The organism is Flintibacter sp., assembly GCF_046973065.1.
This window is the reverse complement of the sequence record NZ_JBKVXZ010000004.1, coordinates 1-55,600: the sequence shown is the minus strand read 5'-3', so window position 1 is coordinate 55,600 and position 55,600 is coordinate 1. Positions and strand designations below refer to the sequence as shown.

Genomic DNA, 55,600 nt, shown 5'->3' with positions numbered 1-55,600 from the left:
AACAGATCCGCAAAAGTGAGTTGACCACATTTGAGACCATATTTGTGCAGAACGTTAAACAAATTATTGTTTGAAAAGTTATGAAAACCGCCTCAAAACATCAGTTTTGAGGCGGTTTTTGGTCCGAGTGGGGAGACTCGAACTCCCGGCATCTTGCTCCCAAATGTTTGTCGGAACCTTCAGCCGGCACTTTACCGCCCTCTTTGGCCCTTTCCTCTGCTTGGGCAGTTCCTCTTTAAAACTCTTTTGCCCTGCTTGTTTCAAGAAACCCTTTCGTCTTTTGGGATTTGTGTGGGATTGGATTCTGTGTATTAAAAGATGTTCCGCCCAGTTTGAGGGACAATGGCAGAGCAAATTACCGCAGAGGAGCGGCGCAGGAATTGCGCCGCATAAACAAAGAATAAAGCCCTTCCCACCAGTAGTCTGAGCGCAGCCCATCTCCACACAAATTAATGACTGTCTCCCCAAAGTTATTTCATTCTACCATGCCGCTGCACCAAAGACAACAGGGGGATACGCATGGCGATAAAGTAGTGGCTATTTCCTTCTTTCTGTGGTATTGTTCGTTTGCCAAAAGGAGGCGACGATATGCAGAAAGAACCTAACTTCACGGTAGGCCAGTTGTGTGACTGCTGGTTCTGTGAGAATCAGGGTAGATGGAGAGGCAGTACCGTGGGCGGATACCGCAACCTGATCTACCGCCACATTCTCCCTGGAATCGGGGGCGTCCCGCTGGCGCAACTGACCGAAGACACCGTCACCAGCTTCTATGACAGCCTGCGGAGCCAGGGACTCAGCGCCAGAAGTGTCTGGTGCATCCATCTGCTCCTGCGGCGCTGCATGGACGAAGCGGCCCGCGACCAGCGTATCCCCTACAACCCGGTACGGCTCTGCCGGGAGCCACAAGCAGAAGCATATAAAACAGCCCCTTTGCGCCTGGGGCAGCTCCAGCGGTACCTGAACACGGCAGAACGGCTTGGCGCACTTCCTCTCATCTACACAGGACTCTCCAGCGGCCTGCGGCAATGTGAACTCATCACCTTGTCGTGGGCCGATTTTCATATCCGCTGCCGATATATTCTCAAGGGACAGCGGCTACTGACCCTTAATAGCAAGACGGAGCATCTTCTGGAACACATACCTGAAACCGGCTGCTATGTGTTCCTCAACCCCAAGACCGGAGCACCGTATCAACTCCACGAGTTCTACTACCTGCACAAGCGGATTATGAAACAAGCGGGGCTTCCGTGGGTGGCCTTCCGGAACCTGCAGCGCCAGTGCATGGAGGTGGGAATATGAAGCTGAAAAACTATATTCTCCGCTGGCAGGAGGTCTACGACAAGAACCAAAGCCGTCCGACCACATACGCAGCTCATGGCTACATCTTCAAGAACCACATTCTCCCCGGACTTGGGGAGATCCAGCTCTCTGAATTGACCGTGGAGCAGGTGGGAGATTTCCTGGAGGAACGAAGGCGCTTTGGCGGTCATCGCCCGGAAAGCCCTGAATACCCAGGGCTGGGGGAACATACCATGCGGCACATCCACCGGCTGCTCCAGCAATGCCTGGACCAGGCGATGCGGGATGGCCTGATAACGGATAATCCCGCCCGCGCATTTCACTATCCAAAACCCAAGAAGGTCAGCGCCAATGTGCTGACGGCATCAGAAGTGGAGGACTATCTGGACGCGGCAGAGCGGCTGGGTCACCTCTCCATGTTCCTGTTGGCGCTGACAGCAGGACTTCGGCAAGGCGAACTGATTGCCCTGAAGTGGAGCGACCTGGACACGAAGGAGCGGACGCTGACCATCACTGAGAAACGCTCGGTGGAACGGCGGGAGCTGGTGGAGTACGAAGGCAGCACCAGGATTGTCAGTCTGACCCCGGAAGCGGTTGAACTCCTGCGCCTGGAACACGCTAAACACCCAGGAAGTCCGCTCATGTTCATGCACCCGGCCACCCAGAGGCCCTACTCACCCCAGATGGTGCGCCGGCTGCACAATGAGATCATCAAAGAGGCCGGGCTGGATCACGTTCGATTCGCAGACCTCCGGCACACCTGCGCCGTCCTGTCTCTGCAAAATGGAATGGACGCGAAAGAGGTTTCTCAGATGCTGGGCCACTTCAGGACCGCAATGACGCGGCAGAATTATGCACCATACCTGGCCCAAACTGCCGCCAAAAGCGAAAGCAAGCCCAATGAAGCATCCAGGGAAGATCTTAGGGAAGCGGCAAATATTCTGGATAATCTTCTGAAATTCTGATAGATATTCTGCGGAAGGTGTGGTATATGTTTGGATCGCAAGGAGATGATGACGGTGGAAAACAAACTGCTCAAAGATCTGTATGATTACTTTTATGTCCGCCCGGAGCTTGACGAACAGGAGAACGAAGTGGATGAGTGCCACAAAGCGTTGATCGCAGCGTTGGAAAAGCCGGAACGAAAACTGGTGCTGCGGATTATCGACGCCCAAAACTATATCACAGAACAGACCTCCCTCGACAGTTTTATGGCTGGCTTTGAACTGGCGTGGAGGTTCTCAATAGAACTGCAAAATGATATAAACGAGCGCTCATTCTCCTGTCGGACCAGGAAAACGGGCGCTCGTTGTGTATGGGAAGACGAAATATAAAATCAGCCTGGGCAGCCCTCGAAAAGTTGCCCAGGCATTCTGCTTGTAGGCTTGGTTCGGCGTTCCCACAGAAGGACCGCATCCACCTGCCGCTTCCACCTGAGATAGGCGGCTGTCACAAAGTCGGTCAGCAGCCCGGTGCCGATACACAGATGCCCCTCACGGTTCGGCATCACATCCGAGCGAAGGGTATCCTGCCCTCTCTCGGCACTCAGGAAATCCTCATAAACGATATTGATCTGACCCCCCGACTGCTCAAATAGTAAAAAACAACTGCTGATATTTGGAATATATCCGTATTCAGGGTTGGAACTTATTTTTGCAATCCACCAATCGTATTGGGACAAGTCGCTGCTAAAAACAAACTCATGTTTTCGTGAGGCTATCTTGAGGTATCGTGTGCTTTATGATATAATTACTCATCCACACATGAATGGAGAAGTAGCAATGCCGGTATCTTATGATAAACTTTGGAAAATTCTCATCGACAAAAAGATGAAACGCTCGGACTTAAAGGATGCTGCGGGCATTAGCTTTAATGTCTTAGCAAAGATGGGGAAAAATGAATTTGTATCAATGGAAAGCCTATATAAAATTTGTGTGGCTTTAGACTGCGGCATCGATGAAATTATGGAGTTTACGAATCATGAGCATGCTTGATTTTGCAATTAATGCAACAATAGAATATATTGACCATATGCCGAAAAGCCAGCGCAAAAAATATGGCCAGTTCTTTACAAGCAAAGAAACTGCAGCTTTTATGGCTGGGCTATTTGAAATTCCTAATGAATGCCAGACACTTTCTATCCTTGATCCTGGTGCTGGCTCTGGGATTCTTTCGATTGCACTATTGGAACGCTTACAAAGCTTTACAGCAATAGAAGAGATTAGATTGGTTTGCTATGAGAATGACCCAAATGTAATTGAATTGTTACGCTCTAATCTGAAGATAGCGTGTAGTCAATCCCAAAAGAAAATATCCTTTAAAATCGTTTCTGAAAACTATATTTTAAGCCAAATGGCTGACTATAATCTGATGTTAGGGGCGAATTTGGAACCTGAAAAATTTGATTTTGTAATCGGAAATCCTCCTTATATGAAAATAGCAAAGGATGCCCCAGAAGCCTTAGCCATGCCAGATGTTTGTTATGGTGCTCCCAATCTCTATTTTCTCTTTGCGTCTATGAGTATGTTTAACCTGAGAGATGGGGGAGAAATGGTTTATATTATTCCGCGCTCCTGGACTTCTGGCGCGTATTTCAAAAGATTTCGTCAGAAGTTTTTAAGCGAAGGTGCTTTGGAACATATCCACTTATTTGTTAGTCGCGATAAAGTCTTTGAAAAAGAGAGTGTACTGCAGGAAACTATTATTATTAAGCTGCGAAAAACGCGTTCAAAGCCAAAAACTGTTACCCTTACTACGACCCAAAGCAATGCGGACTTTTCAAAAAAGACCATTTTTGAGGCTCCGTACTCTGCTGTTATCAACGGACCAGATTCCTATGTATATCTGGTAACAAATGCTGAGGAAGTAGAGACACTTAATAGTTTGAACAAGTGGGAAAACACCCTGCCAAGTATTGGTCTAAAAATGAAAACTGGCCTTACAGTTGATTTCCGAAACAGAGAAGCACTGAGAGATACAGCTGAAGATCAGGCTGTTCCATTGTTCTATTCTCAGCACATACAAAATGGCAAAGTGGTTTTTCCTGTAGGGAAGGAACACGAGTACCTGGTTACTGAGCAGAGGGGGCTATTACAACCAAATAAGAACTATCTTTTTGTCAAACGATTTACAGCAAAAGAAGAACATAGGCGGCTTCAATGTGGTATTTATCTGGCAAAAAAGCATCCTGAGTATTCCCAGATCAGTACACAAAACAAGATAAATTTTATCGATGGGATGCGTGATCTTTCGGAATGTGTTGTGTACGGGCTTTATGTCTTGTTTAATTCCACCTTGTATGACTGCTATTATAGGATCTTGAATGGTTCAACGCAGGTCAATTCGACTGAGGTGAACTCTATGCCGGTTCCATCTATGGATGTCATTGAGGCCATGGGGAAAGAGCTGATTGCTGCACACGATATGTCGGAACCGGTTTGTGACAGAATTTTGAGGGGTTATGTATGAGTAGAATAGATGAAGCAAAAGAAATCTTAAATGCCTTGCAAGTCCCGGCAAAGCAGCAAAATGCCATGTGCTGTTGTGTTTTGCTTGCCATGGCGGGACTTGTTGAGGAAACTCCGTGGCAAGATGCGACGAACGAATGGATTCGTATTCACGATGTAATTGCTTTTTCGAATAACAACTATGGGACTACTTATGCAGAAAATAGTCGCGAAACCTTCAGAAAACAGGCTATGCACCATTTTAGAAATGCGGCTTTCATCGAGGATAATGGCAAGGCCACCAATAGCCCAAATTACCGCTATCGGTTGACAGATGAAATGCTGAAGTTGGTACAGAGTTTTGGTACAGATCGGTGGGAAACCAAGCTTACTTCTTTTCAAACTAATCACGACACGCTTGTTCAGCTATATGCTTCTAAGCGTGTCAGACGTAAAATGCCCGTGAAAATCAACGGTGAAGATTTCACTTTTTCTCCAGGCGATCATAATCAACTCCAAAAAGCAATTATCGAGGAATTTGCACCACGCTTTGCTCCAAATTCGGAATGTCTCTATGTCGGCGATACCATTGAAAAGGATTTGGTAAAGAACGAGGACAAACTTAGCGAACTGGGATTTACTATTACATTACATGATAAGATGCCAGATGTGGTCCTCTACTCAGAGGAGAAGAACTGGCTGTATTTTATAGAGTCGGTGACATCTGTTGGGCCGATGGAGCCGAAACGAATCAAAGAGATCGAAGAAATGACCACCGGCGTAACCGCTGGGAAGATCTATATTACAGCTTTTCTGGATTTTAAGACCTTCAAAAAATTTTCTGAGGCACTTGCTTGGGAAACAGAAGTTTGGATCGCAGATATGCCCGATCATATGATACATTTGAACGGGGATCGGTTCTTAGGTCCAAGATAAAATCTTACGTGCTATGAGATTCTGAATCGAGGTATATCAAATGAAATGTGAAACGACAACGTTAGATATAGAAACCATTGTCAATCGTATCAAAAATGGAGATATAGATCTCCAACCTGATTTTCAACGAGGAGAAATATGGACAATTCCCAAAAGGAGAAAACTGATTGATTCAATTTTGAGAGGTTGGAAAATTCCTCCTGTTCACTTTGTTGTTGGTGATGAATATGTAGAGGAAGTTTTAGATGGTCAGCAACGTTTAGCTGCTATTCGGGACTTTTACTGCAATAAAATTTCTGTAGATGGAAATATTGAACCAGTTGATGAAGAACTTGTAAAATTACAGGATTTTTATTATCGTGATCTTCCAATAGAATGGCAACGTAGATTTCGGCAGTATACAGTCACTATTGTGCGCCTAACTGAATACAAGCCAGAAGAGCCAGCCGAACTATTTTATAGATTGAATCAGCCAACAGCATTAACTTCTGCAGAGCAAAGAAATGCCTACATGGGAGAAACACGTAATCAGATAAAGGAACTGTCCGATCTATTTGTATCGTTGGGAGCATCTAAAGAAGTGATTGGGTTCTCCAATTCGCGTTTGGCATATGACGAGATAATATCAAAGTTTTGTTATGCCATAGAGAAACAGACTTTAAAGAAAAAAATTACATCTACAGATTTATCTGAACAATATCGAAAAGGCAATCCATTCTCAGATAAGTGTATAAAGATTGCTGAAGAAACGATTCGCAAATTTTTTATGTGCATAACGAAATATGGAGACCACCAATTTTCATTTAATAAAGCAACTTTATTTAGTTGGTTGGTATTCGTTAGACAAAATCTTTCAATGAACCAAGTTGAGCTTACACAGGTCGTTTTTAACTTTGAATTTTGTCGAGATTATGTTAAAGGAAAGAAACGGAACGATGCTCTCCTAAACATAAATGAATATGTGCGACTTCAAAAAGTTCTGCCTTTTTTTGAGGTTATGTTAAACACATTCAATCAGAGAGCCAGTATGGGAAGTACTGATGCTCTTTCAATAATTTATCGAGATATCATTATTGCGATTTTTCACGATGCGTTGCTGAATGATAAAACAGAGCTCCTTGATTTTGCACTCTATACTTTCGAAAAGGCGCAGAATATGAATTATGTTTTAGAATCAATTGTAGACAAGTATAATTGGGGTGAACATTTTTAAATGAGAAGCGCTAAAGTTCAGGATTATTGGCGAAAAGCATATAAACGCAAATATAAAAATAGCATTTTGACGCTTGATTTAAAAGGCCTCAATAACTTGTCGGAAATTGAGCTTTCAGAAGGAGTAGTTGCATTTTGCGGCTTGAATGGTGCAGGAAAGAGTACAATCATCTCTGCAATTAAAGACATTGTGGGTTTGAGTCTAACCAGTCAAGATATTAGAAGGGTTAATTCGCATAAGATTGCGGGAACTGCTGCTTTTGATGGAAATGTAGTGTCCTGTACAAATTGTGAGCAAGAGCGTTTCTTCGATAAAGGCATGGACAAATCGTCGGTCAAGTATATGGATTGCATGCTAAGCACATTAGTGCAATCCTTCATGATAGAACAGACTAATTTTGAAGAGCTTTTGGACCAATATGACGAATATGAAGTTACCAAAGACGAACTTGAAGATATAAATTACTTAATAGGGAAATCGTATTCATATTGTTCCATACGAGAAATCGAAGATGTTGATGGAAGTGACTTGCCCTTCCCATTCTTTCAAGTTGAAGTTGATGGAATAAAATATGATACAAGAAGTATGGGAAGCGGAGAGCACTTTCTACTTTATTTGTTTTGGTGCATAAAAAGTACAGATAAGGACACACTTTTAATAATTGAGGAACCTGAAACTTATATTAGTATTTTTTCTCAAACGCACTTTGCAGACTATATTGGGAAGATATTGGCAGAAGATGGCGTAAAGGTTATATTGACAACACATTCCCCATACATATTAAGAAATATCAAAAACGAGAACATTAGGATTGTGAGTAGAGTGGGAAATAATGTTTCAATAATTATGCCTGATAGTGATATTACCGTCGAAGGGGCCTTAGGAATTAGCCAGAATTGTCTTGGAACTTTTTTTGTGGAAGACCGAGTCGCCGCAGACTTTCTCACTGTGATATTGGAAGATAAAGCTCCTTGGATTCTTAAACAATATACAATCGATATTGTAGATGGTGAATCGGCTATTTCCGAAAGGCTAAAATTTCCTAAGAGCAACAATATACATTATAGTTTCGTAGGAATTTATGATGGCGATATGAGAGATTCGCTTTCAAATAAAGATGAGTTAAATTGGGGCTATTGTTTCTTGCCAGGAAAAAATGCTGCTGAAGAAAACTTTCGTGAATGCATAAGGATACCCCAGAAGTTAGAAAAATTATGTGCTGTATTGGGAAAGGATCAGCAGAAAGTAATTGCATTCTTAGCAACTATCGAGGGGCTTGATTGTCACGATTGGTTTTTGGAATTTCGCAAGCATTTATCTGTTGAGGGACGTGTCTTAGTAAATGCATTTTACTCTACAGTTATGAATGAAGATCCTTCAATTGAAGAGTTCGTTAGTGAGTTGCAAAAGGTCATTGAGACAAATGGATAAAGACTCGTGTTGTTCTTAATCCTCAATTGCAAGATCTGTTGAGGGATAAGTATTTTTGTACTATAATTTCTAAACCATCCAATCGTCTGTCTCAAGTAAAACCCTGATAGGATGACACAGATAGATTTTGATAGCAAAAGTCCGAATAAACCTTAGGACAAGGATAATCTGCGTCCAATAAAACCACGTCGAATTAAATCTTCTATACAAAAAAGTTTGAAAATGAATTTAACTCGGCGAGAGTGAATAATCAATAACAAACGGCTTCCATTTACAGAAATCCCATACTTCTCTATACTGAAAACAGAAAAGCGAGGAGGTGCGGAAATGGCGGGCAGACGGATCAGCGCCGGATACTACCGGCGGTATGACGGCAAGGTGGTCTATGTAATCTCTCTGGCCACCGACACCGACACCGGCGAAGAAAGTGTTATCTGGACCACCTACCCCTTTGCAACTGTCCCCAGATACTACACCTCCAGCAAAAAGTCCTTCTGCGCTTTTATCGAATTGAACGGCGAGCGGAAAACTAAGTATAAGCGAATGCTCAATATGAAGATCTCAGGGGAAGCCATAGAGCGGCTGGAGGAAGAAAGCTTCCGGGGACCGGTTCGTAAACGGCAGCGACCACAGCTGGATGAAGCATACGACTCCCGCGAGTACCAGCAATCTCTTACCTACTATGCATACGCAAAAGATCTCTGTGAGCACTACAACTTCGACCGGAACAAATATCACCTCTGCGTAAAGGAAAAGAGATTCGCCGCCATCACTAAAAGTGACTTCGCCAAGCTGAAAGAGGACCTGCAGTTTCTCGACGATGCCCTGAAAACGGTGCTGGCTGCATACCAGGATTATTTCCGGGAGCGATTCGTGGATGGCCTGTCCATCCGCAAGTACGCGGAAGCCCATCAGCTGAACCGTGGCAGCGTGGACTATCAGCAAAAGAAATTCTTCTCTGCTCTGGCCTCTCTGCTGAAAGAGCGGGACGAGGCGGAGGGAACATGCCGGCTGCTGAAACCAGCACAAAAGTAAATAATCCAACCTCAAACGGAGCGTCTGCGACAAAGCAGGCGCTCCGTTTTTCTGTCAAATGTATGTCAGTGGGATGTATTTTCCCCAATACAAGTAGAGAGACAACTCAGACACCATCCAAAGGATATGTCAAAACTATGTCACATGCAAATGTTTGCGGCTAAAGAAGTAGAGGGAGTTTTGAGAAGGAGATGGTCAACATGAGAGAATCTGTCCACAAGAGCTACGGTGAGGCAAAGGTGCCGGGCGTATCACTGTCCAGTAGGTATGAACTGATGCACCAACCGGACTTCACGGTGCTGCGTGTGGGCAACTGCATAGTGGTGCCGAAAGAAAAGTACATTCAGTGGATGGAGGAGCATACAGGAGGTGTTATATGAAGTTCCAACAGTGGCCCAAACGAGATCCCGACAAAAACTATTTCAAGGTTCCCAACGAAGTTTTTCACATCGGTCTCAGTTACCCGGAGATCTCCATCTACTGCTATCTGCTGAGCATCGAGGACAGAGAAACCTACCAGTGCTACCCCAGCTACAAGACCATCGGCAAGGCGCTGGGTATGAGTGAGAACACCGTGAGCAAGTATGTGCGCAGCCTGGAGGAGAAAGGTCTCATCCGCACCGAGACGACGATGGTGCAGAGCAAAGACGGCAGGCCCCTCAACGGGAATCTGCTCTACACCATCCGTCCGATCCAGGCGGCAATCGAATTGTTCTACGAGCGGCAGTTCCAGCAACTGGAGGAGGATACCGCCCGTCAGAGAGCGGCGGAACGCCTCGCAGAATTGGTCCGTGAAAGCCCACAGACCGCCCTGTGTGCGCCTTTCGGAGCGGAAGCGAGTCCCAGTACCAATCCGGGGTTGGAGGCCCAATTTGGCCCGCTTTCGGAGGAACTCTCGGGGACGAAAGAAAAAGCAGGATAAACGACGGGGTCGCAAGCGCCCCCTGTCGGAAGCACTTTTGCCCGCAGTGCGGGCAGTTGCGGGGGCTTTTGCGGGGATTGGAAATGGGGTCAAAATCCGGGCAGTGATATCATCTCTGCGGTCACTATCCCCGAAAGCCTACTGCCACAAGGAAAAAACAGGGGTCAACCCCCGGAAAGGAGAACATTATGAGCAAAAAAGAAAAATTCCCCCTCTACCTCTCACCGGGAAAAAAGGCCATCCTGGAGCGCCGGTATCAGGAGGATGGGAGCCGGAGCATCACCGCCTTCATTGAACGGGCGGTGGACTTTTATCTGGACTACCTCAGTGCCAACAGCGCCGGACTGTTTCTCCCCACCTCCATCAAGTCCTACCTGGACGGAAGGATGGGACAGCTGGAGGAGCGGCTGTCCTCCATCGCCTTCCGGCAGGCGGTGGAGCAGGACATGGTGGCCGGTATCCTCGCCGACGCGTATCAGTTCAGCGGCGAGGATCTACGCCGACGGCGGGCGGAGAGCGTCCAAAATGTGCGGAAAACCAATGGCCGCATCTCGCTGGAGCAGCGGGTGCGCGGTGCTTGGGAGGAGGATGATGAGTGGCAGGATTGATCGTAAAGAGCCCTTACCTCAAGTGCGGAAGCACCAGTTCGGTCAGCGGCTATCTGAGGTACATCGGCACACGGGAGCGGGTGGAGATCATCCCAGATGACCGTCCACCCACTCGAAAGCAGGAACAACTCATCACCAAACTGACCAGGGATTTTCCGGAGGCCAAGGAGCTGGGTGAGTATTCCGATTACAAAGACAAGCCCACAAAGGCCAATGCCTCGGTCTTTATCACCCGAGCACTGGAGGAGAACTGGTCTCAAGTGCAGCAATCAGATGGCTACATGAAGTACATCGCTACTCGGCCTCGCGCGGAGCGGCTTGGTGACCACGGGCTCTTTGGTGATGAGGAGACTGTGAATTTGGAACAGGCCATGCGAGAGCTGGATCAGTACAACGGGAATGTGTGGACGCATATCCTCTCACTGAAGCGTGAGGACGCTGCGCGTCTTGGATATGACAATGCCAAAGCGTGGCGGAACCTGCTCCGAGCCAATCGTAATGAAATTGCCGCCGCCATGAATATTCAACCGAACCACTTCCGCTGGTACGCTGCCTTCCACGATGAGGGCAAGCATCCCCATGTCCACATGATGGCGTGGTCAACACAGCCGGGAGAAGCGTACCTGACGCGGGACGGAATCCGCAATATCAAGTCTACCCTCACCAATCAGATCTTCAAACAGGAGATGCTCCACACCTACGAACAGAAGTCACAGTCGCGGGATGAACTGGTTCGGGAGGCACGCCGTGCAATCCGGCAGCTCACTCAGGAGATGGCACAAAGTATCTGCACGGCTCCTGAGATTGAGCAGAAGATGGAGCAACTGGCCGGACAACTGGAAACGGTCAAGGGCAAAAAATCCTATGGCTACCTTCCCAAGTCCGTGAAGAAAACCGTGGACGAGGTAGTGGACAAGCTGGAGGAGCTGCCAGTGGTGCGTGGGTGCTACGACCGGTGGTGCAGGCTCCAAGGTGAGGTGGAGAGTTACTACCACGACAAACCCAGAGAACGAAAAAAGCTGTCCCAGGAGAAAGAGTTCCGGCAGATCAAAAACGCTGTCATCCAGGAGGCAGAGCGCATCCGTCTGGGTGAGATCTCCTTCGAGGATGATAACTTGGCTGAGCACGACGAGCCGGAACAGGCGCGTGGTGAGTCTAATGCCTGCCGGGAGCTGTGGCGAATCATTCAGAACGAGGACATTTCTCTGGACTACCGTGACCGGGCGGCTGAGAAGTTGGAGCAGGTGGCGGAGTGCGGCGATGCCTATGTGCAATACCGGATGGGGCAGCTCTACCGGGACGGTCCTCTGCTGATCCCGGACAACCATAAGGCTAAGCACTGGCTCAGCCAGGCGGCAATACAGGGTCTGCCGGAAGCACAGTATGCCCTTGGCAAGCTGCTTCTCTCCGACGATTGGGAAGTGCGGGACACGGATGAGGGCATCCGCTGGCTAAAACAGGCGGCGGAAAACGGAAGCCACTTCGCCGCTTACCGCCTGGGCAAAGAGTATCTGGAGGGAAACACCGTCAGCAAGGACACCACAAGAGCGGCGGATTGGTTCACCAAATCGGCGGAGGCGGGAAACCAGTACGCCCAGTACATGATGGGCAAGCTGCACCTAACGGGACAGGGCCTACCACGGGATCAGGCTCGGGCAATGATGTGGTTCAGCCGTTCCGCGGTCCAGGGAAATCAGTATGCTCAGTTCTTTTTGGAGCAAAGGAACAATTTCCACCCGCCCTCTGTAATGCTGGCGGTCACCCAACTGCTCTACCACATGAGCCGGATCTTCCAGGACAACTCTGTGCCGCCCGACGTCCCGACGGGCCAGCAGGTGGATTGAAAACTCAGGCGGAAGATCCAGGAGAAGAAGATTGCGATGGGCCACAAGCCGGATGACCATGAGGAACAGTGGCCTGAGATGACCATGTAAGCGGCGCAAAAAATGAGCCGCAAAACAAAGAATAAAATCCCTTCCACGAGAAGGGTAGAAAGGAATCCGATGAAACGATCCAAGTACAGTTCGTTCAACGAACTCCCCCTAATGCTGACCGTGCAGGATGTGGCCGATGTGTTGGGCATCGGGCTGGCCCACGCCTACGAGGTGGCCCACCGGCAGGATTTCCCCACCATAACTTTGGGCAGCCGGATCATCGTCCCCCGTGATAAGTTCATGGCGTGGATCGATGAGCAGTCGTCCAAAAAAACGGAAATATTTTAGTGGCTATTTCAAAGATTCTGTGGTATTTGTTTGTGTTGCAAAAGGAGGGATGAACAATGGCAAAGAAACGAGCAAACGGCGAGGGCAGCATTCGAAAGAAGCCCAACGGCCGCTGGGAGGGCCGATACACTCAAGGCATCGACCCCAACACCGGCCGCGCCATTCAGAAAAGCGTGTCTGCCAGGACGCAGGCCGAATGCAAAGAGAAACTGGCAAAGGCCATCCGGGACAACCGGGGCATCCCGGTGAACCACAACGAGGACTACACTGTGGCGGAGTGGTGCCGGCTGTGGTTTGAAACCTACAGCAAGCCTGTGATCCGCCCCAACACCGCAAAGACCTATGAGAACATGATCGAAAACCACATCGTACCGGCCATCGGAGGAGTTAAGCTCAAACGGCTCACCGCCATCCAGATCCAGAAGATGTACAACGATTCCAAGACCAGCGGACGGGTGCAGCGGTTCGAGAAAAAGACCGACACGGCCCTGTCTGGAAGCACAGTGCGGCGCATCCACATGGTGCTGTCCTCGGCACTGAAGCAGGCGGTCAAGGAGCGGATCATTCCGTACAACCCCTGCGACAACTGCCGCATCCCACCCAAGGAGAAAAAGGAGATGACCATCATCCCGCCGGAGAAGCTGGGGGTGTACCTTAGCGAGGCGGAGAAGTACGGCGTCCTGTCCATGTTCTTCCTGGAACTGTCCAGCGGCCTGCGGCGGGGGGAACTGCTGGCCCTCCGGTGGGACGACCTGAATGTGAGGGATCGCATCCTCTCGGTGAGCAAGCAGGTCACTCGCATCGATGGGGAGCTGGTGGTGACGGAGCCGAAAACCAAGAACTCTGTCCGCAAGGTGGCGCTGTCCCAGCAGGCCGTGGATATGCTGGTGAAGGAGCATGAACAGCACCCGGATAACCCCATCCTGTTCCCGTCGCCCCGCACCGGCGGCTATTGGAGCCCGGATGCGGTGTCCAGGATTAACCGGAAGCTGCTGGCGAAGGCGGGCATTGAGGAGCATGTTCGCTTCCATGATCTGCGCCATACTTTCGCCACCATGGCCCTCTCCAGCGGCGTGGATGTAAAGACCTTGTCCAGTATGCTGGGCCACTATAGCGCCGGGTTTACCCTGGACACCTATACGCACATTACCAACGATATGCAGAGAGGTGCGGCGGAAAAGATCGGCGGCTTCATGGAAACAGCTACGGCTAAGCCAGAACCGGAACCGCCCGATCCGCCGGAGGAGAACCGGTGCAAGGTGATACCGTTCGAGAGAGTGGGATAACCGGGGATCTCCATATGGAAAGTCAGAATGCATCCGGAAAGGATGCACTCACAACTTGTCGAAAAAGTCCAGCTTATGCTTGATCTCATTGAGATAAGACACCCAAATACAGCCGTCTCCGGTTTTCATTCCGGAGGCGGTTTTAATAAACCCATACACCATAAAAGAGGGCATAACAAAAGCGCGTAGTTGTCCCGGATTATGCACGGTGGAGCCAGTTCCCGCTCGCGGGTGGTCGGCTTATTCATGGGCTCGGTCGCTTGGATATACCGTTTCTCCTCTGCATTAGTAGCAATAAAGTCCACTTCCTTGTTTATCACAGGCAAGCACAAAAAGCATGCCTGTCCATATTCAACCAGCAGTTCAATGACAACTGATCGAGTTTGGAGTATGCTTGACCCATCGAATCGTTCCGCCGGGGAGTGATATGAGGAGGTATGATCCATGAATATGAAAGATGCGTTTCGATTCCAGAATAAACTGAAAGGCCTGATGTGTGAGGCCACTGCCATCCTTCAGGACCGGCGCAATATCGTCAAGGTCAAGACCACACATCTTCGGAGCAAGGTCATGTCCGATACTCAGGATGCCGTAGTAGAGGAAGCGGCTCCCAGCGAGTATGCCGGCCACGCCAACGAGGTAGCCGCCTTCCTCATGTCCCTGCTGGAGGAGCGGGAGAAATTGTGCCGGGCTATCCACGCCGCCAAGAACGCATTGGATTTGGATATGGACAGCGAGGTGGGCCTGAACCGGCAGCGTCAGGAGTTGGCTGAGGTATTTCGTCACATGACCATGCTCCGCAACAGTGAAAAGACCATTGCCGGCGGAGGCTCCGGCTTCCGATTCAACGGCGAGGGAAACCAGGTCTCCTACCGCTGTGATGCCACGCAGGTCACCACCATCGACTTTGACCGGAACAAGATCCGAGGCATGGCCACGGCGCTCAGCAACAAGGCCGACGAGATCTCCATGTCCCTGGACAAGTGTCTGGTCAACACCGAGGTATCCTATGAGCCGCCCTTTGACATGAATGATAGCTTTGAGGACATCCTCAGCGACTTTATCGAAAAGAGTACGGCTGCATAAATGCCGTCACCACACCTTCAGGTGTGGTGGGCGTGGCAGAATGGATAGGCGGTGATGATCGGTTCAGGCGCAGATGAATTATGATGCTGCGCATCCCCCGGCAAAGAATGGACTGCATCTGATGAATGCAACATGAGCTCATAACTCATTGTGAAAGGCTCGTCAGTCGCCTCCATCCTCGTCCACCGAAATACTGCCATTTCTAACACACATCCATTGTCAAAAGCAGGATTCGACCTTACGCTTCTCTGATACTTGCCATAATGGCGTGATATTCTATTTATGAAGTCGCTTGTTCACCCAAGGGCTGCGGCCGCCCAGCAGGATCGCGGTAGGCCTATGGGCACAAGCGGATAAGGATCTAAGCGGTTTTGAAATTCTGCCATGCCCACTGTACCTGAAGAAATGTCCCCATAAAAAGACCTGAGCAGCAGGCGGCTGCCTGCTGCTCCCAAGAAACGATATGAGAAGCGGAGATGATGATCTCGTTCATCGGCACCTGGAGTAAAGCGCTCAGTGCATAGAGGTTATCTACACTGGGAAGGCTCTGGCCCCGCTGCCATTTGTAGATGGCTTGCGGCTCCTCAAATCCGAAATAGTGCTGGAGATCTCGGACTGTCAGGCCGCGATCCTTCCGGAGCCGGCAGATATTCGCCCCGGTAGCCACGGGATCGATGACAGGAAACTGAATCATGGACATATGGATCGCCTCCATTCATCAGGATGATCTCCGCCTCAGCGGAGTACTTTAGCATACCTGATATGTTCTGAAATAGCAAGCGATTTTTGCCATTTGTAATGAAATCGTTATAGAGGAGTCTACTATGGGAACATTCACGGTGCCATCAGTATATCAGCCAGCTATTGCTGCGCTATGCCCTCTGGGGTGATCACACCAAGACAAAAAGAAGGAGATGATCAGCTGTGACGCAGTTGATTCCATTGGACAAACGCAGTAAGAAAGCCCGGCGGGAATACCACGCGAAACAGCGTGGCTCCTGGCACGGGGTCAACCCTATCACCCGGACCGTACAGAGCAGGAAGATTTATGACAGAGCAAGAGTTAAACAAGCGGATCACCGAGATCTTGGAATCTACTAAAAACGAGCCTGGATGCGGCCGACGTTCCGGTCGCCAATATCGCCGCACCCAGTGTGTCAGGCACTCAGACCATCTTCTGTTTCTCATTCAACACAGCAGGTATGCACCAAACATGGGGTATATCATGGGAGACTATGAGAGATTAAGAACGTTACTTCATTCCGGACTGCATATTCAGTATATGAAGTCCAGCGATCGTCAACAGTATCTGAAGCGAAGATCCAATCGAAAGGTCCGTAAGTATTTCGGCCTATCAAAGAAGGGCAACCAGTATCGCAAAGTGTTCGAATACTGGTGGACGCTCTATTGAATTTAAGATAGGTCAAAGATTGACTTATAGCAGGAGGGATCCTGCTTCACGACCTACACAGCGTAGACATACGATCAGGAGTCGCCGACGACGGCGCTGATAGAAACGGCGAAAATGCGGAAATTTTCCTGTTAGGGATGAGTTAGGGATTTGTCAGTTTCAGCGGCTATCCTTACTCATGCTCCAGTCGCTTTTCCTCCCCTGAAACCACCGCTGAACAGCAATCGCCTTAAACACAAAAACCAGAATAAAAAACGAAGAAAAACCGCCTGTTTAGGCGGTTTTTCTAAGAAAGGTGGTCCGAGTGACAGGATTCGAACCTGCGGCATCCTGCTCCCAAAGCAGGCGCGCTACCAACTGCGCTACACCCGGATATGAAGTTGTGGGGTGGCCTGGGCGTATTCTCCCAAAGCAAGCGCGCTACCAACTGCGCTACACCCGGTTATAAAGTTTTCTGATTGTAGTCAAATATGGGGTCAGCGCCGGTTTTTGACCAGTTACCGGCGAGGGGCAAAACTCCGTCAGCCTTAGCGTCCCAGAGGTTTCCGGGATTTTGGAGAAGTGCGGCTCGAACGCCGGCCTCACGCTCCCAAATGTGTGTCGGAACCTTCAGCCGGCATTTTTCCGCCCTCTTTGGCCCTTTCCTCTGCTTGGGCAGTTCCTCTTTAACACTCTTTTGCCCTGCTTGTTTCAAGAAACCCTTTCGTCTTTTGGGATTTGTGTGGGATTGGATTCTGTGTATTAAAAGATGTTCCGCCCGATTTGAGGGGGGCAATGGCAGGCCAGATCACCTCAGCGGCGAGACGCAGGAATTGCGCCGCATAAAACAAAGAAATACGCCCCGGCATGATATGGCTTGCTCGGAAGCTGGAAAATGTGTATTTGGTCCAACAACTCGCTCATAAAATGTGTGGATAGAAGTAAAACTCGCTCATTTTTTGTGATTTCGATTGATTTCTCTATCGGGTATCGGTATAATAGAGGCGAAGGAGGCGAGTGAAATGCTCTACTTGAGACGAAAGATCGATGCATTCCTGGCCGAATGGAAGGCGAACCCCGACAGAAAGCCGTTGATCGTCAAGGGACCCCGGCAGGTGGGAAAGACCGAGTCGATCAAGCGGTTTGGAGATATGAATTACCAGAGTGTGATCACCATCAACTTCGTGGAAGAACCAAAGTATAAAATGATCACGGCAGACGGATATAAGGCGGATGACATCATCAAGAATATCTCCAGAATGGACCCGTCCAAACGGTTTATTGAGGGCGAAACACTGATATTCTTTGATGAACTGCAGGAGTTTCCGGATATCGCCACAGCGCTGAAGTTCTTCAAAATCGACGGCAGATTCGATGTGATCTGCAGCGGCTCTATGCTGGGCATCAATTACCGGAAAATCGAGAGCAACAGCGTGGGCTACAAGTCTGACTACGAGATGTTCTCGCTGGATTTCGAGGAATTCCTGTGGGCCAAAGGCTATGATGATGCCTTCATCGAAGATATGCTGGAGCATATGCGAAATCTCACGCCCTTCAACGAGGTACAGATGTCGGTGTGCAGCTCACTCTTCCTTGACTACTGCATCCTGGGCGGAATGCCCGCTGTTGTTCGTGAGTTCATTGTAAAAGGTACCTTTGAGGGGTCGCTTGAGATACAGAGACAGCTGATCGCAGACTACAAGGAGGACATTCGCAAATATGCCGAGGGCATCGACCAGACCAGGATCTTGAATGTATTCAACCACATTCCCGTGCAGCTTGCCAAGGACAACAAGAAGTTTCAAATCTCCAAAGTTGCCTCTGGCGCTCGTTTCCGTGACTATAGAGGCTGTGTGGAATGGCTGGACGATGCGGGAATGGTAAATATCTGCTACTGCCTGAATTTCCCGGAACTGCCGCTTCAGGGCAACTATGACGATACCAAGTATAAAATCTACTTTGCCGACAGCGGCCTGCTTGTAGCCATGCTGGACGAGGAAGCACAGGAGGATCTGCGGACCAACAAAAACCTCGGCGTCTATAAGGGCGCGCTTTACGAAAATGTGGTTGGCGAAGCACTGGTCAAGGCGGGATACAAACTCTATTACTATAAACGGGACGATTCTACTCTGGAACAGGATTTCTTCGTCCGAACGGCAAGCGCCCTGATTCCTATTGAGGTGAAGGCCAAAAACGGGACTGCCAAGTCCATGAGGACCCTGATCAGCAGTGAGAAGTATGCGGATATTCACTGCGGCATTAAGTTCACCGGCGGAAACATCGGATATAGTGATGATATCTATACCTTCCCCTATTTCTGCGCCTTCCTGCTGAAACGCTATTTGGCTGGAGCCGATATCTGATTCCGAATCGGATGCTTGTCATGTGATGAGTATATGACAAGAAGGTCAACAAGCGGCATTGTCCGGAGCAGTCATTCTTCTGCAAATATTCCATTCTTTCCAGTGGCTATTTTCCTCTTTCTGTGGTATTGTTCGGTTGCCGAAGGGAGGCGACAATATGCGGAAAGAACCTAACCTCACGGTGGGCCAGTGGTGTGACCGCTGGTTCTGCGAGAACCAGGGCAGATGGAGCAGCAGCACCGTGGGCGGATACCGCAACCTGATCTACCGCCACATCCTCCCCGAAATCGGGGGCATCCTGCTGGTGGAACTGACCGAAGACACCGTTACCAGTTTCTATGACAGTCTGCGGAGCCAGGGCCTCAGCGCCAGAAGTGTCTGGTGCGTCCACCTGCTCCTGCGGCGCTGCATGGACGAGGCAGCCCGTGACCAGCGCATCCCCTACAACCCGGTACGGCTCTGTCAGGAGCCACAAGCAGAAGCATATCGAACAACTCCCTTGCGCCTGGGGCAGCTCCAGCGGTACCTGGACGCGGCGGAACAGCTGGGCGTACTCCCTCTCATCTACACAGGACTCTCCAGCGGCCTGCGGCAATGTGAACTCATCACCTTGTCGTGGGCCGATTTTCATATCCGCTGCCGGTACATTCTCAAGGGGCAGCGCCTTCTGACCCTCAACAGCAGCGCGGAGCATCTCCTGGAGCAGATACCGGGAACCAGCTGCTATGTGTTCCTCAACCCCAAGACCGGAGCGCCGTATCGGCTCCACGAGTTCTACTACCTGCACAAGCGGATTCTGAAACAGGCGGGCTTGCCGTGGGTGGCCTTCCGCAACCTGCAGCGCCAGTGCATGGAGGTGGAGATATGACGCTGAAAGACTATATTCTCCGCTGGCAGGAGGCCTATGACAAGCCCCAGAGCCGTCCGACCACATATGTCAAAGCGCAGACCGTCCGGCGACGGCATGGTACGCAAAAAGGAGGACGGCCGCTGGGAGCGCCGGATCGTGGTGGGTCACAAGGCAAATGGCGATCCCATCTTCCGGTATGTGTACGGCCGCACGCAGAAGGAGTTGCTGAGCAAACTCCACCAGAGCATCGAAACCTATCAGGATGTAGAACTGACCGAGGACAGCCGCATGACGTTGGGCGAGTGGCTGGACCGATGGCTGGACGACTACAAAGCGGGGACGATCCGCCCCAGTACCATGTATGGCTACCGACAGTATGCCAAGCACTATATCAAGCCAATCCTGGGCGATAAGGTGATCTCCCGTATCACCTCAACCGATATTCAGCGGATGTACACCAGGCTGAAGCGGGAGGGGCGCGTCCACGAACACCCGGAGTACGGCCATCAGCTTTCGGACTCCATGCTCTCCCGCATTCATGCCATGCTCCACCACGCCATGAAGGACGCCCAGAGCGCGCACCTGATCGCCAAGAATCCGACAGAGGGCACAGTGGTCCCCAAGCCCAACTACCGGCCCAAGCAGATCCTGAACGAGGAGCAGCTGGACACCTTCCTGGAGGCCATCGAGCAGGATGAGGTGTGGCGGGACTTCTTCTACACCGAACTGACCACCGGCCTGCGCCGGGGTGAGATCTGCGGCCTCCGGTGGGAGGACTTCGACGAAGCGGAGGGGACCCTCAAAATCGTCCGGTCGGTCAGTTCCCGCAAAGCTGGCGCATTGGAGATCGGGGAGACCAAAACCAACAAGGGTCGGCGTACCATCTCCCTGCCGGACAGCACGGCCCAGGGTCTGCGGGAATGCAAGAATGCGGCCATCAGCCAGTGGATCTTCCCAAACCCGCTGCATCCGGAAGAGCCGGTCAACCCCAGCTATGCCTATCACCGGCTGAAGACGATCCTGAAAAACACGGGGCTGCCCAGCATCAGATTCCACGATTTGAGGCAGACGTTTGCCACCCACGCCCTCGCCGGCGGCGTGGACGCCAAGACCCTCTCGGGCATTCTGGGGCACACCAACGCCAGCTTCACCCTGGACACCTACACCCATGTGACCGGCGATATGCAGAAACAGGCGGCGAACATCGTGGGAGATTTCATGGCGGACATTTTGGGAGAGGAGTGGAAACCGTGGCGAGAAAGCGAAAGAACGGCGAGGGAACCGTAAGACTTCGCAAGGATGGCAGGTGGGAGGGCCGGGTGGTCATCGGCTGCGATGAAAAGAACCTTCCCAAAACCAAGAACGTTTTGGCCAAGACAAAAAGCGAGTGTGTGGAGAAACTGAAACAGTTGCAGGAGCAGTACACTCCGCCCAAGTCAGACAAGGTCAAGCCTGAGATGCCCTTTGGGGAGTGGATGGACTTCTGGTATCAGAACTACTCCATGCCGAAGCTCCGCCCCACCACCCGGGCGGGCTATGAGGGCAGGATCTACCAACACATCATCCCGGAGCTAGGTAGTGTCCCCCTCAATCAGCTGACACAGAACGACCTGCAACAGTTCTACGCCCGACTGAAAAAGAGCGGGCGCCTCCTCCACACGGAACACTACGGCAAGGGGCTGTCCGACCGCATGGTGCGGGCCTGCCATATGAACTGCCGGTCCGCGCTGGAGAAGGCGGTGCAGGAGGGACTGATCCGTGTGAATCCCGCCATCGGCTGCAAACTGCCGCCCAAGAAAGCCCGCGAAATGCAGGTGCTGACCCGTGAGGAGATCCAGCGGTTTCTGATCCAAGCCAAGGCGGAGGGGTACTTCGAGCTGTTCCTGCTGGAGCTGACCACTGGCCTGCGGCAGGGAGAACTGCTGGCTCTCCAGTGGGATGACCTGAACCTGGAAACTGGAGAGTTGAAGATCACCAAGCAGGTCTACCGAACAAAGGAGGACGGGCTCCTGATCTCCCAGCCCAAAACGAAGTCCTCCATCCGCACAGTCAGTCTGCCTCCGCCGCTCCTGGCCATTCTGAAAGAGTACAAGGAGGGCGTAAACTCCCGGTGGATGTTCCCATCGCCGGTCAAGGAGGGCTCGCCGCTGGACCCGGCCCACATCAGAACGCGGCTGCACCTCATTCTGGAACATGCCCAGTGCAAGCAAATCAGATTTCATGATTTGCGGCACACCTTTGCAACGATAGCCTTGGGAAACGGGATGGATGTGAAGACCCTCTCCGCCATGCTGGGCCATGTGTCGGCGGCCACTACGCTGGACATCTACACCCACATCACCAACCCGATGCGGTCTGAGGCAGCGGCAAAGATCGACCAGAGGATCGGAAAAGCGGCTCCACAGGAATCACCTGCGGAGCCGCAAGAGAAACGGGCCATGACCACGTTCCAGCCCTATGTCGGAAGAAAACGGAAGTCCGGCACCGGGTGTATCACCCAGATTAGCGAGAACTGCTGGGAGGGCCGGTACTCCCCGGTATGGCCGGATGGCAAAAAGCACTCCCGGAATGTGTACGCCAAGACGCGGGAGGAGTGTGAGACCCTCCTGCCTGGGCTGATCCAGCAGATGAAAGCGGAGATCAGGGCCATCAAGGAGAGCGGAAACCTGGATGCTATCCCGGACGGGATCAGCGAGAAGAAGAAAGCCATCGCCGCCTATATGCGGAAGTATCCGGAGGTCACCAGCAAGAGCGCCATCGCTAAGGCGGTGCAGGTAGATAAAAACACGGTCAACCGGTATTATGAGGAAATTCGGAGGGAGATGGACTGAGGTAAGTTAGGGAATTGTGCCAAAGTAAACAAAACAAAGAGTCTTTGGGATTTGCTCTGGAGACTTTTTATTTCCAAATGGGCGATTTATTACGAGGTGTCTATACAAGTTTTGGTTGGAACTTGTATTCTGGGAGAGGTATTATACATGATACATAGCATTTAGAAAGCGAAAACGCATCAGCTAAAATTCAGTAGTCTGCCCTTAAAAGATATGGTATAATGATTTGGCTAAATTACACTTGATGCAATATATTAGAAGATCATATTTTACAGCAATCTAGAGGCGAATAAAGAGTTTCAGTTTAGTGGAAATAAAAGATTAAATCTTGCTTGTCCGTGACAACATCGAGCAGAAACCTTATTACGGAACATTTTAAACAGGTCTTTGAAGGGAGACTGGAAGAATGGCAGTTGATGACTTTTTTTGTTGGTTAAATACAAATAGTGGTATTTTAACACTATTAACAGCCATAGCAACATTTATAACCTGTTGGTGTAGCTTTATCTCAGCAAAAGCTACACGAGCCCAAGTTGAAGAGATGCGCCGACAATATAAAGAAGAAAACCGGCCATTTATTGGGACGGAACTTACCTATGTCAGGCGCACTTTTTATGGAATTAAGTTTATCAATCACGGAAAACAGCCCGCTTATCATGTTAAAATTCAATTTGACCGGAGTTTTATTGATAGCCTCCCGGAGAAAGTATATCAAACACTTCTCCTTGAACAGGAAGGGAGAGAATGTATCATTGGAATAAATCAGAATTATACAATATTTGTTGGAACAAATAAAATGCGGAATTACTCCACACTGCAATCCGCATCGGGAACAATATTATATTGTGGGCCAGGTGGAGAAAACTATGAAGATAAGTTCCAAATAGACATCAAAAACTACATGACGATTTTTTCTGTGACAGGTAAAGAGGATGATCTGATAAAAAGATTAGATATTCAAAATACCCAACAAAAAGAAACAAATAAAATTTTGTGGCAAATTTTCAGGGATTATAGTAATTCGAAAGAAAAATCGGATGAGCAAACTATTGGTATAGAATCCCCGGATGAAGAGAAAGAGTGATTTAGTTTGCGAAGTGAGACTGCAGAAATTTTTCAGAATCTCGTCAAATCTGTTCAGTATGATGAAAATGCATTTACTGTTTGGTATGGGAACGAGAAAATTTTAGTGGGTGCCTTTATACACGATCAGCCGGAGATTCAACGTTTTTTTGACTATGCAACAATTTACCATACACTTCTTGATCTCGATAGGAAAATTAAAACTTCTTTTCAGATGGCGATTGAGTTTGCTGAGGACGCGGATTTTGACCATTGGAATCCCATTTCACCGCCATCTGAGAGAGAATCAACAGCAATTTACTATTTAGAAAATGCTATTTTCCGTACTATGGTATTGTGGGATTTACTCGCACAATTTTTCAATTTAAAAGAGAAAATAGATAAACCGTTTGATAAAGTATATTCGGCGCAAATATTTCATGACGCGCAACAAGGAAAACGACCGAATCCGTTTGCAAAGGAAGTATATGCATATATGACCCAAGAGGACAGTTCGGAGACCGAACCTTGGGAAGGTAATCATGGCTATGTAAGAGAATTTCGAGATAAGATGATACATCGAAGTACACCTACCTTGTCGTCTATCTCAAACTTTTCATTTGAACTACGGATGCCTGTGGCGTATACATTAAAACGGACTATTGAGGACTACATTCAAGTTTCATATTTCCTTCACGAAATCATAACTAATATTTTGCAGGACTATGAAATGCTCAATATATAAATATTTCAATGCAAAATGAAATTCCACAGGATATATTCAGTTCCACTCAATTTGGGGAGGCATATAAACAAAATAGAAGCCCTCTGAAGTGAAAACTCCAGAGGGCTTTTGGTCCGAGTGGAGCGATTCGAACGCTCGGCCCCGTGAACCCAAATCACGTGCGCTACCAACTGCGCTACACCCGGATATTCAGTTTTTCTGCATGATACCACGCGAGGAAGGAAAAAGCAAGTTTCCCGTGTCTGTGGGCGGCGCTGTGGTCAAGCCCGGTTTTGCGGGAGTTTTTCATCCGGGGAATTTCCGCCGCAAGCTACTGTCCCAAGGACTTCCGGGGTCTCGCTTTCAGGGCAATGGATGGGACGTCTATCCTCCCAAAGCAAGCGCGCTACCAACTGCGCTACACCCGGATATTCAGTTTTCCTGCATGATACCATGCGGAGAAGGAAAAAGCAAGTTTTTCGTGTCTGTGGGCGGTGCTGTGGTCACGCCCGATTTTTCGGAAGTTTTTCAACCGGGGAATTTCCACCACAATCTACTGTCCCAAGGACTTCCGGGGTTCCGCTTTTGGGGGAATGGATAGGTCATCTATCCACCCAAATCACGTGCGCTACCAACTGCGCTACACCCGGATATTCGATTTTTCTGCATGATACCATGCAGAGAAGGAAAAAGCAAGTTTTTCGTGTCTGTGGGCGGCGCTGTGGTCACGCCCAATTTTGCGGGAGTTTTTCAACTGACAGATTTCCACCGCAAGCTACTGTCCCAAGGACTTCCGGGGTTCCGCTTTTGGGGGAATGGATGAGTCGTCTATCCTCCCAAATCACGCGTGCTGCCAACTACGCTACATTTGGTCATAGATATTTCTCCCGCCCGGGGGCGTTCTTCCCCACATACGTGCGGCAATATACTCTGCGATCCGCCGCGTTGGCACTCTGGCACCATCTTTTACTGGATCGAGGGCAGCACGATGGGTTCATTTTATACCTCTCTATTTTACCTGTTTCTCCGCCAAAGTCAAGTCTATTCGCTTCCGGCCGGTATGTCGGAAAGGCCGCCCGGAGGCTATGGGGCCTCCGGACGGCTTGACCAGGTCTCTTCACTTGGAAACGCAGAGTCGATTGTTCTCCACGGTAAGCTTGGCGGTGTCACCGGCCTTGAGGGTGCCGTCCAGCATCTTCTCGGCCACGGCGTCTTCCACCTTGCTCTGGATGGCCCGGCGCAGGGGACGGGCCCCGTACTTGGGATCAAAGCCCTCCTTAGCCAGCTCTGCCACAGCCTCGTCGCTGGCATCCAGATGGATGCCCATGGTCTCCATCCGGGTGGAGACGGTCTTCAGCATCCGCCGGGCCACTTCCCGGATGTCCTCCTCCGTCAGGGGGCGGAATACGATGATATCGTCGATCCGGTTTAGGAACTCCGGGCGGAAGGTCTGACGCAGCTCCGCCATCACCTGCTCCCGGGCGGTCTCGAACTTCTTTTCAGCGTCAGGATCGGAGTCCCGCTCCTCGGCGGAAAAGCCCAGCTTGCTGCCCATGGCAGTGAGGCTGCGGGCACCGATGTTGCTGGTCATGACGATGACGGTGTTCTTGAAGTCCACCGTCCTGCCCTGAGAGTCGGTGATCCGGCCGTCATCCAGAAGCTGCAGCAGGATGTTCCACACATCCTCGTGGGCCTTTTCGATCTCGTCAAACAGTACCACGGAGTAGGGCTTGCGCCGTACCTTCTCCGTCAGCTGACCGCCCTCCTCGTGGCCCACATAGCCCGGCGGGGAGCCAATTAGACGGGACACTGTGTGCCGCTCCATATACTCGGACATATCGATCCGGATCATGGCGTTCTCATCGCCGAACATGGCCTCTGCCAGGGACTTGCACAGCTCCGTCTTTCCCACGCCGGTGGGGCCCAGGAACAGGAAGGAGCCGATGGGGCGCTTCGGATCCTTCAGACCCACACGGCCCCGACGGATGGCCCGGGCCACGGCCTTTACGGCTTCGTCCTGACCCACTACCCGCTCGTGGAGGGTGTCCTCCATGTGCAGCAGGCGGGTGCCCTCATCCTCCGTCAGACGGGTGACGGGGATGCCGGTCCAGCCGGCCACCACGGCGGCAATGTCGTCAGCGTTCACCGGGCGGTGCTGGGTGTTGTTCTTGCGGCGCTTCTCCCGCTCCATCTCCACCTGCTCCTGGTAGTCCTTCTCAATGTCCCGCAGCTTGGCGGCGGTCTCATAGTCCTGCTTCTCGATGGCAGCCTCCTTGTCCTTGGCCAGGGCGGCGATCTTCTCCTCCAGGCTCTTCAGCTCCGGGGAGATCTCCTCCGTCTCCATCCGCACCCGGCTGGCAGCCTCGTCCATCAGGTCGATGGCCTTGTCCGGCAGGAACCGGTCGTTGATATACCGGGCGGAGAGCTTCACGGCGGCCTCCAGGGCCTCGTCGGTGATCTGGAGGCTGTGGTGCTTCTCGTACTTCTCCCGCAGGCCCTTCAGGATCTCCAGAGACGCCTCCTGGCTGGGCTCACCCACCTGCACCGGCTGGAACCGGCGCTCCAGGGCGGCGTCCTTCTCGATATACTTCCGGTACTCGTTCAGGGTGGTGGCGCCGATCACCTGGATCTCGCCCCGGCCTAGAGCCGGCTTGATGATGTTGGCGGCGTCCACGGCGCCCTCGGCGCTGCCGGCGCCCACGATGGTATGGAGCTCGTCGATGAAGAGGATCACATTGCCGGACTTCCTGACCTCCTCCAGCAGCTTCTTAATCCGCTCCTCAAACTCACCCCGGTACTTGGTGCCCGCCACCATGCCGCTGAGGTCCAGGGACAAAAGGCGCTTGTCCAGCATCTCGTCGGGTACGTCGCCCATAACGATCTTCCGGGCCAGACCCTCAGCGATGGCGGTTTTGCCCACACCGGGCTCACCGATCAGGCAGGGGTTGTTCTTGGTGCGGCGGGAGAGAATCTGGATCACCCGCTGGATCTCCCCGTCCCGGCCGATGACCGGGTCCAGCTTGCCGGCCCGAGCGTCGGCGGTCAGGTCCCGGGTGAACTCCTTCAGGGTCTTGTTCTTGCCGTTATCCTCCTTTGCGGGGCTGGTGCCGGAGCGGCCGGGATCGGCGGCCTGACTCCGGGGCATCTCACCCAGCTTCTGCATCAGGGCTGTGTACAGGTGACGGGCATCCACGCCAGCGGTGCGCAGGATGCGGACGGCCATATTGTTGCCTTCCCGCAGGATGCCCGCCAGCAGGTGCTCCGTGCCCACGTAGTTGTAGCCGCCCCGCATGGAGTCCTCCATGGCCAGCTCCACCACCCGCTTGGCGCGGGGGGTGAGGCCCTGGGCGGGATTGCTGCCGGGCAGACCGGCACCCACGCTCTTCTTGATGATCTCCACGATCATGTCATCGGTGAGGCCCGCCTCCGTCAGAACGGTGTGGGCCACGCCCTCCTCTTCCCGGATCAGGCCCAGCAGCAGGTGCTCCGTGCCCACGTAGCCGTGGCCCAGCTCACCGGCTGCCTCCTGGGAAAGCCGCAGGGCCTCCTCCGCCCTGGGCGAAAATTTGTTCTCATTCATAGTGTCTTACCTTCCTTTCCATGGGAAAGTCCCGTTTACTTGTTTTCCTTCTGCTCCTTGTGAGCGGCCTCCAGAGACCTGATCTGGTCCCGCAGCTCCGCCGCCCGCTCAAAGTTCTCCTGGTGCACAGCCTTCTTCATCTCCAGCTTCAGCGCGTTCATCTGGCGCAGATAGGCAAAGCGGCTCTGGTCCTCCTGGCCTACCAGGTCGTCCTTCTTTTCCTGCTTTGCCTCCTGCTGCTGGACAGGAGAGGCGCTCAGGGCCGGCATCTCGGCGAAGAAGTCGTCAAAGGGGTCCTCCAGCATCTTCATTCTCCGCCCCAGCAGGCTGGGCATGGGAGAGAAGAAATCGTCGAAGAAATCGTTTCCAAAGAGGCTGTTCCCGAAGAAGCTTTGCATCATCCGCTGGCTCTGGGCACCCAGCCGCTGGGTATAGCCCAGCTTTTCCGCGCAGTCGCTGCACAGGTGCTTCTCTTCCACATGGCCGTTCACGTTGCTCCGATACACAAAGGTAACTTCATTCTTACCACAATTTTCGCATTTCATAAATCAATTCCTCCTATCATCTGGAAACTGTGCGTGCTTATTGAAACATTTTTCCCCGCTGCCCGGGTCCCGGCTACACCTGCAGGATCAGCACCTGCTTCATGATGTCCGCCCGGACGGTGTCCCGGCTCTCCCGCGGGACCGCGGCCAGGGCCTTGTCGCCGACGGCGGCCAGAATGCTCCGGCCTGCGTTCTCCTCCAGGGCGCCGGCCTGGACCAGATTGTTCAGGATGGCCCGAGCGGAGGCCAGGTCCACCTGGCTGCCCAGGGTGTTGATGACCTGCATCAGCAGCGTCTGGCGGTCCACCCGGACCCGGGTGATCCGGATGTAGCCATTGCCGCCCCGGCGGCTCTCCACGATATAACCCCGCTCCGGGGAAAAGCGGGTGGACATCACGTAGTTGATCTGGCTGGGTACGCAATTGAAGCGCTGGGCCAGGTCATTGCGCTGGACCTCCAGCACACCACCGTCCGTCTCCTCCAAACTCTCCTGCAGGAAGCTGGCAATCAAATCGGAAATCCCCACGGATGATTCCTCCCTTTCCAAAGAACGCCTCGTCTCTTTGACTTTGACTTTCTTTAACCTTTTGTTCTGTGTTTAGTATAACACGCCCGAGCAAAATGTCAAGAGCTGAATTTTGACTTTCTTTGACCTATTTGAAAACAATTTATGAACAGTTAGTCTTGACAAACGTCATTTTTGGACGCTTTCCCGTATTTTTTCGAAAATTTAACCATAGAATTTGAACGGCTGGTACTTGCTTTTTTTAATTTGTATGCTACAATAGGGGTACAATTCTGATGGAGGTGCTTCCCATGGCTTACAAAATCACTTCTGCCTGCGTGAGCTGTGGCTCCTGCGCGGACGCTTGCCCCGCCGGTGCTATCAGCCAGGGCGATGACCAGTACGTCATCGATGCTGCCGCTTGCCTGGACTGCGGTTCCTGCAGCGACACCTGCCCCAACGGCGCCATCGTCCCCGAGGAGTAATCGAGGATACATAAAAGGTCCGCGAGCCAAAGCTCGCGGACCTTTTTGTCGTTTCGGCAACTGTAAGAAATCTGTAAGAGATTTCTCCATAGAGTTGTAAGAAATTGGTGTTATCCTGCCGGTGTTCCCCGCTGGAGTGAAGAAAGAGGCCCTATACTCCCGTAATATTGGGGACAGCCGATTTGAAAGGAGACACACGATGAAACACGCTTGGAAGAAGCTGCTGGCAGCAGCGGTGCTGCCCTGTCTGCTGGCGGGATGCGGTGCCCTGGGAGGGCCGGAATCTGAGGTCCCCTCCATGGACCACTTGCTTGGCTTGACCCAGGAACAGCGGCTGGAGGACTACGACTACCTGGTCCAGACACTGGGGGACAGCTATCTCTGCATGGGTGTCCGAGACCGGGACAACCCGGAGGACCCGTCGGCGGCCATCTTCCAGGCATACCGGGAGATGATCCAGGAAAGCGACAGCGACGAGGTATTCTATTCCGCTGTTTACAGCACACTGTTCCGCCTGGGGACATACGGCCACCTCTGGATCGTGGAGCCGGATATGTACCGCGCCTACTGTGAGGCCTATGAGGACGGCGGCATCCAGGACCGGGAGCACTGGCGGGAGGTACTGACGGACCCGGTGACCGTCCGGGGCTATGAAAGACTCCAGACGCTGCTGGATGCCTACGGCGAAGAGGACGGCACGGTCAATTCAGCCGATTCGGAGGAGCCTGCCGCGAACCTCAACACCCTGCTCCTGCCCGGCGGAGACGTGGGGTATGTGAAGATCGACAGCTTCCCGGCGGAATATGAGGACAGCTACGCCACAGACCGGGCGGCCCTGACGGACTTCTACCGCCAGGCGGCGGACTGCACGGATCTCATCATCGACCTGACGGACAACTCCGGCGGAAGCGAGGTCTACTGGCAGCAGCTGCTGGCGGCGCCCCTGACGGACCGTCCCCTCTCCTGCACCAACTATGCCCTGCTGGCGGAGAGCGGCAACAACCGCCCCTATATCCAGGAGGTGTTCTCCCCGGAGGAGCTGCACCCCATCGCGGACCTGCCAGATCTGCCCAAGCTGGAGCGGGACGGAATCCAGGCCGCCACCCACTTTGTGGAGAGCACCCTCTCTGTGGAGCCAGCGGCAGAGCGGGCACCTTTCCACGGCCGCATCTGGGTGCTGGTGGGGCCGGCGGTCTACTCCGCCAGCGAGTCCTTCGCCGTGTTCTGCCAGGAGACAGGCTTCGCCACCCTGGTGGGCAGTCCCACCGGCGGCGACGGCATCGGGGCTCTGGATCCAGTCTTCCTGCAGCTGCCCAACAGCGGCATCCTGGTGCAGTTCACCATGATGTTCGGCCTGAACGGTGACGGCTCCAGCAGTGAGGAAACGGGCACCACGCCGGACATTCTCTCCCCCGCCGGGGAACCGGCTCTGGTGACGGCCCTGCGGGCCATGGAGGGAGCCGCATGATCGACCACTGTCTGGAGGAAAGCCGCGGCCTTTCCGGAGAAACGCCACAGGGGCTGCCCGCCTGCCCTCCCCCGTCCGCTGAATGCCTGGAGCGGTCCCGGGGCGGGCTCTCCCTCAATCATCTGAAGGCCGTGGCGGTGGCGGCCATGGTGATCGACCATATCGCCTTCGCCTTTGTCCCCGACGGCACCCTGTTGGCGATTCTCCTGCATTCCATCGGAAAAATCACCGGCCCCACCATGTTCTTTGCCGCCGTGGAGGGCTGTCACCACACCAGAAACCTCAACCGGTATCTGCTCCGCCTGGCTGTTTTCGCGCTGGTCAGCTGGTTTCCCTTTCTGTACTTCCACTTCGGCGGCGATCTGGCCGCCATCCAGCTGATGCGCCCCAATGTCATCTATACCATTTTTCTGGGCGTTCTGGCGGTCCGCATCCGCAGGAGCCCGCGCCTCTGCTCTGCCTGGAAGGTCCTGCTGATTTTGCTCCTGTTCATCCTGTCTGTCCCGGCGGACTGGGGCTGCACAGGCGTGGTGATTATCCTGGTGTTCGACTATTATTATGGCAGTTGGAAGCACCAGGCGTTTGCCTACTGCATGGTGGTCATGCTGGACATGGGGGTGCTCTCCCTGCTGACCCACCCGTTTTTCGGACTGTTTTACGACCATGTCTTCCAGATCGATTGGGAGCTCTTCGCCTACTCTATCGAGGACGTGGGGGCGTTTCTGCCGCTGCTGCTCCTCTCCCGCTACACAGGCCGGCACGGAACCAGCGGCGGTTTTTCCAAGTGGTTCTTTTATATGTTCTACCCCCTCCACCTGCTGGTCCTGGGCTGGCTCCGAGCCGTGCTGTAAGTCTCGGCCCTCACGACCCGCAGGGGCCTGGACCGGCGGGCGATGAGAGCATCGGCCTGCTGCAGAAACTTCCATCACCCACCGGGCCAGCGGCAGCAAAAAGAGAAGGAGAGAACATGCAGTGACCGCTCCGCGCCGTCCGCACGATCCGCCACGGGGCAGCAACTACAGGAATCGCAAAAGGCCCAAAGGCCAGACCAAATCGGCGCTTGCACCGATCGTCGCGCGGAGGGCCACTGCACCGGAGCGCGCCCAAGCGGCCTTTTCTTTTGAACCGTGCCCCCCATTGCAAGAATGATGATCTTCCATTATAATATGAATATAGACATCATCCAATGGGGGGGTCGACTTGCAGCACTGGGAACTCCTCTGCCCCGGCGGACTCTCCTTCGTCTGCGATGACGGCCTGTTCCAGCCCAGTACCGACTCCTTTCTGCTGGGCAGCTTTCCCCGGCTGAAGCCGGGGCTTCGGGTGTGCGACCTGGGCAGCGGCACCGGACTGCTGGGCCTTCTGCTGTTCCAGCGCCAGCGGGCACTGTCCGTCACCGGTGTGGAGCTGCTGCCGGACGCCGTCCGCTTGGCGGAGCAGGCCGCCGCCCGGAACGGCCTGGCAGACCGCCTGATCTTCCGCCGGGGAGACCTACGAAAGATCCGCGGCCTGCTGCCCGCCGGTGGCTTTGACTTGGTGGTGTGCAATCCTCCCTACTATCCCGCCGGGTCCGGCAGGCTGCCGGAGACTGAGGCCCTCCGGGCTGCCCGGTCCGAGACTGGCTGCACCCTGGAGGATATCTGCACGGCAGCAGCCTGGCTGCTGCGGTGGGGCGGGAGCTTCTGCCTGGTCCACAAGCCGGAGCGGCTGGCGGACCTGTGCTGCGCCCTCCGGGCCCGGGGACTGGAGCCCAAGCGGCTGCGCCTCGTCTGCCGCCGGGCGGGGGACGCCCCTTCCCTGCTGCTGTTGGAGGCCCGCCGGGGCGGACGGCCCGGGCTGGACATCGCCGCCCCCCTCTGCCTGGAGGACGGGACCGGCCGCCCCACGGCGGAGCTGGACAACGCCTATTTCCGAACAAAGGAGACGAACGCATGAGCGGTACGCTGTATCTGGTGGCCACGCCCATCGGCAACCTGGGGGACTTCTCTCCCCGGGCAGCGGAGACGCTGGGAGCCGTGGACTTCATCGCCGCGGAGGACACCCGGGTCTCTGTGAAGCTGTTGAATCACTTTCAGATCAAAAAGCCCCTGGTGAGCTACCACGAACACAACCATGCCGCTGCGGGCCAGGCCATCCTGCAGCGGCTGCTGGCTGGGGAGTCCTGTGCTCTGGTGACGGACGCCGGTACACCGGCCATCTCCGATCCCGGAGAGGATCTGGTGCGGCTGTGTGCCGAAAATGGGGTGGAGGTGCTCTCCATCCCCGGTTGCTGCGCGGCAGTGAATGCCCTGGCGGTCAGCGGCCTGCCCACGGGGCGGTTCACCTTTGAGGGCTTCCTCACCGTCAACAAGAAAAGCCGCCGGGAACGGCTGGACTCTCTGAAAAACGAGGAGCGGACCATGATCTTCCACGAGGCGCCCCACAAGCTGCGCGCCACGCTGGAGGACCTGCGGGAGACCTTCGGTCCGGACCGGCGGGTGGCCCTGTGCCGGGAGCTGACGAAGCTCCACGAGGAGACTGTGCGCACCACCCTGGGAGAAGCGGCGGCCTATTACCAGGAAAACACCCCCAAGGGAGAATACGTGCTGGTGGTGGCGGGCAGCCCGCCCCGGGAGACCGCCGCCGTCACGCTGGAGGAGGGGACAGAGCAAGTCCTGCGGCTGGTGGCCCAGGGAATCCGGCTGAAAGATGCCGCCCGGGAGGTATCGGCCCACACGGGTCTTTCCAAAAACGAGCTGTACGCCGCGGCCCTGGAGCGGTCATGACCCGCGCAGGACATACAGCGCAGAAGACGCCCATGCGGAGAACTCCGCATGGGCGTCATGTTTTCAGCGCACAGGGCGCTCACAGCTCTTTCAATTCTTTCAGGCACTTGGGGCAGATATTCTTCCCCTTGAATACCGTGATGTCTTTGGTGGCGTCGCAGAAAACGCAGCTGGGCTTGTATTTTTTCAGAATGACGGACGAGCCTTCCACATAGATTTCCAATGCATCCTTCTCGCCGATATCCAGTGTCCGGCGCATCTCGATAGGGAGCACGATCCGTCCCAGTTCATCCACCTTTCTGACAATTCCCGTTGATTTCACGATGTATCTCCTTTTTCAGCAATATGTCCTAACTATCCATTTATAAGAACATATCACAGACGGTCGCATTTTGTCAATTTGATTCCAAAAATAAAGTGAATTTACCAATTTGCTTTTTTGAAATCTCAGTTGTCCTCTCTATATTTTTTGTGAGGCAACTGGGTATCCGTCACAAACACAGGGGGGAATGACAATGGCAATGACCTGGATCTGGACCGGGATGGTGGTGCTGTCCCTGGTCTTCGGCCTGTTCACCGGGAATCTGGACGCCGTGGCCGACGCGGCTATGGACGGCGCCGCCTCCGCCGTGGAGCTCAGTGTCTCCATGGCCGGCATTCTGTGCCTGTGGAGCGGCGTCATGGAAATCATGAATGTCTGCGGCCTCTCTGCCGGATTGGCCCGGGCCTTCCGGCCCATTCTGCGGCGACTGATGCCCCAGGCCAGCCGGGATGAAAAAACGTTGGCGGCACTCTCCGCCAACGTGTCCGCCAATCTGCTGGGACTGGGCAACGCCGCCACGCCCCTCGGGATCCAGGCGGCCCGGCGGATGGCCCGTGGCTGCAGCGGCACCGCCAGCGACGAGCTGTGCCTGCTGGTGGTGCTGAATACCGCTTCCATCCAGCTGCTGCCCGCCACCATCGCCTCCGTCCGCAGCGCCAGTGGAGCCCAGTCTCCCTTCGACATCCTGCCGGCGGTGTGGCTGGCCTCGGCCCTGTCGGTGGTGGTTGGCGTTCTGACGGCCAAATTCCTGGCCGCCGTGGGGAGGTGCCGGCGTTGAATCTCAGTTCTCTGGTGATCCCCGTACTGCTGGCCGGGGTGGCCCTCTACGGCATGGGGAAGCGGGTGGATGTCTACGGCGCCCTGACCCACGGGGCCGAAGAGGGGCTCACGGTCCTGCTGAAGGTCCTGCCTGCTCTGGTGGGACTGCTGACCGCCGTGGCCATGTTCCGGGCTTCCGGCGCCCTGGAGTGGCTCACGGGCCTCTGCGCCCCGGCGCTGGAGTTTCTGGGCATTCCGCCGGAGACCACGCCGCTGATGCTGGTGCGCCCCGTATCCGGCAGCGGCGCCCTGGCAGTCGGCTCGGACCTCATCGCCACCTACGGCCCCGACAGCTACATCGGCCGGGTGGCCGCCGTGATGCTGGGCAGCACGGAAACCACATTCTACACCATCGCCGTGTACTTCGGCTCTGCCGGGATCATCCGCACCCGGCACACGGTCCCGGCAGCCCTGGCCGCGGACCTGACGGGGTTTCTGGCCTCCGCCTTCGCGGTGCGGCTGTTCTTCGGCGCCTGATGGGGCGGCGTCCCGCGCCGTCAAGCTGCGCTGAGATAAGGCTCCAGCACAGCGGCGCCGCCGTAGGCGGAGGCGAACTCACCGTCCACCAGATACCGCACCTCTTCCACTGCCCGCAGGGACAGCAGGGAGTCCGCCAGTGCCCGGAGGGCCAGGGACAGATCCGCCTCCTCCGGCAGACCCGGCAGAGCCGCCGTGGGCAGGTCCACATAGCACGTGCTCTCTTCCAGCCGGACGGAAGTCACCTGGAACCCCTCCGGAATGGCGGAGAGCCAGTCCTTTTCCTCCGTCCCCTCCAGCAGGGCCTTGACCACGGCCCCGGCCTGCGTGTCCCCCTCGTACAGGTCCAGTGTCATCTCCACCGGCGTCAGGCCGCCGGTCTCATCCAGAAAGTACAGGGTGGCGTTCAGCGTGTCGATCACATCCTCGTTGCTGGAAAACAGGACATCCCTGGCTGTGAAGAGCTGCCGGTCCCGGTAGGCCAGCGGCTGGCCCCGGACCGTCACGCTGACAGCGGAGATCTCCGGCAGCTGGGTCAGCGTCAGGGTGATGGCATAGTCTGCCAAGGCCAGCGCCACGCCGGAGAGCAACCGGTAGCGGGAGGAGAGGTCCACCTTGGCCCGGGTACCATCCAGCTCCAGGGACAGCAGGGTAGTCTCCTCTGGAATGGCGCTGGTGAGGGCGGCGTCCTCCGGTCCCGCCAGCAGCTCCGTCACCAGATACTCCGCCAGCTCCCGGGTGTCCCGCACCTCGCCCGACTCGATGTACAGCGGCTCCGCCCGCAGGGCATCGCCGCCAGGGGCGTCGGACAGATCCGCCTCCAGGAAATAGAGGTCGTATGTCTCGCCCTCGCCGGAAATGCGGGGCTGTCCCCAGCCGAAGGCCGCCAGAAGGGCGGCGCACAGCAGCACGGCAATCCATCGCTTTTTCATGTCTGGCCGCCTCCTTCCCGCCAGGGCCAGCGGACGGTGAAAACTGCGCCGCCTCCAGGACGGTTGGCCGCCTCCACAGTGCCGCCCCGCTTTTCCACCGTGTCCCTGACGATGGCCAATCCCAGACCCGTGCCGCCGGCAGCGCGGGACCGTGCCTTGTCCACCCGATAGAACCGCTCAAAGATCCGGGGCAGGTCCTCTTCCGGGATGCCGGCGCCGTTGTCCTCCACCGTCAGCACCACCTGATCCCCCTCCCGAAACAGGGAGACCTGGACCGTGCTGCCCGGCGGCGTGTACTTCACGGCGTTGTCCGTCAGATTATAGATAATCTGGTGGATCTCATCCCGGGTGGCCAGCATCGTACAGGTCCCCTCCGCCCGATAGGTCAGTTCCGTTCCCTTCTCCTGGGCCACCAGGCTCATCATCCGCATCACCTGCTCCAGCACCGGCAGCGCGTCCACCACCACCGGCCGCTCCAGCACGTTGCTGTCCAGCCGGGTCAGGCGGAGCAGATCCTCTGTGATACGGGAGAGGCGCTCCGCCTCCTGCCCGATGTCTGTGACAAATTCCCGGGCCGTCTCCCGGTCGATGTTCTCCGTCTGGAGGATGGAGTCCGTCAGCAGCCGGATGGCCGCCAGGGGCGTTTTCAGCTCGTGGGAGGCGTCGGACACAAAGCGGCGGCGGGCGTTCTCCGTAGTCTGGAGGCGGTCCGTCAAGCTGTTGAACTCCTGGGCCAGCTGGGCGATCTCGTCGCGTCCGGGCACCTCCGCCCGGTGGCTGTAAGCGCCCTCCCGCACCTCCCGGATGGCGGTGAGCAGCTGGCCGATCTTCCGGGTCAGCGCCCGGGACAGCAGGCCGCTGAGACACAGCACCACCACCGCGATGCCGGCGGAGAGCCGCAGTAGATTGCCCTGCAGCCCCTCCAGCAGAGCGGCCTGCTCCGTGTCATACTCGTATGCGTATACGGCGCCGATGATCTGGTTCTGGTACAGCACCGGCGAGGCCGCCCGGCTGCGGAAGGCCCCGCCCCGGTAGCTGCTGGAGAACACGTCGTTCCCCAGCAGGGCCTGGACGATCTCTGTGTAGAAGCTGTACTCCCCCAGGGCGTCGTTGGTCTCCCGGGTATCGTAGAGGACCTTGCCCGCACTGTCCGTCACCAGGATGCGGCTGAGGCCCGTCTCCTCCACCACCGCCATGGCCTGGGACACATTCTCCTCGGTCAGCCGGTCCAGACCGGACAGGGAGTAGACCATCACGGACACGCTGCTCTGGAGCGTGGTTGCCTTGGAGCGGAACACCAGATCCTGCGATACCCGCAGCGGATAGGTGTTCAGCAGCAGCAGCACGCCCGCGATAATCAGGATATAGCTCAGGCCGAACTTGAACTGCAGGCTGTCCCAGATCCTGCCCTTATCCTTTGAAATAGTATCCAACTCCCCACTTGGTCATAATATACTCCGGCTCCGCCGGGTTCTTCTCCAGCTTCTCCCGCAGGCGGCGGATGTGGACATCCACCGTCCGGTAGTCCCCGGCGTAGGCATAGCCCCACACCACGTTCATCAGATTCTCCCGGCTGTACACCCGCCGGGGATTGCGCATCAGCAGCTCGATCAGATCGTACTCCTTGGCGGTCAGATCCACGGTCTTTCCATCCCGGATGGCCACCCGCTCCTCCGTGTTCAGGGACAAGTCCCCCGCGGTCAGGACGGCGCCCCGGTTCCGCTGCGTGCCGGCGGCCCGCCGCAGCAGCGCCCGAACCCGGGCCTTCAGCTCCAGAATGTTGAAGGGCTTTGTAACGTAGTCATCCGCTCCGCACTCAAAGCCCATCAGCTTGTCCGCGTCCTCGCTCTTGGCGGTGAGCATGATGATGGGCACATTGGAGAACTCCCGGATCCGCATACAGGCCTCCTGCCCGTCCAGCTCCGGCATCATCACATCCAGAATGATGAGATCGAAGCGGCCGTTGCGGGCCAGCTCCACGGCGGAGGCACCGTCATAGGCGCACTCCACCTCGTACCCCTCGTTCTCCAGATTGAATTTCACGCCTTTGACCAGCAGCTTTTCGTCATCAACCACCAGAATCCTCATTTGTCACCTCTCCTTTGCCGTTGTCCACAGTGACGCGGTCCTCCAGCTCGGCGAATTTCGCCTCTCCGATCCCGCTCACCTCCATGATCTCCTCAATGCTCCCGAAGGGGCCGTTGGCCTCCCGGTACGCGATGATCCGGCGGGCCAGGCTCTCCCCGATGCCGGGCAGCGTGTCCAGCTCCTCCGCCGTGGCGGTGTTCAGATCCACCGGCGGGAAGTCCGGGGCGATCTCCTCCCGGGGGACCTCCGCCTCTGTCTCGATGACTACGCCCGGGACGCGATCCTGCCGGTCCCGAAGAGACAGGCCCGCCAGGGCGCACAGGAACACCGCCGTCAGCCCCAGCAGAATGATCTCACTTTTTGTCGGCCTTCCCCGTCCACTCACTGTTGAACTCCCACCCGTTTTTTGATATACTATGAATTGAAATGTCGAACCGCGGCGCTTTTCGCCGCCGCTGCCGCACGATGCAAGTTGATTATACCACAGATGGTAGGAGTTTGATATGAAAACACACCGCTTTTTCTCTGTTTTTTTGCTGCTGATCCTGGCGGTCTCCCTGCTGACAGGTCCTGCCTCCGCCGCAGAGGTGCCTGACCCCGCCATCCAGGCCAAGGCTGCCCTGCTGGTGGACGCCAACACCGGCCGCATGGTCTATGGAAAGAACGAGCACGAGGAGCTCTATCCCGCCAGTCTCACCAAGATCATGACCGCTCTGCTGACGCTGGAGGCAGTGGACAGCGGGCAGCTGTCCATGGACCAGCCAATCACTGTTACGGAGAGCGCCCTGGAGGGGCTGGCGGCGGATGGCAGCACCGCCGGCATCCGGGCCGGGGAGGTGCTGACGGTGGAGCAGCTGCTGGAGTGTATGCTGATCGTCTCCGCCAATGAGGCGTGCAACATTCTGGCGGAGCAGGTCAGCGGCAGCGTGGACGCCTTCGTGGGCGCCATGAATGAAAAGGCTGCGGCTCTGGGGTGTGAGAACACCCACTTCGTCAACACCACCGGCCTGCATGACAGCCAGCACTACACCTCCGCCTGGGACTTGTACCTCATCACAGCGGAGGCCCTGAAGCATGACGACTTCCTGCGGATCTGCGATATGAAGAGCGCCACCATCCCCGCCACCAATCTCGGCGAGGAGCGGGTGCTCCACTCCACCAACTACCTGATCTCCAACTGGCGGGCCTTGGGATATCTGGACAGCCGGGCCCACGGCGTCAAGACCGGCTCCACCTCCGATGCCGGCCACTGCCTGGTATCCACTGCCGCGGAGGGCAGCCTCTCCTTCATCAGCGTGGTGCTGGGGGCCGAATCCGTGACCTTGCCCAGCGGCGGCACCCAGGTCCAGAGCTTTTCCGAGACCTCCCGTCTCTTCGACTGGGGTTTTGAGAACTTCTCCTATCAGACGGTGCTGGAGGAGGCTGAGCTGGTGAAGGAGGTCAGCGTGGCGCTGTCCAAGGTGGACCATGTGTCCGTCCATCCGGCGGCGGATGTGGAGCTGTTGCTGCCCAAGGGCACTGATCCCGCCTCTCTGGAGCGGACGCTGGACCTGGAGAGTCCTGTGGACGCTCCGGTCACCGAGGGGCAGGTGCTTGGCACTCTCTCCCTCTCTCTGGAGGGAGAGGTGTTGACCACGGTGGACCTGCTGGCCTCCCATGATGTGGAGGCCTCTGGCCTGCTGCTGTTTTGGCGGAACGTGCGGAACTTCTTCAGTTCCACCGCGGTGAAGGTGGTTGGCATCGCGTTGCTGGTGCTGGCGGCGGCGCTGATCGTCTGGAAGCTGACGGTAGGCCGCCGGCGCTACCGGTACGGCCGTAGCGTACCCCGCCGCCGCGGGGGCGGCTACCGGGGCCGGAGGCGACATTGACACAAAAGGGCCCTGGGGCAGCATCCCCAGGGCCTTTTTACAGAGAGAGGCACAAAGCGCAGCTGTTGAGATACGGAATCCTCCCGCTCTGCTCTTCACTCTTTCCAGAAAATCCGGAATAGAATTCAGGGGCGCGCGGCGTGCGCCCCTGATTCTAGATCCCTTATTGTCACAGATACCGCACCAGCTCTTCCAGGGGCTTGCGGTCCGTGTGCAGGCGGGAGGGATGGGCGCCCTCCGCCGGATAGCCCATAGGCAGCAGGGCGATGGGTGTCAGCCCCGCCAGCTCCGGGAATGCGGCGTGGAGCTTCTCCGGGTCGAACATGCCCACATAGGTGGTGCCGAGGCCCAGGTCCGCGGCCTGGAGCATCATCTGGGTGACGGCGATGGCCGCGTCAATCTCGCCGTGGTTCTTGCCGTCGTCCTCCCGCTTCCAGGCGGTCTCCGGGTCGTATGCCACCAGCAGCATCACCGGCGGATGGAAGTGAGCGCCGGTGCAGCCGTCCACCTTTTCCAGCGCCTCCGAGCTCTGGAGCACAAAGATGCGCTGGGGCTGGAGGTTATGGGCAGTGGGGGCATTGCGGCCGGCCTCCAGCACGGCGGAGAGCTTCTCCGCCTCCACGGGGCGGTCGCTGAATTTCCGCAGAGAATAGCGCTCCGCGGCCAGTTTCGCAAAATCCATGGGGATGCTTCCTTTCTGATGTAGAGATACCTGATTTTAGCACATCCCCGCGGCCGCCGCAACTGTTTTTCTCACATCCCCTGGTTGGGCATCCAGCCGCTGCGGAGGACCTCGTCGCAGATGTCCCGGCAGCGGGTGTCGTAGAACTCGATGAATTTCAGGGAATAAATGTCCGAGACGATGTAGCGGTCCCGGCCCTCCTGGTAGATGGTCATATAGTCGTTGCCCACATCGTACAGAATCCCCTCCCAGGAGGTGGTGCTCTGGGTGCCCACCAGGAAGGTGGCCACCACGTAGTTGCCCACATACTTCTGAAGCATGGCTTTCAGGGAACCCCGGTAGGCTTCCTCCATGGAGATGGGGTCCGTGATGACCTCGCTGGGCAGGTGGTTCCGCATGTCCAGGGACCCCATAGACTGGCCGCCCTGCTCCTCCGCGGCGTTCAGGCGGTCCATAGGGCGGCCGGCACTGGTGACGGTGCGGCCGGGCGCCTCCGGCATGGGCGGGTCGGCGGGCATGGGTGTGACTTCACCGGACCAGTCCGTCATTCTGGGCGCGACCTGCGCCACAGGAGGCGCCCCGTTTCCGCCGTTGTAGATATTCTGATAGTGTGCCATTTCCAACACCTCTCAAGTCTGATAATACGCGTCTGTGGGATTATAGAAGCAGTGGTCGCCGATCCGGGTCTGCCAGTATCCCACCTTCGAGGGAAAGAAGGACCGGCAGGTGGGGCCGAAGGGGTTGTAAAACCACAGGGAATCCGCCACATCCCGCAGGCGGTTGCCCGCGATGGCCCAGTCGGCGATGTCATAGTGGATCTGTTCGGGTCTCATGTTGTAGATATTCTGGGGGTTGTAGGCGCCGCCCTCCGTCTCGCTGGCGCAGACGAACTGATAGGGCTGAAAGATGATATTGCGGATGCTGCCCTGCCCGACCCGGGCATACTCCCCGCCCTTGGCGTGGACCCGGTTCATTACAACACCGGCCACCGCCTTCATGCCGTCTTCACCCTCTCCGCCCGCCTCGCACTGGATCAGGCGCGCCAGCAGCTCCCGGTCGGAATAAGCCATTGGTCGATCACTCCTCTGTCGGGGCCTGCCATACGTACCAAACGCCGGTCCGGCAGACCGCCTGGCCCGGACGTTTCACCCTCAGGATATGCACAGGGACTGCAGAAGGTGTCAGCGGCAGCCTCCCGGTCCCGTGAAGGGGGGAGTCTCCCGGCGAAAAAGTCGGTCTCGATTTTTTCCGGATGGACCGGCCCAGCCGGAATGTGGTATACTGGATTCTCAGCGAACGAGTCAGGCGGCCGCGGCATGGAAAATACGCCTCAAGATCCCGCACATCTGCGGAGGGAGTTCCAGCCGTGCCGGAACCGATTCACCGCCTTTGGCGGCGAGACGCGGCAGGACCTGCTGCGCGTCCTGTTGTCTCCCCCGCCTGCAGGTTCTGCGGGAGACAGGCGTGATAAAAGCCCGAAAAGAAGCGACTCGCGTCTTCTACTATCTGGCCCTGCAGGACAGTGGGATCGAAAACGTAGCGCGCCTGTTCGCGGACATTCTGCAGATCCTGAGAAACGCTCCGGACAAGAGCGGCGAGGATTGACTGCGGCTATCACAGGAGGAATACAGTTATGGATTTGTTCGAGGCCATGGAGCACCGGCATGCGGTCCGCTCCTACGAGGACCGGCCCATCGCGCCGGAGGCGAGAGAAGCACTACTGGCGTGCATCGCCCAGTGCAACCGGGAGAGCGGGCTTCACATCCAGCTTGTTCTGGATGAGCCCAGGGGATTCGGAGGGCTTCCGGCCCACTACGGGAAGTTCTCCGGCGTAAAAAACTACATCGCGCTGATCGGAAAGAAGTCCCCGAACCTGGAGGAAGCCTGCGGGTACTACGGGGAGAAGATCGTACTGCGGGCCCAGCAGCTGGGTCTCAACACCTGCTGGGTCGCCATGACGTACAGCAAGGTCAAGACCGCCTTTCAGATCGCCCCGGGCGAGAAGCTCTGCCTGGTGATCGCGGTGGGCTACGGCACCACCCAGGGCACCGGACACCCGGTCAAGCAGCCGGAAGAGGTGTCCAAGGCGGATTCCCCTGTGCCGGACTGGTTCCAGCGGGGCGTGCGGGCGGCGCTGCTGGCGCCCACAGCCATGAACCAGCAGAAATTTACCTTCACGCTTCAAGGCGGCAGCGTGGCCGCGAAAGCCGGAACCGGCTTTTACACCAAGGTGGACCTGGGCATTGCCAAATACCATTTTGAAATCGGAGCGGGGACCGCGCAGTTCCGCTGGGCTCCCTGACAGGACAGGGAGCCGGTCTTCCGGCAGCCTCCGGGCCTTCCGCCCCTGTCAGGAGGATTTTGATGAATATCGAAACCATACAAGCCCCGCGGGGCGCCATCGCAGTGCTCTCCGGCGGGAAGGTGCAGATCACGGACGCGGGTGCGGCCCTGGACCTGGCCATGTCCGTCCGGTATGAGACCGGCGCGTCCAGGCTGGCCATCGACAAGCGCCTGGTGTGCAGCGACTTTTTCATTCTCAGCACCGGCGTGGCGGGAGACATCCTGCAGAAGCTGATGAACTACCGGTTCAAGGCCGCCATTTACGGCGACTACTCCCACTACGCCAGCAAGCCGCTGCGTGACTTTATCCGCGAGTCCAATCATGGCAAAGACTTCTTTTTCGTGTCCACCATGGAGGAGGCCGTCCAGCGGCTGACGGACGCGGAGTGAGCAGCCCCGCGGCGGCGCAAAAGGGACGGCAGCGATTTCGCTGCCGTCCCTTTGGTTCTTCTGCGTGTTCGGTTTTCCGGGCGCTTAGGCTTTCGCCCCCCGCTGCTCCGCAATGGCCTGACGGAACATCTCCTCCGTCTGGCGGATGGACTCCTCCAGAGAGTACTGTCTGGCGTGTTCGGCATAGCGGCGCTCCATTGCCTGCCGCTCCTCCGGGTGCTCGATCCACCAGTCGATTCGCTGGGCCAGCGCGTCTGTGTCCCCGGCCGGGAACAGGCTCCGCTCATCCAGGGCGAACTGGGGCGTGGCGGACCGGGGGGAATCGGCGATCACCGGCACCAGGCCGCAGGCAAATGCCTCCATACAGCTCATAGCCTCGATCTCCGCGTCGGAGGTGTGGACGTACAGATCCGCCATGTGGAGGATCTCCAGCAGGCGGGCAGGCTCATAGAACTCCATGACGATGGGATTGGGGAGCTTCTCCGCCAGACGGCGGTATTTTTTCTCCAGCGGACCCTTTCCTGCCAGGATCACCTGGATCTCCCGGGCGTGGCGGGACTTGGCGCAGGCGTCGATCAGCTCATCCTGACGCTTTTCCCCGGCGTAGCGGCCCACCATCAGCACATTGAAGAGGCCCTGCATCCAGGGTTCCTTTTCCCGCTTGCCGTAGATGTACTCCGGGCTGATGCCGTTGGAGATCACGTGGAGCCGGGCGGTGTAGCCGTGTTGGCGGAGCTGGTTCGCAATCATATTGCTGGGGCAGTGGATGTGGGTGAACCGGTTGAAGAACGTATCCCGGAAGCGGTTGTATACAAAGTCGTTGACGCGCCTGCTGTTGCCCATGTGCAGGGTGAAGGTGATGTTCTCCGGCTGGCAGTGGAAGGCCGCCGTGTGAGGGATGCCCAGCTTTTCCACATGCTTCAGGCCCATGATGCCCAGGGGTGACGGCATCATGAAATGCACCACGTCCGCCCAGGCCGCCGCCTTTTCAAACACATGGCGGTTGGGGATGGCCAGCCGCATCCCCTGGCTGGTGATGAGATGCTCCACCACTGGAAAGAACCTCATCTGCCGCACGGCGTACTTGTAGTCCGCGGGCTTGCCGGTGGCGATGACCCGCACCTCGTTGCCGTGGTTCTTCAGCGCCTGGGCAAAACGCCGTGCGCTGATGGTGGTGCCGTTATTCGCGTCGTCAAACTGGTCGATGACCAAAACGATCTTCATAAACGTCTGAACCGTCTTTCTTTGGTTTGGCGGCGCTTCCGCCGCTAACGGTTTAGTTTACCATGTTTTTCATCGCTTGTCCAGGGAATTTCGTCGCCTGCGGGATCTCTGAACGGACTCTGAACAACAGGCCCCGCGGCAGGTGCCGCAGGGCCTGTCTCAGGCTTATTTCTGTTTGGCCAGGGCGGACTCCAGCCCGCAGGCGAACTGGTCTGGGCAGGAGGTGCTCTTGGCACCGCAGCGGATGCCCTTCAAACGGTGGATCGCCTCCTGGGCAGGCATCCCCACCACCAGGGCGGAAATCCCCTGGAGGTTGCCGCTGCAGCCGCCCAGGACCTCCATCTTCTGGATGATGCCGGCGTCATCCACCTCCACGCGCATCTCCTGGGAGCAGACGCCCCGGGGACGGAACGTATACGTCATGGTCGAAATCTCCTCTTTTCATGATATTGCCCGTTTAGGATATCACATCCCGCCGGGAATGGCAAGAGGCGGCACAATTTGAAGAAGGGGGGAAATCCTCCGTCATTTCAGCGGAACATGCGGCGGTTCCTTTCCGTTCCCCAACTGTCAGGGTCCATTCCTGCCGTTTCGGATTTCAGGCAAAGCGCGATGCAAGCACAGCCATGATAGATACCAGCAGCAGGCCGCTGCACAAAGCCAGTATTACCAACATTGCTTTTCTGAGCTTTCTATTTGCCTTGACGGCTCTGTCTATCCGGTCCGAAAAGATCAGAAGGAAAAAAGCAGGAATCAGAAACCACCAGTATATCTGCATGTAATTTGCCTCCTGCCCAATCCGCCGAATGGGTCTTGCCCGTCCGGGAAACCTGTATTTTTTATTTTATCAGATCATCTGATCCGGATCAAGGCCGCCTGGCGAAGGCGGCAGCGTTTGCGTCATCATCAGTTATCTCGAAAAGAGACTGCAGGCGGGATAAAGAATCCCGGCTTGACAATATCGATATTCGATGATATAGTGGTCTCAAAGCAATAACGATATTCGATAATAGGAGGCGGCAGCGCCATGGCCCGGGGAAAATTTCAGACCCTGACCGAGCAGATGTTCTACATTCTCCTGTGCCTGCGGCAGGAGCGGTGCGGCGCCGACGTGATGGCCTGGGTCGCAGAGGCCACGGGCAGCCGGGTGGCGGTGGGTCCGGGGACGCTGTACAACCTGCTGGAGCAGTTTTTGCAGGCTGGGTACATCCGGGAGACGAAGGTGGAGGGCCGGAAGCGGAGCTATGTGCTCACCCCCACTGGGCGGGAAGCCCTGGAGGTAGAGGCCCGGCGGCTGCGGCAGCTGACGGCGGATTATGAACGGCTGATGGAATCGGAAGGAGGCGCCCCATGAAGCACACAAAACGGGAGTGGATGCCCCTGTACAGCTTTTTGGACCGGAAGCGGGTCACAGACCATCTGGCAGACATGGCCGCCAGGGGCTGGATGCTGGACCGGCTGGGGACCTGGTCCTGGCACTACCGGCGGACAGAGCCGAAGCAGCTCCGGTTCGCCGTCACCTTTTTCGCCGGGGCCGGGCGGTTCTCTCCCGCTCCGGCGGCGGGGCTGGACACCTTTCAGGACTACTGCGCCCAAGCCGGGTGGCACCGGGCGGCCAGCTCCGACCAGGTACAGGTGTTTTACAGCGAGGATCCGGCGGCCGTTCCCATCGACACCGACCCGGCGGCGGAGCTGGAGAACATCCGACGGAGCATTGGAAAGCCCATGATGCGCAATTACCTGGCGCTGCTGCTCCTCTGCCTGCTGGAAGTGGCGTTTCAATGCTACCAGATTTGGACGGATCCCGTGGACACCCTGGCCAGCCCCACTGCCCTACTGGCGGCCACAGCCTACCTGCCGCTGCTGGTGCTGACGCTGGCAAGCCTGCTGCTCTACCACCGCTGGCAGCGGCGGGCCGAGGCCGCCGTCGAGGCGGGGCTGCCCCTGCCGGACCTGCGGAGTGCCCGGGGACTTGGCATTCTGGTGTTGATGTGGTCCGGACTCCTGATTGCAGGCTTGTTTGCCTCCATAAGCCGGTCCACTGGGATGGTCATACTGACCATCGGGATGGTATTGTTTTTCGCACTGGTCTATTTTCTGGCCAACGCCGCCCGGAAGGCTCTCCAACGGCTGCGGTGCCCGCCCTGGGCCAACCTCCTGGTAATCGTAGGAATCTGCATCGCCATGTTTGCGGGCGGGACAACAGGTCTGTTCGCCCTCATGATACGCAATGCCGGTTCCGGCTGGTTGGAGGACCATCCGCCGGTGGAGACCTACACCGCCCACGGCATGACTTGGTCTGTCTATGCCGATCCCATCCCCCTGCGGGTGGAGGACCTGATCGATATCGACTATGACGGCTGGTCCACGGAGGCGGATGTGGAGTGGTCCCCCTTGGCCGCCCACGGGGAGTACCAGCAGGACGCCCGGCTGGGGGACGGAGACCTGCCGGAGCTGCGCTATGAGATCGTCACGGTGAAGCTTCCTTTCCTCTATGGCCTGTGCAAGCGTGATTTCATCCAGTGGGTGGAGCGGGACAACGATCAGCTGCCCATGGAGTATTGGGAGGAGTACCGCACCGTGACTGCCGCCCCCTGGGGTGCGGAGGAGGTTTTCCAGCGGTACTCCGGTGCAGAGCCGGTGAACCAATTCCTACTGTGCTGGCCGGACCGGATGGCAGAGGTCAAGCTGCCCTGGGACTGGAGCTTGACGGCAGACCAGATGGCTGTCATCGGGGAAAAGCTCCTGCACGCCTGACAACAGCCGGGAGAGGATACCCTCTCCCGGCTGGTTTTCTATCTGTTTTCTTACGCTCTCCGGTCCTTCCGCTGCTCCAGCACCAGGCGGTCGGCGATCATGGCGATGAACTCGCTGTTGGTGGGCTTGCCCTTGGCATTGGAGACGGTGTAGCCGAAATACTTCTGCAGCGTCTCCAGATCGCCCCGGTCCCAGGCCACCTCGATGGCGTGGCGGATGGCCCGCTCCACGCGGGAGGGCGTGGTGGAAAACCGCTTGGCCACCTCCGGATACAGCACCTTGGTGACGGCGTTGATCACATCCATGTCGTCCACCGCGATCATGATGGCCTCCCGCAGGTACTGATAGCCCTTGATGTGGGCGGGCACACCGATCTCATGGATGACGGAGGTCACCAGATTCTTCAGCTCCGCCGGGTGTTCCTCCACCGGGGCGCCCCGGCTGAACAGCGCCCGCATCCGGTCCAGCAGGGCGTTCTCCTCCACGGGCTTTGTCAAAAAGTAGCTGGCTCCCAGATCCACAGCCTCCGATACCACGCTGTCGCTGCAGAAGGCGGAGATCAGGATGACCTTGGGGACCTTCCCCTCCTGCTCCCGCAGCTGCTTGAGTACGCCGAAGCCGTCCAGCCCCGGCAGGACCACATCCATCAGAATCAGGTCCGGCGCTTCCTCACGCGCCAGGCGCAGGGCCTCCGTCCCGTCTCCCACAGACCCCACCACCGAAAACTCCTCTGTCTCGTCTATGATCTTCCGCACAAGGGTGCGGAATTCCTCATTGGCATCTGCCAGCAATACAGTTCTTCTGATGTCCATGTCTTCCCCTGTCCTCTTTCCACAATTTTCGTTTACCAGGCACAAATGCTTCAGAGCAGGCCCCCTCTCCCAGCCGGAAAAAAGTGGGCGCTCCTGTTTACGACGGATTCATGAAGCTTCAAATCGCGTTTTCTATAAAGTAGCATAAACGGACACGATTTGCAACAAGAAACTGTAAATAACTTCCAAGAATCATTCGACACTTTCTGCGCCGCGCCTCCTAACTCCTTGTGCCGCAAGGGGTGCGGAGTCTCCCGGCAGCAGTGGCTTCCCTTTTGGACGGGGCCGTGGTACAATGGAGCCATCTCAAGAGAAAGGATGAGACATGTGACGCTGCTGGAGGAATTAGAAGCGTATCGCCCCTGGAATGACCAGGAGGAACGGGACCGGGCGGAACTGCTGCGGCGGCTGCGGAGCGGCGAGGCGCTTTACACCCGGGACAACGCTGCCGGGCACCTGACGGCCTCCGCCTGGGTGGTGAGCCCGGACCGGACACAGGTGCTGATGGCGTACCACAACCTCTACGACTCCTGGTCCTGGCTGGGCGGCCACGCGGACGGGGACCGGGATCTGCTGGCGGTATCCATGCGGGAAGTCCGGGAGGAGAGCGGACTCACGGCGGTGCGTCCGGTATCGCCCCACATTTACTCTCTGGAAATCCTCACTGTGGACGGCCACGAGAAGCGGGGCGCCTACGTCTCCTCCCACCTGCATCTGAATGTGACCTACCTGCTGGAGGCAGACCCGGCGGCCCCCGTGCGCCGGAAGCCGGATGAGAACAGCGCTGTGGCCTGGTTCGGTCTGGAGGAGGCGGTGGCCGCCTCGTCGGAGCCCTGGTTCCGGGATCGCATTTACAGGAAGCTCAACGCCAAGCTGGCGCTGTTCTCCGGGGAACAGGGGGGGTAACACCTCTGCAGCTCAGGGGCCATGTGCGTCTGCGTTGCTTGCCGCAACGGCGGTTCCCCTGGTAGAATGATCCCGGAAAGGAGGCAACGCAATGCTTGCAGAGAATTTGAAGGCCCTGCGGAAGGCCAAGGGCCTCTCCCAGGAGGAGCTGGCCGCCCGACTCCATGTGGTGCGGCAGACCGTCTCCAAATGGGAAAAAGGCCGGTCCGTGCCGGACGCAGACCTGCTGATCCGGCTGGCGGAGGAGCTGGACACCACCTCCGCGGCTCTGCTGGGGCCGGAGGTCCCGCCAGAGGCGGAGCGCGGCGGAACAGCGGAGCATCTGGCCCGCATCGCCGAGCAGCTGGCGGTGAAAAACCGCCGGGCCCGGCGGATCTGGAGGATCGTGGCCGGGGTGCTGATCGCCTTTGTGATGGTCAATTTATTGTTGATTCTATTGAGCTTTGCGGCGTTCCGCAGTTTCCAGGCGGAGGCCGAATCCACTGTCCAAGCGCAGGAACTCCCGCGCGGAGAGTCGTAAATCTGTATTGTAAAAAATTCCGGGGCGGCGGGAAGCAAAATGCTTCCCGCCGCCGCTGTCTGCCTGGGAGACCATGTCAGGCCACGGGTTCTTCTGAGAAATCTCCCGCTGCCAGCATAGTTTCCATCAAAATTCCATACCCTTTGCTTGGATCGTTCAGCAGGACGTGCGTCACCGCACCGGCGAATTTTCCGTCTTGCAGGATCGGGCTGCCGGACATACCTTGGACGATGCCGCCTGTGGCGGCCAGAAGCTCCGGGTCCGTCACAGAGATCACCAGGTCCCGGCCGTCTGCTGCATTCTCTACAACCTGTAAAATTTCCACATCATATTCCTGAACGGCATCACCCTCCACATTAGAGAGGATGGTGGCAGGACCGGCGTGGACTTCCCCGGCGGCCGCAACCGGCATGGGATCGCCCAGCCGCTCGGTGAATTCGCCGGGGTCCAGCGTGCCGAAGACGCCGCTGGTGGTGTTGGCGTACAGATCACCCAAATCTGTGGCCAGGTCGAAATCCCCCCGCAGCTCACCGGCCTCTCCGATGGTGCCCTTCTTCACCGCTTTCACGGTGGAGGGCAGAATGGATCCGGAGGCAAAGGGCATCAGGAGCGCCGTGTCGGCGTCCGTGATCCCGTGACCCAGAGCGCCGAAGGCGCCGCTTTCCGGGTCGTAATACGTCATGGTGCCGATGCCGGCCATGCTGTCCCGAATCCAGGCCCCAATGCAGTAGGCGCCCTTCTCGTTCTGTTCCGGGGAAACAGAGAGCGTCACGCTCCCGCCTTCCCGGCGGACCTGCAGGTCGGTGGCCGTCTCCCCATTCTCCTGGAGCAGGGATTGGAATTGCTCTGAGGAGGTTACGGAGACGCCGCCGCATTTGACGATGATGTCGCCGGTCTGCAGGCCGCAGTCATCCGCAGGCGTGCCGCTCTCCGGCGCCTTCACCACCATCACCCCGCGGGCAAAGAGCTTGATGCCCACCGTGTGGCCCACGGGGACCAGCATCCGGGCGGAGGTGTCCTGGTCCGCGCCGCCGGCCGTCACACCGGCAGCGCGCGCCGGCATGGCCGCGCACAACAGCAATGCCAAGACCAGCGCCGCTCCGCCCCGCAGCACGTGTCTCGCTTTTTGAAATGGTCCATACATGAAATCACCCCTTTCCGAAACGCGGCCGGCAAATCCGCTGATCTGCCGGCGAGATTATCATCTGCCGCAGACGGAAAAACACGCCTTGCAAAATGCGGAAGCAGCCCCATGGCAGGCTTTGACTGTGCCGCCGCGGCGGCAAAAAAACAGGACCCGCAGGCAAATACCCGCAGGTCCTGGAAAAAATCGTTCAATCCCGCTTATTGAAAATTTTAAAAATATCCTTGAAGGGGTCGTCCTCCGGCTCCTCCGGCTTGGGCACATCCTCTTCCTTCAGGGGCATGGGCTCCGCCGCGGCGCTCTGCTGGCCCGCGGCCCCCGCCTGGATGGGCGGCACCTTGGGCAGCTGCTCCGGCACCTTGTCAAAGCCGGTGGCGATGACGGTGACCCGGATCTCGTCGTCCAGCGTCTCGTCGAAGGTGGCGCCGAAGATGGTGAGCGCATCGGGATGGACCGCCGCCTGGACCAAGCTGGCGGCCTGTTCCACCTCCTCCAGACCGATGTCCATGGAGCCGGTGACATTGATGAGCACGCCCTTGGCCCCCTCGATGGAGGTCTCCAGCAGGGGGCTGGAAATGGCCATCTTGGCGGCCTCCTCGGCCTTGCCCTTGCCGGCGGCCCGACCCACGCCCATGTGGGCCATGCCGGCGTTCTTCATGATGGCGGTGACGTCCGCGAAGTCCAGGTTGATGAAGCCGGTATCCCGGATCAGGTCTGAGATGGACTGCACCGCCTGGCGCAGCACGTCGTCTGCGATCTCGAAGGCGTTTGCAAAGGTGATCTTCTGGTCCGTGGCGTGCTTCAGCCGCTCGTTGGGGATGATGACCAGGGAGTCCACCTTGTCCTTCAGCTCCGCGATGCCGGCCTCTGCCTGCTGCATCCGCCGGCGGCCCTCAAACCCGAAGGGCTTGGTGACCACCGCCACGGTGAGGATATCCATTTCCTTGGCGATCTCCGCCACGATGGGGGCACCGCCGGTGCCGGTGCCGCCGCCCATGCCCGCGGTGATGAACACCATGTCCGTGTCCTCCAGCGCCTTGGCGATCTGGTTACGGCTCTCCTCCGCGCTCTTGCGGCCCACCTCGGGGTCGGATCCGGCGCCCTGACCGTGGGTCAGCTTTTCGCCGATCTGGATCTTATAGGTGGCGCTGGATACGTTCAGCGCCTGCTTGTCGGTATTGACCGCCACAAAGTCCACGCCCTTGGTGCCGCTGCGGACCATGCGGTTGACCACATTGTTGCCGCCGCCGCCCACGCCGATGACCTTGATATTGACAACGGTATCGGGACCGGTCTCCAATCCAAATGCCATATAGTGGTGCCTCCTACTATCGTTTGTGTAAAAAGGGAGGATCGTCCCTTTGGATTCACAATATCCTGTATCTCATAACATTTAGTTTATTGTATGACACTTTCGCCCTCTGGTCAAGAGTCCATCGGGCTTTTCCCTCAGATTTTTGTCCGGAAAAAGGAGGGGCGGCGGTCCGTCCCCCCTGTCTCGGCAATCTTCTGCCAAATCCGCCACTCTCAGTCCAGCGTGAGGATCGGCGGATTCAGGTCCAGGCGGATGCTGCCCGTCTGGTTGCTCTCCAGCTTGCTGATTCCCGCCTCCAGGATCTGCAGCATCCGGTCATAGTCCGCGTTGTACTCCATCTCCACAGAAAAGCGGCCGGCGTAGTCCATAGTCAGCCGGGACAGATCGTCCAGGTGGATGGCATCCACCCGGTCCGTCAGGCCCGCGGCGTCCAGCGCCGCCAGCAGCGCCAGCAGACTGGTCTGCTGATTGGCGAACTCCGTGGACAGGGCGATGTCCGTGCCCACCGAGGGGGCCAGCAGCTCACAGCCGTCGATCACCGCATAGTCCCCAGCCTGAGACGCTGGCAGCTGCTCCACGATCTTGCCCTTGGGACTCAGCAGCCAGGCGCTGCCGTCCTGGATCACCGCCAGGGGTGTACCGCACTCCGCCACATCGATCAGCAGAGTGTCCGGCAGCTCCCGCCGGATGCGGATGTCCTCAATGTCGATGTAGGGCAGCTGCTCCGCGATGCTGCGGGCGGCCTCGTACTTGTTCAGCAGAAAGAGGTTGTCGCCCAGCTGGATACCGCTGGCCTCGATCACGTCCTTTTCGGTGTACCGCTCAGTCCCCGTGACCTCGATGGTGTCCACCCGGAAGAACAGCGTCAGGGCCATCACCACGGCCGCGCAGATCACCAGCACGGACAGCAGCTTATAGAGGAAGCCGAAGTTTCCCCTCCTGCGCCGCCGGTTGGAATGTCTGCGTCTGGCCATGTCGTCTCTCCTACCCGTTTTCTGTCTCTTCCACGCGCACCGCGTCCGCCCCCAGAGCCCGCAGGTCCCGGGCCAGGTCTTCGTAGCCCCGGTCGATGTGGCAGATCTGGGAGACACGGGTCTCCCCCTCCGCCGCCAGAGCCGCCACGCACAGGGCCGCCCCGCCCCGCAGATCCGTACACCGCACTGGCGCGCTGTGAAGCCGCTCCACACCCGTGACCACCGCCACCCGGCCAGATACCCGGATGCTGGCCCCCATGCGGATCAGTTCGTCCACATGGCGATAGCGGTTTTCAAAGATGTTCTCCTCAAATACCGTGGCGCCCCGGCTGCGCAGCAGTGCCGCCATCAGCACCGCCTGCGCGTCCGTTGGAAAGCCGGGGTAGGGCGCCGTCTGCACCGGCCCCACGGCCCGCAGCCGCTCCCGGCACAGAGCCCGGATGCCTCCGCTGTCTGCCGTGACCGTGCAGCCCGCCTCCCGCAGGGCGGCGGTGACTGTGGACAGGTGCCCCTCCTCCGCGCCCCGGAGATAGATGTCCCCGCCGGCAGAGGCCGCCGCGCAGAGGTAAGTAGCCGCCGCGATCCGATCCGGCATGACCCGGTACGTACAGCCGTGGAGGTCCTGCCCGCCCTCTATGGACACGGCGGAGCTCCCCGCCCCGGACACCCGAGCCCCGCAGGCGTTCAAGAAGTTCTGCAGGTCCACCACCTCCGGCTCCCGGGCGGCGTTGGAGATCACCGTGACGCCCTCCGCCCCGCAGGCGGCCAGCATCAGATTCTCCGTGGCTCCCACGGATGGCATCCGCAGCACCACTTCCCGGCCCCGCAGCCGGTCCGCCCGGCAGTGGAGGAAGCCGCCCTCCTCCCGGATCTCCGCCCCCAGGTCCCGCAGGCCCGCAAGGTGGAGGTCGATAGGCCGGGGGCCCAGCTCGCACCCGCCGGGGTAGCTCAGGTCCGCCTGCCCGCACCGGGCCAGGATCGCCCCCAGGAAAATGGCGGAGGAGCGCATCTCCCGCATGAGTACATCCGAAATCTCACAGCGGCGCAGGGCGGTGGTGTCCACCGCCAGAGCATCCGCCTCCCAATGGGCGTCGCAGCCCAGATGCCGCAGGATGCGGATGGAGGCGTCCACATCCCGCAGCCGGGGGCAGCCCAGCAGCGCCACCTGCCCCCTTGCCAACAGCGTGGCCGCCAGAATGGGCAGGACGCTGTTCTTGGCCCCCTGGATCGTGACCTCTCCCTCCAGGCGGCGGCCGCCTCGCACCGACAAAAGCTGGCTCATATCCGTTCCCCTCCGAATCCAGAATGGTTCAACAGTCCATCCTATGGCCGGCGGGGTTTCGTGGTTACTGGCAGATTTCCAGCACGGTTTGATAAATTCGCTCTGTGGCGTCCCGGATTCCCAGGGCGGACATGGCCCGCTCCATGGAGGCCCGGCGCGCTCCGTCATGAAGGATGCCGCAGGCCGCCTGGAACAGCGCCTGACCGGAGCAGTCCTTCTCCAGCAGCACCGCGGCACCGCCGGCGTTTTCCAGGACCCTCGCGTTTTTTTCCTGGTGGTTGTTGGTAACATAGGGGGACGGCACGATCAGCGCCGGGACCCCCAGTGCCGTCAGCTCGCTGATGGTGGAGGCCCCCGCCCGGCAGAGCACCAGATCCGCCGCCCGCATGACGGCGGCCATATCATAGATGTACTCCCGCACCTGCAGCGCCGGGTGGTCCGCCAGGTCCACTCCCTTCTCCCGCAGCAGCTTCAGCAGCACTGGATAGCCATCCTTTCCGGCGCCGTGGATGTGGTGGAAAGGTTCCTTGGCCGCCTCCAGCGCCAGGAAGTCCGCCATCTGCCGGTTCATGCCCGAGGCCCCCAGGGACCCCCAGAAGGACACAAGCAGGGGCCGGCCGTCTTCCACGCCCAGGCGGCGCTTGGCCTCTGCCTTCGTCAGATGGAAGAAGTCCCGCCGCACCGGCGTACCGG

59 protein-coding genes and 2 tRNA genes are annotated in these 55,600 nt (G+C 56.8%); 37 read left to right on the top strand and 24 right to left on the bottom strand.

What is annotated here, in order from left to right:
* Positions 1–588: 588 nt before the first annotated feature.
* The 3 genes from ACLTXB_RS02820 to ACLTXB_RS02810 are packed head-to-tail and all read left to right on the top strand — an operon-like array spanning position 589 to position 2,633.
* Positions 589–1,299, top strand: a complete 711-nt coding sequence (locus tag ACLTXB_RS02820; RefSeq protein ID WP_412260975.1) for a tyrosine-type recombinase/integrase — start codon at positions 589–591, stop codon at positions 1,297–1,299.
* Positions 1,296–2,264, top strand: coding sequence for a tyrosine-type recombinase/integrase (locus tag ACLTXB_RS02815; protein WP_412260973.1), 969 nt, complete (start codon positions 1,296–1,298; stop codon positions 2,262–2,264). Before ACLTXB_RS02820 ends, ACLTXB_RS02815 begins: the two co-directional genes overlap by 4 nt.
* 48 nt (positions 2,265–2,312) lie before the next feature.
* A complete protein-coding gene (locus ACLTXB_RS02810) occupies positions 2,313–2,633 on the top strand; it encodes a DUF6809 family protein (RefSeq protein WP_412261107.1) in 321 nt (106 codons plus the stop codon).
* Positions 2,634–2,635: 2 nt separating this feature from the next.
* Here ACLTXB_RS02810 and ACLTXB_RS02805 read toward each other — a convergent pair whose 3' ends face one another.
* Positions 2,636–2,980: a hypothetical protein gene (locus tag ACLTXB_RS02805; protein WP_428226092.1), complete on the bottom strand. Its 345-nt coding sequence runs from the start codon at positions 2,978–2,980 to the stop codon at positions 2,636–2,638.
* 100 nt (positions 2,981–3,080) lie between these two features.
* On the opposite strand from ACLTXB_RS02805, the gene ACLTXB_RS02800 reads away from it, so the two are divergent.
* From ACLTXB_RS02800 to ACLTXB_RS02740, 13 genes are all read left to right on the top strand, one after another.
* Positions 3,081–3,293 carry a helix-turn-helix domain-containing protein gene (locus ACLTXB_RS02800; protein WP_297202301.1) on the top strand — a complete coding sequence of 71 codons (213 nt, stop codon included), beginning with the start codon at positions 3,081–3,083 and terminating at the stop codon, positions 3,291–3,293.
* Positions 3,280–4,767, top strand: coding sequence for an Eco57I restriction-modification methylase domain-containing protein (locus ACLTXB_RS02795; RefSeq protein ID WP_412260971.1), 1,488 nt, complete (start codon positions 3,280–3,282; stop codon positions 4,765–4,767). Before ACLTXB_RS02800 ends, ACLTXB_RS02795 begins: the two co-directional genes overlap by 14 nt.
* Positions 4,764–5,681 carry a BsuBI/PstI family type II restriction endonuclease gene (locus ACLTXB_RS02790; protein ID WP_412260969.1) on the top strand — a complete coding sequence of 306 codons (918 nt, stop codon included), beginning with the start codon at positions 4,764–4,766 and terminating at the stop codon, positions 5,679–5,681. Before ACLTXB_RS02795 ends, ACLTXB_RS02790 begins: the two co-directional genes overlap by 4 nt.
* Positions 5,682–5,721: 40 nt before the next feature.
* Positions 5,722–6,894 (top strand): DUF262 domain-containing protein, encoded by a 1,173-nt coding sequence (locus ACLTXB_RS02785; protein WP_412260967.1) that lies wholly within the window; start codon positions 5,722–5,724, stop codon positions 6,892–6,894.
* Positions 6,895–8,325: an ATP-dependent nuclease gene (locus tag ACLTXB_RS02780; RefSeq protein WP_412260965.1), complete on the top strand. Its 1,431-nt coding sequence runs from the start codon at positions 6,895–6,897 to the stop codon at positions 8,323–8,325.
* Positions 8,326–8,652: 327 nt separating this feature from the next.
* A complete protein-coding gene (locus ACLTXB_RS02775) occupies positions 8,653–9,360 on the top strand; it encodes a hypothetical protein (RefSeq protein WP_412260963.1) in 708 nt (235 codons plus the stop codon).
* Between the two features lie 200 nt (positions 9,361–9,560).
* A complete protein-coding gene (locus tag ACLTXB_RS02770; protein WP_412260961.1) occupies positions 9,561–9,740 on the top strand; it encodes a DNA-binding protein in 180 nt (59 codons plus the stop codon).
* Positions 9,737–10,282 (top strand): helix-turn-helix domain-containing protein, encoded by a 546-nt coding sequence (locus tag ACLTXB_RS02765; RefSeq protein WP_412260959.1) that lies wholly within the window; start codon positions 9,737–9,739, stop codon positions 10,280–10,282. Before ACLTXB_RS02770 ends, ACLTXB_RS02765 begins: the two co-directional genes overlap by 4 nt.
* Positions 10,283–10,470: 188 nt before the next feature.
* Positions 10,471–10,890 carry a hypothetical protein gene (locus ACLTXB_RS02760; RefSeq protein ID WP_412260958.1) on the top strand — a complete coding sequence of 140 codons (420 nt, stop codon included), beginning with the start codon at positions 10,471–10,473 and terminating at the stop codon, positions 10,888–10,890.
* Entirely contained in the window at positions 10,878–12,734 is a 1,857-nt protein-coding gene (gene mobP3 / locus ACLTXB_RS02755) for a MobP3 family relaxase (RefSeq protein WP_412260956.1), read from the top strand. The genes ACLTXB_RS02760 and mobP3 overlap by 13 nt, the downstream gene beginning before the upstream one ends.
* A gap of 159 nt (positions 12,735–12,893) precedes the next feature.
* A complete protein-coding gene (locus tag ACLTXB_RS02750) occupies positions 12,894–13,112 on the top strand; it encodes a helix-turn-helix domain-containing protein (protein WP_412260955.1) in 219 nt (72 codons plus the stop codon).
* 56 nt (positions 13,113–13,168) lie between these two features.
* Positions 13,169–14,398: a tyrosine-type recombinase/integrase gene (locus ACLTXB_RS02745; RefSeq protein ID WP_428226091.1), complete on the top strand. Its 1,230-nt coding sequence runs from the start codon at positions 13,169–13,171 to the stop codon at positions 14,396–14,398.
* 444 nt (positions 14,399–14,842) lie between these two features.
* A complete protein-coding gene (locus ACLTXB_RS02740) occupies positions 14,843–15,484 on the top strand; it encodes a hypothetical protein (protein WP_289517791.1) in 642 nt (213 codons plus the stop codon).
* Between the two features lie 361 nt (positions 15,485–15,845).
* On the opposite strand, the gene ACLTXB_RS02735 is transcribed toward ACLTXB_RS02740, so the two are convergent.
* Complete coding sequence (locus ACLTXB_RS02735) at positions 15,846–16,184, bottom strand: helix-turn-helix domain-containing protein (RefSeq protein WP_412260951.1); 339 nt, start codon at positions 16,182–16,184, stop codon at positions 15,846–15,848.
* Positions 16,185–17,191: 1,007 nt separating this feature from the next.
* Positions 17,192–17,267, bottom strand: a tRNA-Pro gene (locus ACLTXB_RS02730).
* 629 nt (positions 17,268–17,896) lie between these two features.
* Between ACLTXB_RS02730 and ACLTXB_RS02725 the strand changes: the two genes are divergently transcribed.
* From ACLTXB_RS02725 to ACLTXB_RS02700, 6 genes are all read left to right on the top strand, one after another.
* Complete coding sequence (locus tag ACLTXB_RS02725; RefSeq protein WP_317335059.1) at positions 17,897–19,237, top strand: ATP-binding protein; 1,341 nt, start codon at positions 17,897–17,899, stop codon at positions 19,235–19,237.
* A gap of 157 nt (positions 19,238–19,394) precedes the next feature.
* On the top strand, positions 19,395–20,105 hold the full coding sequence (locus tag ACLTXB_RS02720; protein WP_412260949.1) for a tyrosine-type recombinase/integrase: 711 nt from the start codon (positions 19,395–19,397) through the stop codon (positions 20,103–20,105).
* A 66-nt stretch (positions 20,106–20,171) separates the two neighbouring features.
* Positions 20,172–21,374: a tyrosine-type recombinase/integrase gene (locus ACLTXB_RS02715; protein WP_317335035.1), complete on the top strand. Its 1,203-nt coding sequence runs from the start codon at positions 20,172–20,174 to the stop codon at positions 21,372–21,374.
* The gene (locus ACLTXB_RS02710; RefSeq protein ID WP_412260947.1) at positions 21,338–22,918 is read left to right on the top strand and encodes a tyrosine-type recombinase/integrase; all 1,581 of its coding nucleotides are present in this window, start codon (positions 21,338–21,340) and stop codon (positions 22,916–22,918) included. The genes ACLTXB_RS02715 and ACLTXB_RS02710 overlap by 37 nt, the downstream gene beginning before the upstream one ends.
* Positions 22,919–23,324: 406 nt before the next feature.
* On the top strand, positions 23,325–24,002 hold the full coding sequence (locus ACLTXB_RS02705) for a hypothetical protein (RefSeq protein WP_317335033.1): 678 nt from the start codon (positions 23,325–23,327) through the stop codon (positions 24,000–24,002).
* Between the two features lie 6 nt (positions 24,003–24,008).
* Positions 24,009–24,725, top strand: coding sequence for a Cthe_2314 family HEPN domain-containing protein (locus tag ACLTXB_RS02700; RefSeq protein WP_186853008.1), 717 nt, complete (start codon positions 24,009–24,011; stop codon positions 24,723–24,725).
* Positions 24,726–24,834: 109 nt separating this feature from the next.
* Here the strand turns inward: ACLTXB_RS02700 and ACLTXB_RS02695 are convergent.
* The 4 genes from ACLTXB_RS02695 to ACLTXB_RS02680 form a co-directional block, all read right to left on the bottom strand.
* Positions 24,835–24,910, bottom strand: a tRNA-Pro gene (locus ACLTXB_RS02695).
* Between the two features lie 911 nt (positions 24,911–25,821).
* A complete protein-coding gene (locus tag ACLTXB_RS02690) occupies positions 25,822–28,284 on the bottom strand; it encodes an ATP-dependent Clp protease ATP-binding subunit (RefSeq protein WP_287553554.1) in 2,463 nt (820 codons plus the stop codon).
* A gap of 35 nt (positions 28,285–28,319) precedes the next feature.
* Positions 28,320–28,829 (bottom strand): UvrB/UvrC motif-containing protein, encoded by a 510-nt coding sequence (locus ACLTXB_RS02685; protein ID WP_021749162.1) that lies wholly within the window; start codon positions 28,827–28,829, stop codon positions 28,320–28,322.
* A 73-nt stretch (positions 28,830–28,902) separates the two neighbouring features.
* Positions 28,903–29,355: a CtsR family transcriptional regulator gene (locus ACLTXB_RS02680; protein ID WP_025544308.1), complete on the bottom strand. Its 453-nt coding sequence runs from the start codon at positions 29,353–29,355 to the stop codon at positions 28,903–28,905.
* Positions 29,356–29,645: 290 nt separating this feature from the next.
* Between ACLTXB_RS02680 and ACLTXB_RS02675 the strand changes: the two genes are divergently transcribed.
* From ACLTXB_RS02675 to rsmI, 5 genes are all read left to right on the top strand, one after another.
* Positions 29,646–29,819, top strand: a complete 174-nt coding sequence (locus ACLTXB_RS02675; RefSeq protein ID WP_025544307.1) for a DUF362 domain-containing protein — start codon at positions 29,646–29,648, stop codon at positions 29,817–29,819.
* 199 nt (positions 29,820–30,018) lie between these two features.
* Entirely contained in the window at positions 30,019–31,287 is a 1,269-nt protein-coding gene (locus tag ACLTXB_RS02670) for a S41 family peptidase (RefSeq protein WP_287966679.1), read from the top strand.
* A complete protein-coding gene (locus ACLTXB_RS02665; protein ID WP_287553552.1) occupies positions 31,284–32,138 on the top strand; it encodes a TraX family protein in 855 nt (284 codons plus the stop codon). The genes ACLTXB_RS02670 and ACLTXB_RS02665 overlap by 4 nt, the downstream gene beginning before the upstream one ends.
* Positions 32,139–32,487: 349 nt before the next feature.
* Entirely contained in the window at positions 32,488–33,222 is a 735-nt protein-coding gene (locus ACLTXB_RS02660; RefSeq protein ID WP_273482452.1) for a tRNA1(Val) (adenine(37)-N6)-methyltransferase, read from the top strand.
* A complete protein-coding gene (gene rsmI / locus ACLTXB_RS02655; protein WP_021749169.1) occupies positions 33,219–34,052 on the top strand; it encodes a 16S rRNA (cytidine(1402)-2'-O)-methyltransferase in 834 nt (277 codons plus the stop codon). Before ACLTXB_RS02660 ends, rsmI begins: the two co-directional genes overlap by 4 nt.
* 79 nt (positions 34,053–34,131) lie before the next feature.
* On the opposite strand, the gene ACLTXB_RS02650 is transcribed toward rsmI, so the two are convergent.
* Positions 34,132–34,374 carry an AbrB/MazE/SpoVT family DNA-binding domain-containing protein gene (locus ACLTXB_RS02650; RefSeq protein ID WP_021749170.1) on the bottom strand — a complete coding sequence of 81 codons (243 nt, stop codon included), beginning with the start codon at positions 34,372–34,374 and terminating at the stop codon, positions 34,132–34,134.
* 193 nt (positions 34,375–34,567) lie between these two features.
* On the opposite strand from ACLTXB_RS02650, the gene ACLTXB_RS02645 reads away from it, so the two are divergent.
* Positions 34,568–35,152, top strand: a complete 585-nt coding sequence (locus ACLTXB_RS02645; protein WP_036630220.1) for a nucleoside recognition domain-containing protein — start codon at positions 34,568–34,570, stop codon at positions 35,150–35,152.
* Positions 35,149–35,670 (top strand): spore maturation protein, encoded by a 522-nt coding sequence (locus ACLTXB_RS02640; protein ID WP_036630223.1) that lies wholly within the window; start codon positions 35,149–35,151, stop codon positions 35,668–35,670. Before ACLTXB_RS02645 ends, ACLTXB_RS02640 begins: the two co-directional genes overlap by 4 nt.
* 20 nt (positions 35,671–35,690) lie before the next feature.
* Here the strand turns inward: ACLTXB_RS02640 and ACLTXB_RS02635 are convergent, their stop codons facing one another.
* Genes ACLTXB_RS02635 through ACLTXB_RS02620 form a run of 4 tightly spaced genes read right to left on the bottom strand, consistent with a single transcriptional unit; the run spans position 35,691 to position 39,075 of the window.
* Positions 35,691–36,602: a GerMN domain-containing protein gene (locus tag ACLTXB_RS02635; protein WP_287966677.1), complete on the bottom strand. Its 912-nt coding sequence runs from the start codon at positions 36,600–36,602 to the stop codon at positions 35,691–35,693.
* Positions 36,599–38,035 (bottom strand): sensor histidine kinase, encoded by a 1,437-nt coding sequence (locus tag ACLTXB_RS02630; protein WP_025545192.1) that lies wholly within the window; start codon positions 38,033–38,035, stop codon positions 36,599–36,601. Before ACLTXB_RS02630 ends, ACLTXB_RS02635 begins: the two co-directional genes overlap by 4 nt.
* Positions 38,013–38,690, bottom strand: coding sequence for a response regulator transcription factor (locus ACLTXB_RS02625; RefSeq protein ID WP_021749176.1), 678 nt, complete (start codon positions 38,688–38,690; stop codon positions 38,013–38,015). Before ACLTXB_RS02625 ends, ACLTXB_RS02630 begins: the two co-directional genes overlap by 23 nt.
* Positions 38,671–39,075 (bottom strand): ComEA family DNA-binding protein, encoded by a 405-nt coding sequence (locus tag ACLTXB_RS02620; protein ID WP_021749177.1) that lies wholly within the window; start codon positions 39,073–39,075, stop codon positions 38,671–38,673. The genes ACLTXB_RS02625 and ACLTXB_RS02620 overlap by 20 nt, the downstream gene beginning before the upstream one ends.
* A 118-nt stretch (positions 39,076–39,193) precedes the next feature.
* On the opposite strand from ACLTXB_RS02620, the gene ACLTXB_RS02615 reads away from it, so the two are divergent.
* Positions 39,194–40,558, top strand: coding sequence for a D-alanyl-D-alanine carboxypeptidase family protein (locus ACLTXB_RS02615; protein ID WP_287553551.1), 1,365 nt, complete (start codon positions 39,194–39,196; stop codon positions 40,556–40,558).
* 169 nt (positions 40,559–40,727) lie between these two features.
* Here the strand turns inward: ACLTXB_RS02615 and ACLTXB_RS02610 are convergent, their stop codons facing one another.
* The 3 genes from ACLTXB_RS02610 to ACLTXB_RS02600 form a co-directional block, all read right to left on the bottom strand.
* Positions 40,728–41,240 carry a nitroreductase family protein gene (locus ACLTXB_RS02610; RefSeq protein ID WP_412260942.1) on the bottom strand — a complete coding sequence of 171 codons (513 nt, stop codon included), beginning with the start codon at positions 41,238–41,240 and terminating at the stop codon, positions 40,728–40,730.
* A gap of 71 nt (positions 41,241–41,311) precedes the next feature.
* Complete coding sequence (locus ACLTXB_RS02605) at positions 41,312–41,857, bottom strand: hypothetical protein (protein ID WP_412260940.1); 546 nt, start codon at positions 41,855–41,857, stop codon at positions 41,312–41,314.
* A gap of 12 nt (positions 41,858–41,869) precedes the next feature.
* Positions 41,870–42,310: a cell wall hydrolase gene (locus tag ACLTXB_RS02600; protein ID WP_276897309.1), complete on the bottom strand. Its 441-nt coding sequence runs from the start codon at positions 42,308–42,310 to the stop codon at positions 41,870–41,872.
* 394 nt (positions 42,311–42,704) lie between these two features.
* Here ACLTXB_RS02600 and ACLTXB_RS02595 point away from each other — a divergent pair, with 394 nt between their 5' ends.
* The 3 genes from ACLTXB_RS02595 to ACLTXB_RS02585 all read left to right on the top strand — a co-directional run bounded on the left by ACLTXB_RS02595 (position 42,705) and on the right by ACLTXB_RS02585 (position 43,973).
* Entirely contained in the window at positions 42,705–42,845 is a 141-nt protein-coding gene (locus tag ACLTXB_RS02595; RefSeq protein ID WP_158629707.1) for a hypothetical protein, read from the top strand.
* Positions 42,846–42,873: 28 nt separating this feature from the next.
* Positions 42,874–43,542 (top strand): nitroreductase family protein, encoded by a 669-nt coding sequence (locus tag ACLTXB_RS02590; RefSeq protein WP_317335031.1) that lies wholly within the window; start codon positions 42,874–42,876, stop codon positions 43,540–43,542.
* A gap of 62 nt (positions 43,543–43,604) precedes the next feature.
* Positions 43,605–43,973, top strand: coding sequence for a DUF4180 domain-containing protein (locus tag ACLTXB_RS02585; protein WP_021750834.1), 369 nt, complete (start codon positions 43,605–43,607; stop codon positions 43,971–43,973).
* Positions 43,974–44,057: 84 nt separating this feature from the next.
* On the opposite strand, the gene ACLTXB_RS02580 is transcribed toward ACLTXB_RS02585, so the two are convergent.
* The 3 genes from ACLTXB_RS02580 to ACLTXB_RS02570 all read right to left on the bottom strand — a co-directional run bounded on the left by ACLTXB_RS02580 (position 44,058) and on the right by ACLTXB_RS02570 (position 45,975).
* Entirely contained in the window at positions 44,058–45,197 is a 1,140-nt protein-coding gene (locus ACLTXB_RS02580) for a glycosyltransferase (RefSeq protein ID WP_021750835.1), read from the bottom strand.
* 165 nt (positions 45,198–45,362) lie between these two features.
* Positions 45,363–45,620 carry a TIGR03905 family TSCPD domain-containing protein gene (locus tag ACLTXB_RS02575; RefSeq protein WP_021750836.1) on the bottom strand — a complete coding sequence of 86 codons (258 nt, stop codon included), beginning with the start codon at positions 45,618–45,620 and terminating at the stop codon, positions 45,363–45,365.
* A 175-nt stretch (positions 45,621–45,795) separates the two neighbouring features.
* Positions 45,796–45,975, bottom strand: coding sequence for a hypothetical protein (locus ACLTXB_RS02570; protein WP_021750837.1), 180 nt, complete (start codon positions 45,973–45,975; stop codon positions 45,796–45,798).
* Between the two features lie 249 nt (positions 45,976–46,224).
* Between ACLTXB_RS02570 and ACLTXB_RS02565 the strand changes: the two genes are divergently transcribed.
* Together ACLTXB_RS02565 and ACLTXB_RS02560 are read left to right on the top strand one after the other, a co-directional pair.
* Positions 46,225–46,551, top strand: coding sequence for a PadR family transcriptional regulator (locus ACLTXB_RS02565; RefSeq protein ID WP_287553550.1), 327 nt, complete (start codon positions 46,225–46,227; stop codon positions 46,549–46,551).
* On the top strand, positions 46,548–47,954 hold the full coding sequence (locus ACLTXB_RS02560; RefSeq protein ID WP_412260937.1) for a DUF2812 domain-containing protein: 1,407 nt from the start codon (positions 46,548–46,550) through the stop codon (positions 47,952–47,954). Before ACLTXB_RS02565 ends, ACLTXB_RS02560 begins: the two co-directional genes overlap by 4 nt.
* 50 nt (positions 47,955–48,004) lie before the next feature.
* Here ACLTXB_RS02560 and spo0A read toward each other — a convergent pair whose 3' ends face one another.
* The gene (gene spo0A / locus ACLTXB_RS02555; protein WP_021750842.1) at positions 48,005–48,766 is read right to left on the bottom strand and encodes a sporulation transcription factor Spo0A; all 762 of its coding nucleotides are present in this window, start codon (positions 48,764–48,766) and stop codon (positions 48,005–48,007) included.
* Positions 48,767–49,084: 318 nt separating this feature from the next.
* On the opposite strand from spo0A, the gene ACLTXB_RS02550 reads away from it, so the two are divergent.
* Both ACLTXB_RS02550 and ACLTXB_RS02545 read left to right on the top strand, forming a co-directional pair.
* The gene (locus tag ACLTXB_RS02550; RefSeq protein WP_273481781.1) at positions 49,085–49,672 is read left to right on the top strand and encodes an NUDIX hydrolase; all 588 of its coding nucleotides are present in this window, start codon (positions 49,085–49,087) and stop codon (positions 49,670–49,672) included.
* A 91-nt stretch (positions 49,673–49,763) separates the two neighbouring features.
* Positions 49,764–50,192, top strand: coding sequence for a helix-turn-helix domain-containing protein (locus ACLTXB_RS02545; RefSeq protein ID WP_412260935.1), 429 nt, complete (start codon positions 49,764–49,766; stop codon positions 50,190–50,192).
* A 76-nt stretch (positions 50,193–50,268) separates the two neighbouring features.
* On the opposite strand, the gene spoIVB is transcribed toward ACLTXB_RS02545, so the two are convergent.
* The 5 genes from spoIVB to ACLTXB_RS02520 form a co-directional block, all read right to left on the bottom strand.
* Positions 50,269–51,336, bottom strand: coding sequence for a SpoIVB peptidase (gene spoIVB, locus ACLTXB_RS02540; RefSeq protein ID WP_287224536.1), 1,068 nt, complete (start codon positions 51,334–51,336; stop codon positions 50,269–50,271).
* A gap of 190 nt (positions 51,337–51,526) precedes the next feature.
* A complete protein-coding gene (ftsZ, locus tag ACLTXB_RS02535) occupies positions 51,527–52,648 on the bottom strand; it encodes a cell division protein FtsZ (protein ID WP_317336065.1) in 1,122 nt (373 codons plus the stop codon).
* 215 nt (positions 52,649–52,863) lie between these two features.
* Complete coding sequence (locus ACLTXB_RS02530; protein WP_021750849.1) at positions 52,864–53,625, bottom strand: cell division protein FtsQ/DivIB; 762 nt, start codon at positions 53,623–53,625, stop codon at positions 52,864–52,866.
* A gap of 10 nt (positions 53,626–53,635) precedes the next feature.
* On the bottom strand, positions 53,636–54,907 hold the full coding sequence (gene murA / locus ACLTXB_RS02525; protein ID WP_021750850.1) for a UDP-N-acetylglucosamine 1-carboxyvinyltransferase: 1,272 nt from the start codon (positions 54,905–54,907) through the stop codon (positions 53,636–53,638).
* A gap of 64 nt (positions 54,908–54,971) precedes the next feature.
* Positions 54,972–55,600, bottom strand: a 629-nt coding sequence (locus ACLTXB_RS02520) for a UDP-N-acetylglucosamine--N-acetylmuramyl-(pentapeptide) pyrophosphoryl-undecaprenol N-acetylglucosamine transferase (RefSeq protein ID WP_428226090.1), incomplete at its 5' end; no start/stop codon positions are given.

Bases quoted from the DNA above. Each gene is read 5' to 3' on its own strand.
- ACLTXB_RS02735 (WP_412260951.1), bottom strand. From the start codon at position 16,184: ATGTCCATGATTCAGTTTCCTGTCATCGATCCCGTGGCTACCGGGGCG.
- ACLTXB_RS02635 (WP_287966677.1), bottom strand. From the start codon at position 36,602: ATGAAAAAGCGATGGATTGCCGTGCTGCTGTGCGCCGCCCTTCTGGCG.
- ACLTXB_RS02615 (WP_287553551.1), top strand. From the start codon at position 39,194: ATGAAAACACACCGCTTTTTCTCTGTTTTTTTGCTGCTGATCCTGGCG.
- ACLTXB_RS02585 (WP_021750834.1), top strand. From the start codon at position 43,605: ATGAATATCGAAACCATACAAGCCCCGCGGGGCGCCATCGCAGTGCTC.
- spo0A (WP_021750842.1), bottom strand. From the start codon at position 48,766: ATGGACATCAGAAGAACTGTATTGCTGGCAGATGCCAATGAGGAATTC.
- ftsZ (WP_317336065.1), bottom strand. From the start codon at position 52,648: ATGGCATTTGGATTGGAGACCGGTCCCGATACCGTTGTCAATATCAAG.
- ACLTXB_RS02760 (WP_412260958.1), top strand. From the start codon at position 10,471: ATGAGCAAAAAAGAAAAATTCCCCCTCTACCTCTCACCGGGAAAAAAG.
- ACLTXB_RS02565 (WP_287553550.1), top strand. From the start codon at position 46,225: ATGGCCCGGGGAAAATTTCAGACCCTGACCGAGCAGATGTTCTACATT.
- ACLTXB_RS02570 (WP_021750837.1), bottom strand. From the start codon at position 45,975: ATGCAGATATACTGGTGGTTTCTGATTCCTGCTTTTTTCCTTCTGATC.
- rsmI (WP_021749169.1), top strand. From the start codon at position 33,219: ATGAGCGGTACGCTGTATCTGGTGGCCACGCCCATCGGCAACCTGGGG.
- ACLTXB_RS02580 (WP_021750835.1), bottom strand. From the start codon at position 45,197: ATGAAGATCGTTTTGGTCATCGACCAGTTTGACGACGCGAATAACGGC.
- ACLTXB_RS02705 (WP_317335033.1), top strand. From the start codon at position 23,325: ATGGCAGTTGATGACTTTTTTTGTTGGTTAAATACAAATAGTGGTATT.
- ACLTXB_RS02790 (WP_412260969.1), top strand. From the start codon at position 4,764: ATGAGTAGAATAGATGAAGCAAAAGAAATCTTAAATGCCTTGCAAGTC.
- ACLTXB_RS02785 (WP_412260967.1), top strand. From the start codon at position 5,722: ATGAAATGTGAAACGACAACGTTAGATATAGAAACCATTGTCAATCGT.
- ACLTXB_RS02560 (WP_412260937.1), top strand. From the start codon at position 46,548: ATGAAGCACACAAAACGGGAGTGGATGCCCCTGTACAGCTTTTTGGAC.
- ACLTXB_RS02720 (WP_412260949.1), top strand. From the start codon at position 19,395: ATGCGGAAAGAACCTAACCTCACGGTGGGCCAGTGGTGTGACCGCTGG.
- ACLTXB_RS02770 (WP_412260961.1), top strand. From the start codon at position 9,561: ATGAGAGAATCTGTCCACAAGAGCTACGGTGAGGCAAAGGTGCCGGGC.
- ACLTXB_RS02665 (WP_287553552.1), top strand. From the start codon at position 31,284: ATGATCGACCACTGTCTGGAGGAAAGCCGCGGCCTTTCCGGAGAAACG.
- ACLTXB_RS02725 (WP_317335059.1), top strand. From the start codon at position 17,897: ATGCTCTACTTGAGACGAAAGATCGATGCATTCCTGGCCGAATGGAAG.
- ACLTXB_RS02550 (WP_273481781.1), top strand. From the start codon at position 49,085: ATGAGACATGTGACGCTGCTGGAGGAATTAGAAGCGTATCGCCCCTGG.
- ACLTXB_RS02815 (WP_412260973.1), top strand. From the start codon at position 1,296: ATGAAGCTGAAAAACTATATTCTCCGCTGGCAGGAGGTCTACGACAAG.
- ACLTXB_RS02765 (WP_412260959.1), top strand. From the start codon at position 9,737: ATGAAGTTCCAACAGTGGCCCAAACGAGATCCCGACAAAAACTATTTC.
- spoIVB (WP_287224536.1), bottom strand. From the start codon at position 51,336: ATGTATGGACCATTTCAAAAAGCGAGACACGTGCTGCGGGGCGGAGCG.
- ACLTXB_RS02795 (WP_412260971.1), top strand. From the start codon at position 3,280: ATGAGCATGCTTGATTTTGCAATTAATGCAACAATAGAATATATTGAC.
- ACLTXB_RS02590 (WP_317335031.1), top strand. From the start codon at position 42,874: ATGGATTTGTTCGAGGCCATGGAGCACCGGCATGCGGTCCGCTCCTAC.
- ACLTXB_RS02820 (WP_412260975.1), top strand. From the start codon at position 589: ATGCAGAAAGAACCTAACTTCACGGTAGGCCAGTTGTGTGACTGCTGG.
- ACLTXB_RS02745 (WP_428226091.1), top strand. From the start codon at position 13,169: ATGGCAAAGAAACGAGCAAACGGCGAGGGCAGCATTCGAAAGAAGCCC.
- ACLTXB_RS02645 (WP_036630220.1), top strand. From the start codon at position 34,568: ATGGCAATGACCTGGATCTGGACCGGGATGGTGGTGCTGTCCCTGGTC.
- ACLTXB_RS02625 (WP_021749176.1), bottom strand. From the start codon at position 38,690: ATGAGGATTCTGGTGGTTGATGACGAAAAGCTGCTGGTCAAAGGCGTG.
- ACLTXB_RS02740 (WP_289517791.1), top strand. From the start codon at position 14,843: ATGAATATGAAAGATGCGTTTCGATTCCAGAATAAACTGAAAGGCCTG.
- ACLTXB_RS02530 (WP_021750849.1), bottom strand. From the start codon at position 53,625: ATGGCCAGACGCAGACATTCCAACCGGCGGCGCAGGAGGGGAAACTTC.
- ACLTXB_RS02605 (WP_412260940.1), bottom strand. From the start codon at position 41,857: ATGGCACACTATCAGAATATCTACAACGGCGGAAACGGGGCGCCTCCT.
- ACLTXB_RS02715 (WP_317335035.1), top strand. From the start codon at position 20,172: ATGTCAAAGCGCAGACCGTCCGGCGACGGCATGGTACGCAAAAAGGAG.
- ACLTXB_RS02610 (WP_412260942.1), bottom strand. From the start codon at position 41,240: ATGGATTTTGCGAAACTGGCCGCGGAGCGCTATTCTCTGCGGAAATTC.
- ACLTXB_RS02780 (WP_412260965.1), top strand. From the start codon at position 6,895: ATGAGAAGCGCTAAAGTTCAGGATTATTGGCGAAAAGCATATAAACGC.
- ACLTXB_RS02545 (WP_412260935.1), top strand. From the start codon at position 49,764: ATGCTTGCAGAGAATTTGAAGGCCCTGCGGAAGGCCAAGGGCCTCTCC.
- murA (WP_021750850.1), bottom strand. From the start codon at position 54,907: ATGAGCCAGCTTTTGTCGGTGCGAGGCGGCCGCCGCCTGGAGGGAGAG.
- ACLTXB_RS02685 (WP_021749162.1), bottom strand. From the start codon at position 28,829: ATGAAATGCGAAAATTGTGGTAAGAATGAAGTTACCTTTGTGTATCGG.
- ACLTXB_RS02600 (WP_276897309.1), bottom strand. From the start codon at position 42,310: ATGGCTTATTCCGACCGGGAGCTGCTGGCGCGCCTGATCCAGTGCGAG.
- ACLTXB_RS02750 (WP_412260955.1), top strand. From the start codon at position 12,894: ATGAAACGATCCAAGTACAGTTCGTTCAACGAACTCCCCCTAATGCTG.
- ACLTXB_RS02810 (WP_412261107.1), top strand. From the start codon at position 2,313: ATGACGGTGGAAAACAAACTGCTCAAAGATCTGTATGATTACTTTTAT.
- ACLTXB_RS02675 (WP_025544307.1), top strand. From the start codon at position 29,646: ATGGCTTACAAAATCACTTCTGCCTGCGTGAGCTGTGGCTCCTGCGCG.
- ACLTXB_RS02775 (WP_412260963.1), top strand. From the start codon at position 8,653: ATGGCGGGCAGACGGATCAGCGCCGGATACTACCGGCGGTATGACGGC.
- ACLTXB_RS02690 (WP_287553554.1), bottom strand. From the start codon at position 28,284: ATGAATGAGAACAAATTTTCGCCCAGGGCGGAGGAGGCCCTGCGGCTT.
- ACLTXB_RS02800 (WP_297202301.1), top strand. From the start codon at position 3,081: ATGCCGGTATCTTATGATAAACTTTGGAAAATTCTCATCGACAAAAAG.
- ACLTXB_RS02575 (WP_021750836.1), bottom strand. From the start codon at position 45,620: ATGACGTATACGTTCCGTCCCCGGGGCGTCTGCTCCCAGGAGATGCGC.
- ACLTXB_RS02670 (WP_287966679.1), top strand. From the start codon at position 30,019: ATGAAACACGCTTGGAAGAAGCTGCTGGCAGCAGCGGTGCTGCCCTGT.